Source organism: Phormidium sp. CCY1219, assembly GCF_055795085.1.
Window position 1 is genome coordinate 1 of sequence record NZ_JAYFEQ010000448.1, and the last position, 57,671, is coordinate 57,671.

A 57,671-nucleotide genomic window follows, 5' to 3' on the forward strand; every position below is an offset into this window, starting at 1 on the left:
TCAGCTACATTTTTAATTATATCATCCCCGGAGGGGAATTGCAAGCAAGCCGCCGGCAAGGGGCGGTGCGGGGTGTGGTTCTCTCCCGAAGACTGCGGCGAGCTACAATCCAATTGAGGATATAAATGCGAGAATCGAACTATGTTTTTAGTGACTGGAGCAACCGGCAGTTTGGGACGCAGAATCGTGCGGGTACTGCGAGAACGGGAAGCCCCCGTGCGGGCGTTTGTCCGCTTGAGTTCGCGCTATAGCGAATTAGAAAACCGAGGGGCAGAGATTTTTATCGGCGACTTAAAGCGCGATCGCGATATTGAAAAAGCCTGCCAAGGAGTAAAATACATCATCAGCGCCCACGGGTCAAACGAAGCCAGTGGCGGCGCGCAGGACATCGACTATCGGGCGAACATCAATTTAATCGATTATGGCTTCCAAGCGGGGGTGGAACAGTTTATTTTTACCTCCGTATTAGGATGCGATCGCGGCTATGAAGATTCCCCGGTATTTAAAGCCAAACGGGAAGTGGAAAAATACCTGATTTCCAGTGGAGTAACCTACACCATCTTGCGGCCCTCGGGATTTGATTCCAACCTATTATCCCTGGCGGAACGGTTCAAGCAAACGGGCATTTATTTGAGTGTGGGAGACTTAAAAAATCGGACTTCTCCCGTGAGTACCGATGACCTCGCCAAAATTGCCGCCGATTCGGCGATCGTGGAGAATGCGAAAAACCAAATTTTCTGCGTCGGCGGTCCGCAGGTGCTCTCGCGAGAAGAGATTCCGCAGATTTTTTCCCGCATTTTTAACCGCGATCCGATAATTATCAATCCCCCGTTGATGGTGTTTGATGGGTTGCGCGGTGCATTTGGAGTGGTCAATCCCGGATTGCAAAAATCCCTCGGAACCCTGCGGGTATTGTTAGCCAACGAATTTTTCTGCACCCCAGAAGAAATCGAAACCCTCGAGTCCACGTTCGATATCAAAATGGAATCGTTAGAAAGTTTCGTGCAGCGTTATTTAGGGGCGTAAAATTTCCCGGCATTGGGTTTTCTGCTGTCAGAGTATAATCTCCTAGGGTGGGTCATGCCCACCTTTACAATGTGCTAAATTGCTGCTAAAGGCGAGCGGCCATTAGCCCGCTAACGCCTGGGGAAAGCCGCAGAAAAACGCTCATTTTTGCGAAAGCTATGATAGATTAGAAAAAAAGGCTGGGGTAACACAGCCGAAAATGGTGGAAAAAAAGGGGGAAGGGTTCTTGCGAAACCAACACAAGTGGACAAAGCTCGCCGGGGAAATTGTGATATGGTTTGCCGTAGCCGCCACGTATATATTGACGGCTAAACTGGGATTGGTGCTGGCTTCGCTTCCGGGAAATGTGACGGCGGTATGGCCGCCATCGGGGTTCTCCTTAGCAGCGGTGTTGCTGCTCGGCGATCGCCTGTGGCCGGGAATTTTTCTCGGGTCGTTTCTCTCGGCCACCCTTGACCTGCGGTCGATGACGCCACCGATAGCACTTCCCGCAGCACTGGCGATCGCCCTGGTCATCAGCATCGGCAGCGCGCTTCATCCCTTGGTAGTGAGCGGATTAATCAAACGGTTCGTCCCCAGGCGATCGCTGCTCACTCAAGTGCGGGGTGTGAGTTTATTTCTCCTGTTTTTGGGCATCGGGCCGATGGTGAATGCCACCCTGGGCCTGACGGCATTATGTATGGGCGGAATCACCCCCTGGTCCGACTATGCCGTGGCCTGGTTAACCTGGTGGTGCAGCGGGATTCTCACGCCGTTACTGTTGGCCACACCGTTTCTGGCGTGGCAACACCGACAACTACACAAATTCAAAGCCTCGGCGGCCAAACTCCTGGAGGCGATCGCCTTTTCGGCACTGCTGCTGCTGTTAAGCTGGGTGTGCTTTATCCAGGGATATGCGATCGAATATGCTTTATTACCCATGCTGGTGTGGTCGGTGTTTCGGTTTGGCAAATTCACCACCACCCTGTTCGTGTTGCTGGTTTGCACGATCGCGATCGTGGCCACCGGTCAGGGATACGGACCGTTTATCAAACCTTCTACTCACGAATCCTTGGTTTTGCTCCAATCCTTTATGGGCGTCTGTGCGATTACGGCGCTGATTTTATCCGCCGCGATCGACGAACGCCAAGTCGCGGAAAGAAAGATGCACCGGGCGAACCTGCAACTCCAAGAAAGTAAAAGCCGCTTATTTCAAATTCTGGAAGCCATTCCCGTCGGGGTAGTAGTCCACGAACGCAGCGGGAACATCAGCTATCTGAATCCAACCGCACAGGAGTTACTCAACGCGCCAGCAGATTCGCAGAATGCGCCCGAACCCACCGCCGAAGCCTATAATATCTATCGCGCCGGCACCGATCGCCTCTATCCCAAGGCAGAACTGCCCTTCCTGCGCTCTCTGGGGGGCGATCGCGTCCGCACAGACGATCTCGAACTGCACCACGGCGATCGGCGCATTTCCCTGGATGTGGCCAGTACCCCGATTTTTGACGAAGGTCACGCCGTAGATGGGGCGATCGTTGCCTTTCAAGATATTACCGATCGCAAAAAAGCCCAGCAATTGCTCGCCGACTACAATCTCACCCTAGAAGAGCAAGTGGCAAAACGCACCGCCGAGTTAGAACAAACCCTCAGGGAACTGCAACGCACCCAAGCACAATTAATTCACACCGAAAAAATGTCCAGTTTGGGTCACATGGTTGGCGGCGTCGCCCACGAAATTAATAACCCGATTAGCTTTATCTATGGTAACATCACTCACGCTGGCGAATACATGCAAGATTTGCTCGAACTGATCTCCACCTATCAGCAAGAATACCCCGAACCCACTCCCACCATTCAAGATCTGACCGAAGAAATAGAACTGGAATTTATTATCGAGGATTTAGACCGCCTCTTCCATTCTATGAAAATTGGTGCCGATCGCATTCGCAAAATTGTCTTGAGCTTGCGGAATTTTTCCCGTCTCGATGAAGCGGCAATGAAAGCGGTGGATATTAACGAAGGCATCGATAGCACCTTAATGTTATTGCAATCGCGGCTGAACTCGAAGCCCAATGGTTCGGCAATTCACATCGAGAAAGCCTATGGAGAGTTACCCCAGGTCACTTGTTACGCCTCGGAAATCAATCAAGTATTTATCAATATTTTAAATAATGCCGTGGATGCGCTACAATCTCACCCGATGGATGGACAATCGCCGACCATTCGCATTAGCACTGAAGTGAACAATTGCGATCGCATCGTTATCCGCATTTCCGATAACGGGCCGGGAATTCCAGAATCCGTGCGCGGCAAAATATTCGACCCCTTTTTTACCACCAAACCCATCGGGTCCGGAACCGGATTGGGATTGTCTGTCAGCTATCAAATTGTGGTGGAAAAACACGGGGGCGAATTAACCTGTATTTCCTCCCCCGGCGTGGGCACGGAATTTACGATCTCCCTCCCGCGAGCGATCGCGGTCAAATAACAGGGGGTGCCCTCTCAGACACCCCCTCGGATTTCATATTTCGATTCTCCTGCCCTATGTCTCTGGTGGTTTTGCGGCATGGAATGCACCCAATAGACTACAATGTGGATAAACCTTTTGCTTTCCCAGTGTCCTAGTTTCCTCATGCTCGATCGCAGCGTTTCAGGGAACCATCAGAATATAGTTCAAAGGGAACCAGTTCCGTGTGCCCGTGGATATTGACTTTGGAATACACGATCTTGACAAACTGCCGAGGGTTGGGTTTATAATAATCGCGAGATAACATAGTTGGCGTCCTCCAAGACATTAGCTTTTTTCTATGCTTCTAGTATGGATCGCCAACTCCGGAATCGCCGCGATCGCGATCGCCACCCCCTGCGATCGTTTCCTGACATGCCGGCGATCGCGAGCGAGTGCGTCGGTGATTTCAGACAGAAAAATCGGTGACGGCGATCGCCCTTTTCCCCCGATGTGCCCGCGTTTCCCATCCCCCAACCGCAATTTAAAAGTCCTTGGCCCGGAAAAAACAAATTAACAATTAGCAATTGTCAAATTTCAGACATATCGAATTAACCTACCGGATTCTCCGGGGGTGCGGGATGGACTTTAAACGTGAGAACCGTTTCATCGATGCCCTTTAACTCCAGGGGACGACACTTTGCGATTTCATCATCCTCCAGATAATCTGCCACCGCCGCCGACACCAAAATCGAACCGGGGTCCGTAGCTTCTTGCAAGCGAGAGGCGATATTGACACTCGGACCGATCGCGGTATAATCAGAGCGTTCCGAGCTACCGAACATGCCCACCACAGCAGTGCCCTGATGGATGCCACAGCGGAACTGCACCGCCGGCAGGCCCTCGGCGTTCCAAGCTTCATTGAGGGCATCCAGTTCCCGGAACATTTGGCGGGCAGTCGCGATCGCGCGGCGCACTTGTTCGTTGGGCGTCAAATCTTCTGGCGCGCCAAAAATCGCCATAATGGCATCTCCCACAAACTTATCCACCGTACCCCCATTTTCAAACACCACCCGCGTCATGTGAGCCAAATACTGATTCAGCACCTCCGCCACCCGGCGAGAGCGCAAAGTATTCGCCAACTGAGTAAAGCCGACGATATCGCTAAACAGAATCGTAATCAAACGCGGTTCCGGGCGCAAATCCAACGTTAGCTCACCGGCGGCAGCCTTTTGTACCATAGAGGGAGGCAAAAACCGCTTGAGTACCGATTCAGTGAGATAGGCATTCAACTGAGCCACCCGGCGTTCCGTTTCCTTCAGCGCCAGCAAATTTCTCACTTGAGCCAGCAGTTCGCGATCGTTAAACGGTTTGGCTAGATAAGCATCCGCCCCTTTTTGCGTACCTTCGATGCGCGTATCTTCATTCACCTTCGCCGTCAGCAAAATAATCGGTATTCCCTTGAGAGTTTCCGACTCGCGAATCATCTGGATCATATCCAAACCCGAGACCAAAGGCATCATCAAATCCGCCACAATCAAATTCGGGCGATACTGACGTGTCATATCGAACCCTTCCGCGCCATTGCGCGCCAGCAAAACGCGATAGCCTTCCAAAGAGAGGATACCCGACACATAGGTTCGCAAATCCGGATTATCATCCACCACCAAAACTTTCGGTTGTCCCGGAGTATCCGCCGCCGCGCTGGGAATAGGCGAAAATTCGGCATTCTCACCTGAAGATTTGCCTCGGGTCATTGCCGGAGATTCCACCTCCACATCCGCCAATTCCACCGCCGCCCGAGAAGGCGAAACCCCCGTAGGCACCTCGATAATCCGATCCGGCGGTAAATGTGCGTTACCCACCGGAATCCAAACCGTAAACGTAGAGCCTTCCCCTTCCGCCGAGTCCACCGTAATGTTCCCGCCATGTAGTTCCACCAACTCCTTCGCCAGTGCCAACCCCAAACCACTGCCTTCATAAGAGCGGTTGGCGGATCCTTCCGCTTGACGGAAGCGTTCAAACAAATGGGGAATTTGATCCGTGCGAATGCCGATGCCGGTATCTTTAATTTGTAACAGACAATAATCTCCTGCCACCTCCAAACTGACGATAATATTACCGCCGCGCGGGGTGAATTTCATGGCATTAGAAAGTAGATTGTAGAGTACCTTATCGAATTTTTCTAAATCCAAATAAAGCTGAGGGCAAGATTGTAAATTGGTGGAGAGGGTCAAGCCTTTTTTCTGACAATAGGGGCGGAAAGTGTCCACAGTTTGGCGGACGAATGCCATTAAATCGCAGGGACGAAACATCGGTTGCATTCGACCGGCATCCAAGCGCTGCAAATCCAGCAATTGATTCACCAATCGCAACAAGCGGCGGGTATTGCGAAGGCCCATTTGAGCTTGTTCCAGGGATAATGCTTGATTGTGTTCCACGGCAGATTCCAGCGGACCCATCATCAGGGTGAGGGGGGTACGAAACTCGTGGGAAATATTTTGGAAAAATTCCGTTTTGATGCGATTGAGTTCCAGGAGGCGTTCCGCTTGTTGGCGAGTTTTTTGATAGAGACGAGACTGCTGCACCGCGATCGCCGCTTGCGCCGCCACCGCCTCCGCCAGTTCGATATCCGAAGGTTGCCAATGACGCGGCGCGGTGGTTTGTCGCAGAGAAATGCTGCCAATAATGTGACCGTCAGAAATCAGAGGAACCACCAGCAGCGCTCTCGCCGGCGATCGCAACGGTAAATCCAGGACATTAAACCCCGGTTGTTCTTCCAGATCGTCGATCGCCACTACAGCTTGAGTATGGAGGAGTTGCTGCAGCACCGGATTGCCCGCGATCGGCACCACCGATCGCGGCAATTGGGAAGGCAATTGGCTCATTGCCCCCTGCAATTCTTCTGAAGCGCAGAATATATCCTCCATCCCCCCCTCAGCGCTTTCGTCACTGGTTCTCACCGCCGAAGGCGCTTGTTGCACTTCCTCTTCCAGGGCCGCATCGTACAATCCCACACACTGGACGAACTCATCATCCTCCGTCCACAACGACAGGGCACAACCATCCACTTGCAACCCTTTGCCCAGTTGATAGGTAATCGCCGAAAAAATATCTTGCGGATTGAGACTCGAGCGAATTGCCGTAGTAATCGTATTCACCAGCGCTTCCCGCTTCGCCAGCGCCTGCACTTGCTCGTAAGCCCGGGCCTGAGACAGGGACAACGCCGCCTGATCCGCCACCATAAACACCAACTGCACCTCATCGTCTTTCCACACTCGGCGTTCCCCACATTGGTGCAGCGCCAGTACCGCCATCAAGTCCAAGCGAAACATTAGAGGTACCATCAGGGTGGAGCGAATATCCGTCGCCTTCAACGCCTGCCGACGTTCCCACAATTGCGGCGTTGTCCCTTGCAGGCGATCGTCGTTTTCCACATCGTGAATCACCTCAATATCCTGGGTTTCCCACACCGTCTGCGATAACCGCTGAGAATTCACCTCGATAGAGAGGGAATCCACCGATCTAGAGTCGCGGGTGTTTTCCCGGGCATCGCGGAGGATGCTCCCATTGGACTTGCCGCGATCGCCCTCTCGCCGTTGATAGACAAACCATTCTTCACTCAACTGCCCATGTTTGAAAGGGCGCAGAATGCAGTAACTCGCCTCGAACATCTGACCCAGGGTTTCCACGATGGTTTGCAGAATCTGCGCTTCCGTGGTGCGAGAGCGAATCGTGTTGGTAATCGCATTCAGCAGGGATTCTTGGCGCAGGGTGCGGCATAGTTCCCGGGTGCGCGCTTTCAAGACATTGTGGGTATCCAGCGCTTGCGCCACCAGCGCCTTGAGTTCCTCCGCATTCCAGGGTTTGGTGACGTATTTGAACACCTTCCCGGCGTTAATCGCATCTACCAAGTCATCCACATCCGTGTAGGCGGTCAGGATGATGCGGATCGCATCTGGGTATTGCGTGGCGGTGACGCTGAGAAACTCGGTCCCGCTCATCTGCGGCATCCGCTGATCGGAAATAATCACCGCAATGTCTCCCTCTTTGGCGAGGATTTTCAGTGCCTTGGGTGCGTTTTCTGCCGTGAGCACGTGATAGTCTCGATAGAAGGTGCGGTAAAGCAAGTCGAGGTTATCCGGTTCGTCATCGACGACCAGAATTTTCGGCTTACTGTGGTTTTCGATACTCATGCACCGCGCTCCTGCTTTGAGGGGAGAATGACGTGAACAAGGGTTGGGGTGAATGGGCATCCCGGGAAGATTGCCACTGTGAAAGCATCTCGCCCCAGGGGTGGGTTTTGCTGGGTGCCCCTTCTTTTGGTGCCAGGGAGGGGGGGTGGGCGATCGCCAACCCGGGGTCGCTCCCAATAGTGATGATGCCCCCTTTTCTGCGATGATGCAACTCACCCCCGATCGATTCTAAAATTCTGCCCAGAGATTGGCGACAGTTGCGTGATTTGCCCCCCTTCTTTCGCTGCTACGGCGGATCCCATGCCTCCTCCCATGACTGTTGTGGTGTTTCCCCCCGGTTTGCCCTGTGAATCATCGAAAAAAATCCCTCTAGATTCGCGATCGCCCCTGCAACCGCCATCGAATTGCCTGGTGGGCAAACACTCTTTTTAAAATAACCTTTCGCGATGGATATTAGTGGGAGTTAGAGAACGGTTTGGGTAATTTTATAATCTCGATGCAGGTGCATTCTGCACAATGCAACTTCAGAGAATCTGTCCCAATCAGGCACTTTCAGCGCGAGCAAGGGGAACTTTCACCGGTAATTCGATAATGAACTCGCATCCGCCGTCGGGGGGCGTCTCAAACCACAGTCGTCCCTGATGTTTTTCCACCACGATTTTATAAGCAATGGATAAGCCCAAACCCGTGCCCATGCCCACCGGTTTGGTGGTGAAAAACGGGTCGAAAATTTTGTTTTGACAAGTGCGATCGATGCCACAACCGCGATCGCGAATCCGAATCTGAACCCACTCGTCGCCGGGAGTCGTGCGGGCAAATAACGGGCGCACTCGGCTCGATTTGCACAGCGTTTGGGTGGTGACGATAATTTGGCGCGGGTTGCAATTCCTCCTCGCACCACAATTCCCAGAGGATTCCCCCGCGATCGCTGCCGTTTGTTGCAAGCGTTCTGCTTGTCGAATCGCATCGATCGCATTGCCAAACAGATTCATAAACACTTGATTGAGTTGTCCCGGATAACAAGGCAATCGCGGAATTTTTCCATACCGTTTTACCACTTCAATATCCGGCAGTCGATGAGCCAGTAAAATCGCGGTGCTATCGAGTCCTTCATGGATATTTGCTTCCTTGAGTTCCGCTTCATCCAGTCTGGAAAAGTTGCGAAGGGTCAGGACAATTTCTCGCACTCGTTCTGCACCGCATTGCATGGAATTGAGGATTTTGGTTAAATCACTATGGATAAAATCAAAATCAATTTGAGATTCAAATTCGGCAATATCTGGCGGAAGTTCGGAATAATGGGTATGATATTTTTCGACTAATTCTAGCAAATCTTGCAGGTAGTTGGTCACATGGGGAACATTGCCGTAAATAAAATTAATCGGATTGTTGATTTCATGGGCCACTCCGGCGACTAATTGACCGAGACTGGACATTTTTTCGCTTTGTACCAGTTGCGCTTGGGTAGAGTGCAACGAGGCAATTAACTGGTTTTTTTCCTCCAGGGATTTTTTCAGTTGTTCGGCTTGAGCTTGGGCGTTGAGGGCTTGTTGTTGCGTGCGGTTGTACAACTGCGCCTGAGTCATAGCGATCGCCAGTTGCAAAGCAACCGCTTCCACAGCGGCAAGTTCGTCTTTGTTCCACTGGTAGGATTGCGGTTCGATCGCCAATAGATGACCCAATAACGTATCTCGCTCCCAGATCGGGGCACTGAGCAAACTGCCGATTTGCATTTGCTGAAACATCGCCCGTTCCGATTCGCTAAATTCAGCGGATTGAGTATTGGCGATCGCGCTAACTTCTTGCCCGAGGAGTCGTTGCACCAAGGCAGAATCGCACTCCCCCAAATTGATTTCCATGCCAATTTGCAGGGGGTCTTCACTGTGCAGAGGGCAGCGATTGTCGCGACAAGCCCGGTGGGCAATCCGCAACTTGGTGGTACTCAGGGGCGTGGGAACCGAAAACACGATGAAATCCGCCTGGGTGAGTTGTAGCAGTTGTGCCAAAGCGGTGTTAATCGTGGTTTCGAGATCCAAAGAGCTGCGAATGCGAGCGGCGATCTGATAGAGGACTTGCTCCCGTTCCGCTCGCGCTGTAGCGCGGTTGTAGCGACGTGTATTCGCCAACGCGATCGCCCCTTGTTGCGCCACCATTTCGCCCAATTTCATTTCCTGGGTATTCCACAGGCGACAGGATTGATTCTGACTCACATACACTGTCCCCAAGGGGCGATCGCCATCAAAAATCGGCACCATCAAGGTAGAATGCAATCCGGCGCACAGCAGCAGCAGACGTTCCACTTCCGGCATGCGCGCGGTTTCCACATCTTCCGCCACCCACGCCCTGCGCTGGCTGACTAAGGCATCCCATTCCGTTCCCGCCCCCAATTTTAAGCTCAGTCCCAAGGGGACTTCCTCGGCGGCGGAACTCATCGGATCCCTATCCCTAGCCGAATGAGATGCCACCACAGTAAGCGTCTGCGCCACTTGGTCGTACATTATCAACCCGGCACAGTCGGCATCTAACGCAGCGCACATTTGCTGCACGATCGCCTGATAGACTTGCTTCTCATCCAAAGAGTGATGAATCTCTGCGGCGATCTGGTTCAACCTTTCTAAGGAGGCGCGCTTGCCCCGGGGGAATTCTATTCCGCTGCCCGGACCGTGGCGGGGGGGCTGAGCTTGCGCCCCGGGATCCTCCCCGGCGTTTTCACCCCTGTCCCCCGCAGATGTTGCCCCTATCGGCGGGCGATCGCGCTCCCCCTGTCGTTTTTCATTGCACAAACCACGCAATTTGTCAACCGTAGTCGAATCGATCTGACCGAGAAACGCCAAACACTCCAGCCAGCCAGCAGTCCAAGCGCTTTGTTCCGCTTCGGAACCGAACTGGCTGAGTTGAGTCTGTCGCTGTAGTAGTTCCGCGATCGCGTGGCGATATCGGTGCCGGATCGTGGAAACCACGTCTTGAGAGTTAAAGGGAAAAATATCTGCACTCATAGGCATTTTGCGGCATACTAATATGGGTAATGATTATTTAGTTTTCCTTAAAGTTTGTTTTCTTTAGATTGACTTAATCTTTTGCCTGCCTCATCTGGCTATGTTATAACCTTGCTAGGGGTAGGATTAGAGACCCGATGGCGTTTGTTTTTTCACGAGATTTCAATGTGAACTGCTCTTCCAAAACATCCCCCACCCAGGGCTACGATCGCCCCATCAAACCGATAGGCTCGCCGGTGCGGTTTGTCATCCGACCCGCCCATGCTAAGGATCTGCCCAGATTGGCCGAGATATTGGCCGATAGCTTTCATCCCCGGGACGGACTGATGACATTCGTTCATCCAGTATTGCGCTTGGGAATCTATGAAGATCTGCGAAACCGAATGCGGAACAGATCTCCACACTACATTTGCTTAGTGGCACAAATGCCGAGTGCCACCACCCCCTCGCCGTCGAATGATTATCCCGCAGGGGATCCGCAGGCGATCGCACCTTCCTCCTCAGACCCCCTCATCGGTACAGTGGAAATGAGCCTGCGCTCCATTCATCCCTGGCAAGTCGGATGCACCCAATTCCCGTACTTGTCCAATTTAGCCGTGGCCAATAGCGATCGCCGTCAAGGTGGTGCCACCCAGTTACTCTCGGCCTGCGAGCAAATTGCCCTAGAGTGGGGGTTTCGCGAAATTTATCTCCATGTCTTGGAAAATAACCCTCCCGCACAGCGGCTTTATTATAAAGCAGGGTACCGCGTGCGCTCCATTGAGTCAAGTTTTGCCAGTTGGGTCTTCCGACAACCCCGACGGATGCTCCTGCACAAACACCTCCAGCCCCCTTCTCCCCCTTAAGGCGCTCCCTCCCCCCAGACTTCATCACCGCCCTAGAGGCAATACTCACCACTCGGCAGTTTTGTCAACCCCCTCCCCTTATCCCCTGAAGCGCGGTTGGCGGTCCGAAAAACCCCGTCCATAACCGACTGAAGCGCGGGGCTAAACTTCTGTCACACTTGATATCCCCTGCCGCATTTCCCCATCCATTGCCCGGGAATCTCTCAAATGGAGGAGCAAAACCATCCGATGATGTTGTAACCTTAAATTGCATATTACAAGAGCTAGAAGAGGTACAGGTGGAAAGGCACGAGTCCGTAACTGCCTGGTGAAAGACGATCGCAAAACCTGACCGTCGCTTTTCCCCCTTTGGCGGTAGAAAAATTAAAACGCTTCTAGGAGGCAGAAATTCCCCGCCTGCAAAGACGCGAGCGATCTGGCCGCATTTCAGATAGAATATCCCGCCATCAACCCTTTTGCGTTCCCCGCTTTACCCTTTCTTTAACAAAACTGCCCCCTTCTTTAACATTACTTATTCAAAATCCTTTTAATTAAAAGACAAAATTGCGTCATCCTAGAAATAGGGGAAAAACTCCGTTCTCCATATCTCTTCCTGGCTCACCGGAGATCCCCAATAACCCTTTGTAGCTGCTTGGATATTCCGGTTTTACCCCAGGAGTTGACTGACATGTGTATGGATCGCCAGCCACCCTACAATTCAACCACTGAGGCACTTGCCTTTCCAGAAAACCATTCGATGGCAAAGCCTCAGTCGAGGTCTCATCGAGGCAAAGATGAGGACTCACATCCCTCGCGTGCGTTGGTTAAATATTTCAATCCCTCGGAAATCCTAACTCAACTCAACAGCGGACAGCTTCTCGTGGTAGATAGTCGGCGTCGCAACGGTTTGATTATCTACAAACACTTTCATGCTGAATTTGCAGGTCCGGGTGCAGCCGTAGGCGGTATTTTCGATATTGATTCCCAAAAAACGATTCCCGTGGGGGACAGCATCTTGCTTTATCCCGACACCTACGAACAACGACAAAAAGCCTTTGGGATTCGTCGCCAATGGATTCGCTTAGTAGAACAAATAACCGCGACCCCGGTGCCCCTACAGCGCACCCAAATGCTGCTGACCCAGTTTGAAAAATATTTTGATGCAGAAACGGTTGCTAGAGTGCCGGATGAGGCGATCGCCCGCTTAGTAGGGGTACTACCACAAACCGTGCGGATAGTGCGCCACTCGATAGCAAATCCTGGCATCGGCGTCTTGGTGTAAGGGCGAGTCAGTTGTCCGCTGGGAACTGACAACTGACAGACTCCGGGGAAATTTAAGCCAAAGAAGCGATCGCCCCTTTCAATCGCTGCACCGTGCGTTTATTTTCCTCTGGCGTGCCCACACTAACGCGCAAACCGCCACCGGTATGGCGAATTAAAGTCCCCTCCGCTTTCATGTGCCCCACAATCCGCGCCAGCGCCCCATTCATCAACTCGGGAGGCGTGTTTTTCAGGCGCAAATAAATAAAATTGGCCGCACTGGGCCACAGTTGCAATTCCGGGAGTTGGCCGATCGCCGCAAATAAATCATCGCGCGAGGCAAGAATTTGCGGGATAATCGCCAGTAGCTCTTGCCGATGGCTCATCGCCAAGGTTGCCGCCGCTTGAGAAAATGCCGGCAGGTTGTAGGGGAGGCGGATTTTTTCCAGGGCGGCAATCAATTCCGGATGGGCGATCGCGTATCCTACCCGCAATGCCGCTAAGCGAAACGCTTTGGAAAAGGTTCGCAAGATAACCCAATTGGGATGCTGCGGCAACAAATCCACCACGCTGGTTTGGCTGAATTCAAAATATGCCTCGTCGATCGCCACCAAGATATCCGGGGGTAACGAGCGGATCCAGTCCAGTTCCGCCTCAGTCAGCGGGTTCGCCGTAGGAGAGTTGGGGTGAACCACAAACACCACTCGCACTGGGGGATTTTGAGTGGCGGCGATCGCCTCGGTGGCGGCGGCAATATCAATTTCAAAGTTAGCCTCCTGGCGTCCTACCTCCACCACCGGAATCCCTAGGGTATGGGCGAGAATGGCATACATGGAAAAGGTGGGATTCGCCACCAGAATCGAGCCTTCTCCCTTCAAACAGGTGGCAATTAACAGCGATCGAATCAATTCGTCCGAACCATTACCCAGGGAAATGTGGGCGGCGCTGAATGCCTGACCCTCCAAATTGGCTCCCTCGCAAACATATTCGGCGATCGCTTGTTTTAACTGGGCCTGACTCCCGTCGGGATAGCGATTGGTCTCGATCTGCTGCTGGTAGATCCATGCCAGTTTTTCTTTCAGAACCGCAGGCAAATCATAGGGACTTTCGTTGGTATCCACGCGATCGCGATCGCGGGGCACCACCGGGGTCTCATCCGTGGCACTTCCCGGATGGGGGGTGTAGGCACTCAGTTGGGCTAAATCTGAGCGGATAAAACTGAGCATAAGAGTCTTGAAACCTTTCAATGCAGTTAGGGTGCAAGCACCTTTCTCATCAGTATCCGTCTCACTGTCCCCTTCCGGCAATAGCAGGCGCGCCAATCTGGGGCGGCGACACCCAGGAGAGCCTCCCTCAGACGGGGTTTTCCGGGACTTCCACAGAACCTTCGCCCTCCGGATTGAGACACTGCAGGCTCCACCTGGATTTCTGGGCACAACCCTGACCCTCGCGGTTTCCGAGAAGTTGAGGCATCGCCCCTGATTTTTCCTTCCGTAGTTGTGTTATTGTGAACGTTGACAATTTAACCTCATCATTGTAGAGAATACGGAAACTGATTGTGGACAAGATTAAACTAGCGATCGTGGGCATTGGTAACTGTGCGAGTTCGTTAATCCAGGGCATTTACTTTTATAAAGATAAAACCCCCGAAGAGGCGATCGGCTTAATGCACTGGGAAATTGGCGGTTACAAACCCAGCGATATCGAAGTGGTGGCCGCCTTTGATATCGACAAAAGAAAAGTCGGCTTAGATGTGTCTGAAGCCATGTTTGCTCCCCCCAACTGCACGACCCAATTCTGCGAGTCTATCCCAGAAATGGGCGTTAAAGTCAGCATGGGCAAAATTCTCGATGGCTTCTCCGAGCATCTGGTTAATTATGCAGATAAATATACTTTTATTCCCAGCAGTACCCCAGAACCCACCCGAGAAGAGGTCATTCAAACTTTAATCGACTCTGGCGCGGAAGTGTTGGTAAACTATCTCCCGGTGGGGTCGGAAGAAGCTGCTGCCTTCTATGCCGAATGCTGCTTAGAAGCTGGTGTGGCATTTGTAAATTGCATTCCGGTGTTTATCGCCAGCAATTCCTTGTGGGCAGATAAATTTGCAGCCAGAAACTTGCCGATTATCGGCGACGATATAAAATCCCAACTTGGCGCAACTATCGTTCACCGAATGCTCTCGGATTTATGCAAGAAAAGAGGCGTCAAGCTGGAGAAAACCTATCAGCTTAATACCGCCGGAAATACCGACTTTCTGAATATGTTAAATCGCACCCGCCTCAAGTCGAAAAAGGAATCAAAAACCGAGGCAGTGCAGTCGGTGTGCGAAACCAGATTAGACGATGAAAATATCCACGTCGGCCCGAGCGATTACGTGCCGTGGCAAAAAGACAATAAAGTGTGCTTTATTCGGATTGAAGGCAAGTTGTTTGGCGATGTGCCGATGAATCTGGAATTGCGCTTGTCCGTGGAAGATTCTCCCAATTCCGCCGGGGTGGCGATCGATGGGATTCGCTGCTGCAAATTGGCACGCGATCGCGGTTTGGGCGGCGTCCTCTATTCGCCCTCTTCCTACTTTATGAAGCATCCCCCCACACAATATCCCGATGCCGATGCTTACCGCATGACCGAGGAGTTTATCAACGGATATCGAGAGTTTTAAGGGGGTCAATTGTCATTGGTCATTGGTCAATTGTCATTGGTCATTGGTCAATTGTCATTGGTCATTGGTCAAGATGCCGGGGGGAGGATATCAAAACTCGAAGCGATTGCGATCGCCGGACCACTGCTGCAAGCTGTAACCGCTGGTGCCTTCCACCACTAACACGGGCAGTTCTGCGTCGGGTAAATCGGCGATACCAGTGACGGATTGGGCGGCGGCGGTGGTGAGTTCGCTGTAAATCAGCGCTCCTTGGTCGTTGAAAATTAAGGTGCGGGTGCGGTAAGGGGTGCCGTTGTTGGTTTGGGGGAGTCGCGATCGCACCAAGGCATCCGATCGCAGGGTGAGAACCGCCTCGGACAAACCATTCCCGGTTAAATCCAACGATTGCACCAACCACCCGCCAAGCTGTTTGAGCATTTGGTCCGGGGAAGGCACCTCTGCGGGGGGTAACTGACCCCCCGCTTGCAATTCCTGCCATAAGGCGGGCAGCATTTTGCCGATCCAGTCGGGGTCTTGGCGCTTTAACTGAGCTAAGGTCATGGTATCGGGCGATCGCCATTTCAATGCCGAATCGGTGAGGGCGAGGGCTTTAGTCCCCTCACCCGCCACCAAGGCGGGAATCCCTTCCCCACTGGCTAATAACAGCAAATCTCCTTGTTGCAGTTGCACCGCCTTTACCGTAGCGAGTACGGTACGGGTAGCTCCATTGGGCAATCCGCTGAGAATCTGAACCTGCGGGTCATTGTGCAATCCCAACTCTTTCCAAAACTGGCTTACCCGGGTGTTAGAAGAGAACTGGATTTCATTAAATGGCTTTTGTCGCCAGCGTCGCGAGTCGTGAAATCGCGAAACCCGCAATTGATACCACACCTGTCCCGGTGAGAGTTTCAGGGACTCCCCCGATCGCGGCAAGCGCCAATCCTGGGGCTTCACTTTAGTGAGGTTCCATGCCGTACCCACGATTTGACTTTGATGCTGCTTCAGGTTTTCCCGGGCGATCGCCGAGGCTTGCTTATCGAGCAAATCGTACATCCGCTCTGTGAGTTCTGGGGTATTTTGCCCTTGTTCTTCAAACCAGGCGATCGCCTCTGCATCGTCATAACGCGCCGCCAGGAGCAACACCCCCCACAGCTTCGCCTCTGCGAGGGACGGATTCACCAACACTGCAGTTTCCACCCGGTTCCACAAATCCGGTTTCTCCTCTTTCAGCGCTTCGCGCATGTCCTCTCCTTGGGACAACTGCGCCTCGAACACCTCCAGCCCTTGTTTCCAATTGCCATCGATCAGCGCCGTCCGCACTTGCTGCGCCGGGTTTTCCCACTGTCCTTTGGCCTGCTTTTGCGCCATTTGCGCGTGAAACCGCATCAAATCTAACTGTCGCTGCGCCATCTGCGGCCAATTTTCATCGGCGTTGTCTTGCTTGACCGAAGCCATTAATTCCCACGCCGCCGACCACAAGCCGCTTTTTGCCAACAGCAAGGCGTCTTTATAGGCGCGACTCGAAAGGGCCGGGGTGAGGAGGGAAATCTCTTCTAGGGCGTAGGGATTGAGAAAAAACTGCTGTTGCGTTAGGGAGAAGATTTTCACCTGCGGTTCGAGTCCCACGGTTTGGTCGATGACTAATTCCGGGTCTCCCTCCCCGGTGACTTCTTCCCAGCGAGGAGAATGACCCCCCGGACTGGACCACTCGGCCATCACACTTATGTGTGCCGTTTCCGGATTGTAGTGCAGGACTTGCCCATAAGTGAGGTGAACTTCCCCCACCTTGCGCTTCCCGCTCAGGTTGAACCAAATTCCCTTGTCTGGTGCGTTGTCAAAGCGAGCGATTTGGGTCAGGGGTTGCGGCCCGTTCAAGCCAAAGCCGAATTCTTCTACGTTACTTAAAGGAGATATCACAAACGAGCGTTCCGGGCCGACGATCGCCAGTTGGTTAATAAGCTGATAATAGGGTTCGCGATCGCGGGGATTGTCCGGGTTGAACACCGGCTGATACACCCGCAATTGCGCGAGCTGCTGGCAAGTTTTCCCCTCGGCGGACTCTCCAGATTTACCCTGACAACGCACCTCTTCCAACACCGGAAGCAGCAGTTGCGGGTCTTGTCTGGCAGAGGTCTCGGTTTTGTCCGCCGATGAAGAATCCAGAGACAAGGGCGGGGAAGGAAGCACTCCCCCGGCGCGAATCTGAGCCTGGATTTCAGCCAGAGTTTTGGGGGTTTCTTTGTTGGCGATCGGCACTTGACTCCACGCCGGGAACCAGGATTGGAGCCAGGTGACAGATTGCGGATCGGTTAACAGCTCGAAGCTCAACCACGCGCCGCCAAACAGAACCGTGGCACTGCTGGATAAGGCGGCGATCGCCCCGAGGATTCCTTTCCATTGGGGCACTCGTCCAAGAGTCGGCGGCGTTGTCTTCCGGGAGGGCGATCGCGACCGACGTTTGGCTGTGGGTCGCCCGCCGCGCGATCGACGGGGGGGACGTTTCCCGGTAGATTGGGGGAGGGCTGCTCGCTTGCGAAGGTTGTTATTCATCCGAGCCTCTATCACTAGGGATGATATTTTTCTATCATGCCGCGAGGATCTGTGTGGGGAATCCGTTGCACCTGATGGCAAAACTGCCCCCTCGGCGATCGCCACGGCTAGGGGCGAATTTACTCGGAAAGAAGGCTCTGTAGCAGCTTTTCGTAGCGCTTCCCGGCCACTTCCCAGGTAAATTCCGATTCCACCAGCGATCGCGCGTTTTTTGCCAATTTCTCTCGCAACCCTCGTTGCTCGAATAAGCGACTGATGGCACTGACATATTCGCTGACTTGATTGGCCCGCAAGGCGCGCAAGGGCACGCCTTCGCCATCCACCCTCAACCCTTCCAAACCGCGATCGCTCGCCACCACCGGGGTTCCCGCCGCCATTGCTTCTAGGGTTTTATTCTTAATCCCATATCCGGTTCGCATCGGCACCACGCAAACCGCAGATTTGTGCAGGTACTCGACCACCGAAGGTACCTGCCCGGTGACGGTAACTCCCGGTTGTTTCCCTAATTCTAAAATCTCCGATCCGGGTCTGGCTCCCACTAACATTAAGGTGGCATCGGGATAGCGCAGGCGCACTAAGGGAAATACCTCTAAGGCAAAGAAGCGCACCGCATCGATATTGGGCAAATTATCCATCGCCCCCACAAAGGCAATCTGCTTTCCTCCCGGATCTGAGGGTCGATAGGTAAATCGGCTCAAATCTACCCCGTTGGGAATCACTTTGATTTTACTCTGAGGGGTGAATTCTTGAATCTGTTGCCGATCTTCATCGGTAGTGACGGCTATGGCAGAAAATTTAGCGCAGTAGTCCCGTTCGTACTGTCGCAGGAGGGGCAATTGCAGGCGATCTCGCCACTGTTTTTCTGAGGTTCCGGTCTCCAGTTGCTGGCGACAGGTGGCATACACGGAACTGTGAATATCCACCACGCTGTTCACCTGCGCCTGCCACTCGGGACGCACGTAAATCTCGTTGGCGCTATGCTCGCAGGTGATGACGAATTCTGAAGCCACATCGGTGGTTATCAGGGTTTGCACGTAGCGATCGACCCACTGCTGCATTTCGGGCACGTAATTGTGCAGCACCGAAGGCGGCGTCCCCTCCCGCATGAAGTTACTAAACCGCTTCACTTTCCCCCAGATGCCATCATTCTTCGGGCCGCCAGGACGCGGGAAAATCGCTAACTCCTCTACCCAGGCGCGCAAGGCTTCTACTTCTTCATCGGTAACGTCCTCAGCTCGCTGAGTGACTAAGGTGACGTGATGGCGTTGGGTCAAATATTTCATTAAATTAAATGTCCTGACCTGGGTTCCTCCTCGAGTGGGGGGATAGGGAAAGGTGGAAGAGAGCATTAAAATTTTCATACAAAAAAAAAGACTCGGATAAACTACTACTATAGTAATCACAGTGGAAGTCCGACTTTCCTTTTATATGTGGCTCGCTCCCGAGCGCTCATTTGCATGGAGAGGCAGGGCTACTTCTAACTCAAGGAGCATCCTAAATGCACTCGTTTGGTATTTACACCCTGGCTAATGATGCGGTTTACGACCAGTTGGTGGCATTGCTCAATAGTATTGAGGCTAATGTCAGTTCGGAGATTCCGGTTTGCGTTATTCCTTATGACGATCGCATTGAAAAAGTAAGGCAAGAGCTCAAGGATCGCGATAATGTTACTCTTTATGCGAACCAATCGGCGATCGAACGCTGGGAAGCTTTTGCACGAGAGGTGTGGTTTCACTATCCCAAACAAGCACGAGGCCGCATTACATCCCGTTCTTGGTTGTACCAAGGTCACTCGATTCGAAAAATGTCGGCTTTTGAGGGCGATTTTCAGAAGTTTGTGTTTTATGATGCCGATACTTTGGCCATGAAGCCCCTGGATGATGTGGTTGAAAAACTCGACCGTTATGATTTTGTTTTTGATGACTGGGAACATGCAAAGTCTCGCCCGGTGGCAACTTTAAATTTAAGCGAGATTGAGGCATCGGGCAAGTATGAAGAGGCAGAGGTGCGCGCTAAAATGCACTGCTCTAGCTTTTTCGGTTCCAAGCGGGGAATTTTTGCACCTGATGAACTGGCGGCAATAAAAAAGCGGTTGCTGGAAGAAGGAGAAGTTAGCTGGATTAATTTGTGGTGGAGCGATAACTGCTTATTTAATTATCTGACGTTGGTCTGCGATCGCCCGCTTTTTAATTATACCCTCAGTCCGAAAGGGGAAGAAATTACCGGAAACTGCGCCGACTCCGATCCGTTTGTCAATATTGACAATAAACTTTACAATCAGCAGGGACTCAAGCCCATTTATCGCATTCACTATATGAACTTTTCTGCTAAAGAGTTCGCACGCTTGAGTCAGGGGGAAGCGGTGGATATTCCGCACCGAGATGTATTTTTACACTATCGATTTCTCAAAGAACCAGACCGGAAACCTCAAGAATTGAACCCCCCCGGCATGCTGGAAAAAAGTCGCAGATGGCAAGAAAAAGCCGTGCAAAAAGTTAAAAGGACTCTGCTAGCAATCCAAAGCAGTTTTTAAGCAAAACCTTCAAGCAAGAGGACAAAAGTGATGAGGAGTCTGTTCGGAGAGAGGAAAGCTAGAGTGAGCCGCCCCCTATCGTCGCTTGATTCTTTTTCAGACCTATCTCAACCGGATTGGGGAGGGCTTGCTATTTGCATCAGGAGTGCGTTTTGAGGGGGCGATCGCATACAGCACCGGCAGGAGTAATACTCAATCCGGTTTGTGAAACTCCGTTTCTGTCAGGGCGCAGATGAGAAGCTATGTTCTTGTACCCCCACCTTTCCAGGGGAGGGGACTTTTTTAGACAAGCTCCACCGGATGCCGTATCAGCAGAAAGCTATTTTTGAACCTTTCTCAAATGATTTCCTAATATTTCTAGGTGCTTGAGGCTTAAGTTAATAACATTTGGTAAATGAGCTTGAATTTGAGCTTTAATTTGGTCTCTACATCGCCAAGCTTCATCAAAAGCCTCTATCCATTTTTCTACCGAATCTGTGGTGTTAGCAACCGGGCCAGGATTGTCAAACATTTGCAACATACCATCGACTTTAAACTGATGACGAATGCACAGAAAAGGACATTCAGCTTTGGCTGCAAAGATGGTGGGATGATAGCGATGGCTGATTGCAAATTCAGCCTGTTTGTACAAATACATTTGGGCTTCGGCATTGTAGCCAGAATCCAAAACCTCAATCCAATCCGTTTTTTGCGTAAATTCTGCTATTTTTTTCGTCAGATATTCTTCCAGAGAATCCCCATAAAAATGAGGAATAATCAGCAATTTACACCCGGTTTTATCGATTGCATGCTTCAAGAGGCCACCCATTTTGGGAATATAAGATGACGGGTCGAAAGGAACGACATTGCCATCAACGTCAAAAAACGATGTTTTGTTTAAGACAACAACAATAAATGGTTTTTCTTCAAGTTTTTTCAACACTGCGTTAAATTTATCTAATTCAGTTGGAGCGAGAAATTCTCCTAAACTTGAACTCGGATGAGCAAAAACGAGGTCAGAACCCATAGATTTGTCTATTTGGATGGGCAACTCACTCAAATGCGATAAACTGACCGGTTCTCGAACGGTCCAGAACGCTGCGTTTTTTAAAATGGCCTTGCGAATTATGTTTCTGCGCTGATTCAAAAACGGTCCGGCACTGGTTGCGAGAATTCCAAACGGAACGCGGTTACTATTACAAATGGCTAGCTGTAGTAAACACAGCCACTCAGACTGAGGTTTTAGATCGCCTAAATAGGGTCCAGCCGGGGAACTGATGACAAAATCATGTGCGAAAAACTGTTGAGCTTGTGGTTGTAACGCTGGGGGAAAAAGTAAGCCGATTAATCCGCGCATTTGCCGAATTTTTTTGGGAGTTTTCGGAAAAAGTCGATCCAGCTTTAACCATGGCTTTGTTTCTACATTAGCAAATCTTTTTAGATCGACTCTGTTATTGACATAAACGGTTGTCTGAACGTTCATATCGAGGGATTTCAGATAATGCAAGAGGGAACTCAACATGGCTTCATCACCACGGTTACTACCCCAGGCATTAACAATTCCAATATTTAATGCCTTATTTGCGCCTAAACCTTGAGGTTGGTCAATCATAATACGAACCGTCTAAAAGTGACAATTTTTCTAGAGTGAAAGCTTAAGACTTGTAAATTTCAACGAGTCGGTCATTCAGCTTGGCAATATTATAATCTTCCTGCACCCGCTTCCGCCCCGCTTCACCCATTTCGGGCCACTGTTCTGGATGCTGAATTAAAAATTCTAGTTTTTCCGCTAAGCTGTCTGCATCCCGTTCGGGAACCAAAAATCCAGACCGGCCATTTTCCACCAGTTCGGGAATGCCGCTATGGTAGGTACTCACCACGGGCAACCCCATTGCCATTGCTTCCATTAACGTTCCGGGAATGCCTTCTTTATCTCCATCCTTGCTCGTCACGCTGGGGGCAAGCAGAATATGGGACTCATTCAAAATCTCGATGATTTCTGCTTGCTGTTTCCACCCCAGCAGATCGACTTGCGATTGTAACCCCAGTTGTTCGGTTAACCGCTCGAATCTATTTCTCATCCAGCCATCGCCGACGATAGTATATCGCAAATTCGGATAAGCTTTGGCGAGTTTGGCTGCGGCGCGAATCCCGTATTCAATGCCTTTTTTTTCGGTAAATCGACCAATAGTGACTAGCCGAATTTCGCCGGTTTCACTGGGTTGACGCGGTTGAAAAGAAAAGCGATCGCAGTCAATTCCCGTCCGATGAACGATAATTTTATTTTCATCGCACCCCAGTTCGATCAGCTTATTCTTCCAATGCTCGGTAACCGGAAGAAATAAATCTCCGCGCGGGAATAACCATCGAGAAAAATCATCTTTTAGGTTGGGCAGTTCTTTGGACAGGTCAAACCCGCGAAACGAAGTCACTAATTTTCCCTGTAACAAGCCGATATCTTTGAGAAGCGCACCTTTAATGCCATGCGACCCAAACTGGCAGTGGACGATATCGTAGGGTTTTTTATCGAAAAGATGTAGTGCGGCAAAAGGCAACAGCCATGAGGAGGAGTAGTCTCCATATTTCGTCACATTCAAGGCGCGACCTAACACCACGGGATTTTTATAAAAATTCAGCAGCAGCAAACCCACTCCCTTGATCCAGCGCTTGACTAAATTGGGGGAAAGTCCGGCGCGGTAGTAAGTCCGTTCCAGCAACTTATATTTTTCTACATCCGGATGAATTTTTGCCTCATTTCTCGGATTATCGGCATAAATATCTACCTCATGGCCGCGCTCTATCAAGCCGACAATTTGATTTAAAATAAACGTTTCCGATAAAGCCGGAAAATGCGTTACGATAAAAGCAATTCTCATATTCGGTATGCCCAAAAAATCTGAATAACTTGTTGCCCTAAAAAAACGATATTAGGATTAACTTTTTCCCAACACTTTTTAGTAGATGCATTGTCAATCCTGCCATAAATTGGACGAAAAATATCGCCTTCAACCACAGAAGATGCTAATTAACGGGAGGGGCAAGCGATCGGCACTCACCGCACGGATGAAGGAGTGGTGCTTTTTCAGATCCAACTCGATTCATACGCTATTCTACCACAATCCCCTAGCAAGTCAACTGTATTCGCCGAAGGGGGAGGTAAGCTTGCACAGCGATTCGTTCGGATCGTTCTGCCATTGGAATGCCAGGAGTCGGGAAGCGAAAGCAACAAATCTTTATAATTTTTCCAGCGCTTAGATCCGCGCTATACCAGAGGGTAAAGTAAATCCACCAATGCAAGGCGGCTCTATCCCCCGCAACGGATTCCCAGATTGCTGGGGGGGGTTTGCCGTCTCAGCGCGCCATTTTTCGGGGAGAGAATCGATCGCGTCAGTCCTGTTATGATAAAAACTCGGCGACCCTCGCTCAAACTGTCCAACCCAAGCCATAAGTCTGCTAACATCAGCCCAATCAAAATCAAACCGTATTCTCAATAAGTCATTGGCTGGATATCTTTCAACTAAAAATCAAATGGATTCGTTCTCGGACAAGGAGCCTGGTTAACTGCTCCGGAGCTACCCAATCCCCGAGAAACACTCATTCAATACTTCAGTAAGCCGAGCCAATAATTGGGCAGCGCTATGATGTTATGACTGAAAATAGTCAGGTGGGCAATGCCAACTTGACTACGGCGCGCTCGGCAGTCAAAAGAATTGGCCAGCTTTCTTCCCTTTGTAACGTAATACTTTCTTGCCTGATGCCGAAAATTAGCGTTTGCATTCCCACTTATAACCGCGTCGAACTGCTGCCTTTCGCCATTGAAAGCGTGCTGCAGCAAAAAATCCGCGACGTGGAAATCATTGTTTGCGATGACGGTTCCACGGATGACACTCCGGAGCTGATGGAGAAATTATCCGATCGCCGCCTCCGCTACATTCGCCACCCGCAAAATATCGGGAAAAGCAATAACATGCGATCGGGATTTGAAGCCGCAACTGGCGAGTATTTTATCAAATTTGACGATGACGATCGCCTCACCCCGGATTTCCTCTTGCGAACCAGTGCCATTTTAGACAAAGACCCCACGATTGATTTTGTCGGCACAGACCACTGGATTATCGATAGTCAAAATCAGCGCGATCCGCGCGCCACCGAACTCAATTCTCGTCAGTGGGGACGCGCGGAATTACCTGTGGGCATTGTCACCGATCTCCTCGAAACTGTCTTTATCAAGCAAAGCTTTCAAATCGGCGCAACTTTATTTCGCCGCTCGGTATTGTCAGAAGTGGGATACATGCGTCCCAACCTGCAAAACTGCGAAGATAACGATTTATTCGTTCGCCTCGCCTTAGCGGGCAAAAAAGCCTATTATCTGCCGGAATTGCTGATGGAATATCGCGTGCATTCCGGACAGCAAGGGCTGCATCGCGCTATTCCCTATCTCCAAGACAAAATCAACTATTTAGAAAGCTATCACTTTGAATCTGAATCGTTAGAAAGCGTGCGCCGATCGCGCTTAAGTGAAACCCAATTACTGTTAGGATTGCGCCTGGTAGAAAGCGGCGAAACCCAACAAGGACGGCAACTTATTGTACAGGGAAAATCTGCCTCGCCGGCGAAAGCGTCCATCGGTTTGACCCTCTCTTGGTTGCCCCTCGGATTGAGAAAACAAGCCTTTCACGCTTTACGACAGATGAAGAAAAATTAAGCGCAAGATAGACCCTGCAAACGGGTCTCCCCCCTTGTTAACCCCTCCCTGCCACCCTGAGAAATCCCCGGCATCGTTACCCTGTGGGAACCGAGGATAATCCGGGACAGGTGCCGATCGCCCCGATAGCGATCGCCTCAATTTAAACTAGGATTGAAGGCATTGTCTCCGTTGTTGTCGTTGCCAAAAATGGGTAGGGGGATCGCATGAACGTGCAAGAATTCAAGTTTTTGCTGGAGTTGTTGGGGTTTGCGGAGTATCGCGCCCCCCTGAAACAGATTAAACCCAATCCGAAAACCAAGGCGAGGGAACGCAATGCCATTTGTCGCGCCCTCGCCGATCGCGAATTGGTCGCCTATTGCGAGGAAGTGCTCGAGTTCTCCCTCGCCCCGGCGGGTAAATCCCTGCTGCAATTGGATACCGCGAAGTTGCCAATTGCAGATGAAGAACTGGCCGTGCTGCAAGCTTGTGCCGAGGGGAGGAATCCGCCACCGGAAAATTTGAACGAAGCAAAGCGACAAGAGGTGCTGCGCGCTTTGGTGGAGAAGGGATTAATCCAGGCAGAAAAAACGCAAATCCAAGAAGTTTGGCTGACGCCGCGCGGGGTGGAATACCTGCGCGACGAGTGCAATCCCCGGGGTAGCAACCCGGTGCTAAATTTTAATATGCTGCACAATTACTTGCGCTTTTTGCGTCAGGAATTCAAGCGCGAGACGATCGCCGCAGAAGCGCCAGAAACCCCCGCCGCCGCACAACCCGCCGCCGCCCCCGCGCCCGAATCTTTACCCGAGTCCTCTTTGCAAGATGAGGATATTTTGCGGACGATTGAAGCGTTGGATCGAGAATGGGGAACAGATAACTATTTGCCAATCTTTCACCTGCGGCAAAAGTTACAACCGCCCTTGTCTCGGGAGGAACTCGATCGCGCCCTTTATCGCTTGCAACGCAGCGATCGCATCGAACTGAGTTCCCTGCAAGAAGCGATCGCCTATTCTCCCGAAGAAATTGAAGCGGGAATTCCCCAAGACATCGGCGGTCCGCTATTCTTTATTATTATAACCCACCCCGCAAAATTGAGCCGATAAACTCGATACCCGCCCAACGCTTCCGCCGAAGCAGGGTATTAATTTTTACCCTCAATTTTGACGGTAATTTCGCATTAAAAATACCATCCGGAGGTAAACTCGTGGCCACGCTCGAACGACTGATTCAAAGAGAACCCAACCCATTTGATGCCGAAACCTTTTGGTCCGGTAACTTTTGGCAAGAAAAGCAAAATCCCGCCTTTACCGTAGACTCGATCCATCAAGAAGCGATCGCCGATGTGGAAGACTTGCTGGCGCAACTGTCAGAAGACCATCGGACTCGCACCCTGTTACTGGAAGGAGAAACCGGGTCGGGAAAAACCTACTTATTGGGCAGAATCAAGCGCCAACTGAATGCCAAAGCTTTTTTTGTCTATATCGAACCCTTTACCGCCAGCGAATACATTTGGCGGCATATTCTGCGCTACACCGTAGACAGTTTGCTACAAGTTCCCGAAGGAGAAGAAGAATCCCAGTTAATTCTGTGGTTAAAAGGATTGTCCGAATTCAAACATCGCAGTTTGTGGGATATGCTGCGCGGCGATCGCCAACTTTTCATTAGCAACCTGCGCGATCGCTATCCCACTGGCATTTATAACGCCCACGAATTTTTCGGCGTCCTTTATGACTTGACCAATCCCAAACTCTCCTCCCTCGCCTGCGAGTGGTTGCGTGGAGACGATTTAGATGAAGAAAGTCTCAAACTGTTGCGCGTCCAGCACTCCATCGACACCGAAGATGCCGCGCAAAAAATGCTGGCAAATTTTGGCCGAATTGCCGCAGAAACCCTGCCGATTGTCCTCTGCTTCGACCAATTAGATAACATCGCCCGCACCTCCGAGGGCGCGATCGACCTGCAAAGTTTGTTTAGCGTCAATACGGTAATTCACACCCAAAAGTTAAAAAACTTTTTGGTGATGATTAGCATTATCACCGATACCTGGCGACAAAATGCCTTCCGGGTACAAGCAACCGATAAAGACCGCATCGATGCCTTCATTCAACTGAAGCAAATTAACCTCTATCAAGGGGAAGCACTGTGGGCCAGTCGGTTGTGTTTGCTGCATCGCAAATCTGCCACCCAACCGCCCTCGAATTTGTATCCCCTGGACCGCGAAATCCTCGCCGAAAAGTTCCCCGGGGGGAAAACCCGCCCGCGCAACGTGCTGATGTTGGGCCGACAGTTATTCCAAGAGTGGAAAGTGGCGCAGATGCGCGATACCTTGGAGTATATCGATGTGGAATATCGGGAAGTGACGACCCCGGCGCAGGTGCCAGAAACGGGGAAAGAAGACGGGGTGGCAAGTCTGGAGGCGGCGGAAGTGTCGCACTTCGAGCGCACTTTGGCGGCGTTTAAGTTGGTGTGGTTACACAAGTTCAACCAAACCCAGGAGAGAGTGTCCCGGATTCGTCAGTTTTCCTCGCCGGAGTTGATGGCGATGTTGGCAGAGGTGTTGGAAGCGCTGGAAATGCAGGCGGTTCAACTGCGGTTGTTTGCGGGAAGTCCTACTTATGCCAGTTATTCGTTAACCTATCAGGTGCCCGGTGAGGGGGAAACGATTGGGGTGGCGTGGAGTGAAGATGTGAATTTGACCAAGTTTTGCAATTTTATGAAGCTTTGTCAGGAGGCGATCGCCTCCGGGCAGTGCGATATTTTGCATCTGATTCGCCAAGAAGGGGTGGGGACGCCTAACAATCTCGGGTATAAAATTTACTCGGACATCTACCGGGAGTCTCGCCACCGTCACATCAAACCGGATCTGGAGTCGGTGTGCTATTTAGCCACCTATCACGCTTTGGTGAACGATGCCTATGCGGGGGATTTAATCGTGGGCGATCGCACCCCGGATATCGCCGAATTGCAAACCGCTATCCGCGAGTCGCAAATTCTCCATAGCTGTTTCCTGTTGCAAGAATTGGGCGTGGTTCCGAGTTTGCCGATTAGTGAGGCGACGAAGGAACTGTGGGCACCGGTGGAGGATTTTCTCCTCAATCGCGCGATCGACCAACAATGTATGGCGCGCCAGCGTTTGCTGCAAGAAGCACTCTCTCAATTCTCCCACATCAACGAATCGCAAGTCAACCATTTACTCGAACATCTTTGCGAGACCAATCATCGCATGGCTATTTTAAATCCGGAGGCGGATTTGTCAGACCAATTGGTTTATGCGGTCAATTATCAGGGGAAACGGTAGGATTTCGCCCGCCGTTTTTTGGCTGCTTCATCATTAGTAGGAAAGAGGAATCCGAAATGGCATCTATCGATCGCATTATTCAAGAATCTGTCAATCCCTTCGACTCCACCACCTTTCGACCGGGTAATTTTTGGCAGGAAGAATATCATCCCGCCTTTACCATCGATTCGATACATCAATCGGTGCTTCGCGATATCGAATCTGTGGTCGATCGCGTGGCACAAGACCATCAAACTCGCACGATTTTGCTCTCTGGCGATTCCGGTTCTGGAAAAAGTTACCTGTTAGGCCGCATCAAATGCTTGCTCAATTCTAAGGCGTTTTTTGCCTATATCGAACCTTGGCCCGAAAGCGATTTTATCTGGCGACATACCCTTCGCAATACTGTGGATAGTTTAATGTATGTCCCGGAAGGACAACAAGAATCGCAATTGTTGCTGTGGTTGAAGGGATTGTCGGCATTTCAAGAAACCGGATTGATGAAGCGGGTTCTCGGGGAACGGCAATTGTTCGTTCGCAATTTTAAAACATCTTATCCGGCGGGAATTTATAATGCTAATGAGTTTTTTGGGGTATTGTACGATTTGACCAATCCGAAGTTATATAATTTGGCGGGGGAATGGTTGAAAGGGGATGATTTAGATGCAAAGAGTCTCAAGGCATTGCGGGTGAAGCGATCGATTGATTCGGAAAGTGCGGCGCAGCAGATTTTATCGAATTTTGGTAAAATTGCGGCAGCAACGCAACCGATCGTGCTGTGTTTCGATAATTTGGATAATATCGATCGCGGGTTGGATGGGTTGATTAATTTACAGGCGTTGTTTAATGTGAATTCGATGATTCACAACCAAAAGCTGAAGAATTTTTTGGTGATTGTGAGCGTAATTACCAATACTTGGCAGCAGAATTACAAGCGCATCCAACCGGCAGATTTGGCGCGGATCGATCGCAAAATTCGCTTGAGTGCGATCGGGTGGGATGAGGCGGAGGCGTTGATGGCGGCGCGCCTGTATCCGCTGCATCAACAAGCCAATCCGAAACCGCGATCGCCGATTTATCCCATCCATCGCCATGATTTAGAGGCGAAGTTTCCCGGGGGGAAAACCCTACCTCGGTTTGCGCTGATGTTGGGAAGGCAGATATTTCAGAAGGCAAAGTACGAAGGCGGAAGGCGCGCCGAAGGAGAACCGGTCCGGGAGTCGGGGCGGGAGAGGGAGTCTTCTGCAGTGGATGCGATCGCTGCCTTTCGCTTACTGTGGATGAAAGAGTTTCGCAAAACTGAAAGCAAAATCACCCGCATTCGTCAATTTTCCGCCCCCGAATTGATGCAAATGGTGCGAGAAGCCCTCGAAGCGCTGCAAGTGGGCGGGATTCAGCCAAAATTGCTCCGCAGTCCCACCTATGCCAGCTATTCCCTCAGCTATCACCTCCCCGCCCAACTGGGAAGAATTGGCGTCGTCTGGACCGAAGATCCGAATTTAGTGAGCTTTTATCATATAATGAAAGCCTGCGAAAAAGCCCTGAAAGTTCAGCTCTGTAAAACCCTCTATTTGATTCGCGGCGAACGTCTGGGAACCCGCAAAAACATGGGCAATCGCCTATATTCCCAAATCTTTACCGGTCATCCCCATCGTCACATTTTGCCCGATTTGCTTTCTCTGCATTATTTAGCCACCTATCACCAGTTGGTCAATGCTGCTTGTGCGGGAGAATTGGTGGTGGGAAATCTGACCCCGAATTTGCAGGAATTACAGGAGTTAATTCGCCAGTCGAAGATTTTGCAAGACTGTCCCCTCTTGGAAACCTTAGGCGTTTTTTCTGGCTATACTCGCATTATCGGCGTCTCTACCGGCAACCCCGCCCCGAAAAAATTGGCTAGCACCACCCAACGCAAAACCCCACTCAAAAAGGTGAAAGAGTATTTATTGGCTTTGGTGAAAACTCAGCAAATTATGGGCCGTCAAGTGCTGACTCAAAATGCCTTAGACCAGTTTTCTGATGTGGAAGAATATCAGGTGAGCGAGTTGATTTTTCAGCTTTGCATGGAAAAAAAATTGCTGATTTTAGATGAAAGCGTCCAGGAGGCGGCACAGTTGATTTGCGTGTTAGAAGCATTGGGCAAATAGTCGCTGACTAGGTGGCATTGGGACTGGGAAATTGAAACGGGAGTGCGAGTATCTCGCACTCCATGCAAGTCCGCGTCGGCGGAATTTGCTTGCCTCAGCGCGATTTTAATCCCCCGCTGCATCGCGAATTTCTATTTAAACAAAACCCGCGACCAAGTATCTACAATTGCCAACATTCTCTTGTCACTTAAACCCTTCACCCGAGCCACAACATCACTCAAGGATTCAAACGGCTTTTCATGGCGCGCTTTGACGATGTTTTTAATTATTGTTCCCCCGGTTTTTCCCTTCACGCCAGCCGTTTGCAAGCGAAACGCTAAGTCAGATTCACTTAACTGATTGAAGGCATCTAAAATAGAACCTTGGGGCGGAATCTGACGTTCCACATCTTCAATTTTATCCTCTAGTTGCTGCATAAAGGTGGCTTGTTCTTGTTTGAGGCTATTTAAAGCAGCATCCAATCGGGATTCTAGATTGGTTTGGCGCGATTCCATATTAGTAATGCGCGAATCTACCCCTGGGGTAAATCCGGTGGCGATTTCGCTGCTGGGAGTTTCCCTCAAGACTTGCTTGGGTTCCCCGGCGGCGAGTTGTCGCTGGACAATTTCCTCCTGTTCTGGTTCGATAATAAATGCCCTCACCATCTCGATATCATCGTCGATTTCGCTGGCTTTCACGGCAACATAATACTCAAAATCACCAACAATCACCTCAAAGCTGGAAATTCCCGTTCTTCGCAGAATTAAAGGCTTTAAAATTCCCCCTAATTCTACCATTGCCTTAGCCACTTCTTCCAAGTCTGACTCGGAAAATTGCGACCGGGAGGCGTTGGGTTTGATACTGACAATATCTACTAAGGATGTATTTAAGCTCATTGATTTTTCCCGATTTTGTCCATCACTTCCAAAGCTAGCTTATCAAATTCTTCAGCAGACTGAGAATCTGGCTTGTAATCAAATACCGATTTAGGGTCGGGAATGTCTAAATCTCCCAATTGCACCGTATTTTCCACCGCTCTGGCTAAATCCTCGCGCTCGAAAATTCGAGTTTGCATTAAAGGCAAGTTATAGCGCTCGGTAATCACCGCTTCTCGCCGGGGTAATGTGTATTGCACGAAGCGAGAATTGGTGGATATTTTGCTGGGCAACACTCCCAGAATTTGCACCGACGGTTTCCCCAGCATCGCGCGAAACTCGTCAATATCTTGTACGAAATCCTCGACATTTTTTAGCCCTTCATTGGCGAAGGGTTTTAAATCCGAGGGAATAATCAAGTAATCTGCGGTAATTAACGCAATTCTCGCGTAGAGATTCAGGGAGGGAGGGGTATCAATTATGACGATATCGTAATCCCCCTCAACTTGTTTTAATTTTTCATCCAGGCGAGTTTTGGTTGCTTCTACTTCAACTAACCGCCTTTCTTCCGCCATGATACTAATATGAGAGGGAATCGCATCAACCTCACTGCTGGTAAAATCCGTCCGTTGCGCTACTTCGGAAATGGGATGTTTCGCTCTCGAACTAATGACCTGCAAGATGTTTTTGTGTCTCAGATTGTCATCTTCTTCGTCTACAAATTTGACTAAACCTACAGCAAAAGTGGTATTGGCTTGACTATCCATATCGATAATCAATACTCGCTTGCCTCTTTTGCTGAGGGCGGCGGCTAAATTAATCACGGTGGTGGTTTTGCCGACGCCACCTTTGTTGTGATAAACGGCGATTTTTTTCATCGGACGAGACCTCCTCACTTTTACCGTGCGATCGCGCTTGGGTTGTGCCTGTCTGGGTGGGGCTGCTGGGCGGGCAGATACTGGCTTCGGGGGAGCATTTGCAGGCGGTTCGTCAGCGGTGGTTTGCGGTGGAGATTGCGCCACATCCCAAGCGGTTTGCTGCCGATTTTCCTGCTGACTATCTTTGCCAATTATCGCTTTTATCTGCTCGATTTTGGTTTCAATTTCGCGCCCCCGACATTGAAAAACTAACTCGATTTCTTCTCCGACTCTTTCATAAATGCGGAGTTCTTTACCGTTAGTCAATAGGCCATATTTTACATGCAATTTGGTTAGATAACAGCGAAATTTTCGCAAATGACGATTTAAGTTTTGCTGGGGATGCTTCGCCTCCATTATCACGCTCAGGGGGGAGCTTGCATCTAGAACAAAGGGAATGGCTTGGGTGGCGAAAGCTAAGAAATCTAACCGAATGCTGCTAAATGTGACCTCTTGGTGCCAGGTGTCGGGACTGTACCCTAACCGGGGCAGCAGATAGCTGACAATTAGCTTGCTTTCGACTTCGCTCTCATTGCGACAAAGTTCGGGATTGAAGAACTTCAAGGGTGTTCACCTCTGTAAGAAAGCCGGGGAATGCTTAAACGGTATTATAAACTGTTGTTGGCGATTGGGGATGCAAGTCGCGAATTTTATCTTATCCCCCAAATGAGTAGAGTCGGGTGGGCATGGGGACCGACACAGAACTTGTCATGGAGAAGTCCCGGGGTCAACCCACCCTACAGCTATCCGCGCGCCACGCCAGAGTCCTCGGAGGTCGGATGGGTGACGAGATAGACATGGATAATCCGGTGAAAGGCAGTCAGAAAGCTCACAACTGCCAGAACTGGAATTGCGATCGCGAGGCGGTTCAGAATCAACCCAGTGGCGACCACAATCACCCGAGGGGTTTTCGAGAACCATCCCACTTTGCACTCGATGCCCAACCCTTCCGCCCGGGCGCGGGTATAACTCACCATCAGCGAACCCAGCAGGGCCACCAAACAGAGCAACACCGTCAGGTCATCTTGACGCTGCAGGGATAAAGCCGCAATCCCGATTAAAATAGAAGCTTCGGAAAAGCGATCGAACACCGAATCAAAAAACGCACCAAATTGATTGCGCTGACCGAGAAATTCCGCCACCGTACCATCGATCGCATCTAACGGCATAGCAATCAATCCCATCAGCAAGCCGCCCCACAAAGGATAACCCAAAGCGATCGCTACCGCCGCCACCACATTGAGTAAAAAACTCACCACCGTGATTGCATTGGCAGAAATTCCCACATTGGCCATCACTTTAGCAATCGGATCGACAATAAATTGCGTGCGATCGCGCGCCCAACTTTCCACAATTATGTCCCCCATAACTGCACTTCAATGGTGTTATATTAACGCCGAATTGCCCGGTTTGGCATTTTCCCTTTCCGATCGCCGCGATCCAAAACCGACCCGTCCGGTTTACCCTAGAAATGCAACTAACCTTCGGTTTACCCATTTTATTGCCGATGACTGACACCGATTTAATCGTTTCCCCCCAGTGGCTTTACGAACACCGCCACGATCCCCAACTAGCGATCGCCGACTGTCGCTTTTCCCTTGCCGAACCGGAACAGGGACAAGAGCAATACCGCGACAGCCACATTCCCGGCGCTCATTACCTGCATCTGAACCGGGATCTCTCCGGTCCGGTTCAGAAACACGGGGGACGCCATCCCTTGCCCGATCCGATGGAATTCGCCAAAAAAATGGCCGCCATCGGCATTTCTTCCCCCGAAACCCTGGTAGTGGCTTACGATGACTCCCGCTTTGCCTTTGCGGCGCGCTTGTGGTGGCTGCTGCGCTACCTGGGACACGATCGCATAGTCCTGTTAGATGGCGGATTTCAAGGGTGGAAATCCGCCAGCTATCCCGTCACCGATGAAGTACCCAAACCCACCCCGGGAAGCTTCACGCCGCAGTTGCGATCCGATCGCCTGGTAGACATCGAAACCGTCAGAACCCGCAAAGACCGGCCCGAAGTGGTGTTAGTGGACTCCCGCGACAGCGATCGCTACCGAGGAGAACGCGAACCCATCGACCCGATCGCCGGCCACATTCCCGGGGCGGTAAACTATCCCTGGAAACAGGTCAGCGACGATCGCGGCATAGCAAAATCCTACACCGAACAACAACAGCGGTGGAAAGAACTGGAAAACGCCGAAGAAATTATGGTCTATTGCGGGTCCGGCGTCACCGCCTGCGTCAATCTCCTATCGATGGAAATGGCCGGTATTCCCAACGCCAAACTTTACGCGGGCAGTTGGAGTGATTGGTGTTCTTATTTAATCGAGGGTTAAATTGGTCACTTTGACCTTTCGATGTCACAATAATTTTGAAAACGGCTGGAGAGAAAACATACAAGATGACTATGCATCCTACCCTACAGCGTGACTTTGCCGAAGGGCGTGCCCTGAAAATTATCACTGGTTTAACCAACTTTGAGCGCGATCGCGTCGCCATCACCGTCAAAGCAGCCGAACGAGGCGGTGCAACCTTTGTGGATATTGCCGCCGATCCGAAGTTGGTCAAACTGGCAAAAGACTTGACAAATTTGCCCGTTTGTGTATCTGCCGTAGAACCGGAAAAATTCCTCCCCTGCGTGGAAGCCGGTGCGGATTTAATTGAAATTGGGAATTTTGACGCTTTTTACGCGATGGGCCGTCGGTTTGAAGCAGCAGAAGTGCTGCAACTGACCCGGGAAACGCGATCGCTGCTGCCCGACATCACCCTTTCCGTCACCGTTCCCCACATTCTCGAATTAGACGAACAAGTGCAACTCGCCGAGGAATTGGTGAAAGCCGGTGCGGATATCATCCAAACCGAAGGAGGCACCAGCAGCACCCCGGTTCACCCCGGAACCCTGGGCTTGATCGAAAAAGCAACCCCCACCTTAGCCGCCGCCTACGAGATTTCTCGGGCGGTAGACCTGCCGGTCCTGTGCGCCTCTGGCATTTCCAGCGTCACCGCCCCGATGGCGATCGCTGCCGGTGCTGCAGGGGTAGGTGTGGGTTCTGCCATCAACCGCCTGGATAGCGAAATTGCCGCGATCGCTGGAGTTCGCAGCTTAGTCGAAGCCCTCACCACCGTGCGTCGTTCTCCCGTTCGCACCTAGAACCAGTTTCCCTCTAGGAGACAGAAACTCGCGTTTCTGCCTCTCATTCAGGCGTTACGCACCAACCTCACCGGTAGGGTGGGCCATGAGTTGCCCACCCTACAGCCTATTGCGCCTTCGCTTCCAAACTCTCCAACCGACTGATGAGTTCTTGATTTTGCTTTTTCAGCTTTTCCAACTCATCGCGCAACTGTTTTACCGCTTTATCCGAGCCAATTTTCTTCTCAACTTTCCCCACCGCTTCTTCCGCGATGCGACGCACTCGTCCATCAGGCGTTTGGTCCGCCAGGGTTTGCAGAATCGCGATCGCATTGGGGGTTTCCATTTGTCCCAACGCGCCCACAACCGCCACTTGAGTCAAGAAAAACGTTTCTCCAGACAATTGCGATAACCGTTCCAGAATGCGTTCTAAATTCGGCTGGGTTTGACCGGTGGAAACCGCCCCGAGAGCGCGAATTGCAGCTAAGCGCAAGGCTTGCGGCGTACCCGGTGCAGTATATTCCAGGATAATTTCTAAGGCATCTTCCGAGGTTTTCAGTTGGCTCAAACCGCCGATCGCACCACTGCGGACCACCTCATTCCATCCCGCCCGTTCTTTCAGCACTTTTTTCAGCAACTTAATCGCGCTGCTTTCTTTCGGCTTTTCATCCAAAGACGCCGCCGCAATCGAGGCGATCGCCCGCGCTGCTGTCGCTTCTACCGTATAACTGGCATCCCCCTCTTCCACAAACGGTTTAATCGCCTTATAACTCTCGGCGGTTTTGATACTTCCCAACGCCTGAATCGTTGCCGCCCGAACTCGCGCATCGTCATCTTTTAACCCTTTCGCCAGGGCGGCAAAAGTTTGGTCTAATTTGATTTTGGCCAATTGTTTGGCCACTTCCACGCGCACTCCCCAGAAGGAATCTTTTTTCAGCGCTTTCCCCAGCACATTCACCGCTTCTAAACCGCCTTTTTTCGCCAACGCTTCAGCGGCATAAATCCGCGAAACCGGATCCGGGTCGTGTTTTAACTGCGCCTTCAGTTCCGCCATTCCATACTCTAATTTTACCGTTTTTAAGTGGTGATTCCCCACATCAAAACTGATAAAATCCGGTTTCTCTGGCAACGAGAAATAGAAGCTTTGTTCCCGTTCGCGCACGCGCACGGTGAAGGATTTTATCTCGGCAGTTTCTTTTTTGCTGTCCGGTTTATAGCCAAAGCCAATCGGAATTTTCAGGTCGAATAACTCTTTTTCGTTGGCATTTTCTCCCGTGGTTTTTACGTGAGATTGCGTGACCGTGACCTTCGCCAGCTTGTTCTCGCTATCCCAGGCATAGGCAACTTTGTAATCCGGATGTCCGCCGCGATATACGTACTGGTCGAACAGGAACATTAAATTGCGCCCGGTGGCTTTTTCAATCGCGCGCAGCAGGTCTACGGTTTCCACCGTTTGATGGGCGTTATCGTTCACAAAGGTATGAATGGCTTTGTAAAATAACTCGTCGCCCAATTCGGCGCGAATCATATGATAAACGCAAGCGCCTTTTTCATAAAGGTGGCGATCGTACAGTTCGATCGCTTCGCGGTAAACATGCGTCACCATCGGACGGCGATAGCGGGTTTTGTCTTCGTTGAGATAGCTGCGCGCTTCTTTGAGCAAGTAATAGGCGGCGTCATCGGCACCATATTCGCTTTCGGTCCACAGCACTTCTGAATAAGAAGCCATCCCTTCTTTAATCCAAGCGTGAGACCAATGTTTGATCACCAATAAATCGCCAAACCATTGGTGTGCCAGTTCGTGAGCCACCAAACTTTCCGTGCGTTGGTTATCGAGACTAGCCCGTTCGTCGAGCAAGCAGCGATCGGTGAGTAACGTAGTGGAAGTATTTTCCATCCCGCCAAAGATAAAATCTTCCACGCAAACTTGCGCGTATTTGGGATAGGGATAGGGATAGCCAAACGCTTTGCTGAAAAATTCGATTTTGCGCGGGGTTTTGCCCATGCTGCGACGGGCATCTTCTTCGCGACCTTTTTCTACGTAATATACCACCGGTTTGCCGTTCCATTCATCGCGAATTTCGGCAAAATCACCCACCGCTAAGGTCATCAAATAGGTGGGGTGAACTTGTTTTTGCAACCAGTGATAAATTTTGCTGTTACTTTTTTCTTCAGTGGAGATTAATTCGCCATTGGAAATAGCAACATAGGGTTTGGGAACCCGGACGCGAATTTCCGAGGTTGCCAGTTGTCCGGGATAGTCAAAGCAGGGAAACCAGAAGCGGGAGTCTTCATCTTCACCTTGGGTCCAGACTTGCACCGATTTGTGGGGATAATGTTTGTCTGGGGCGATAAAGTAAATGCCGCGTTGGGGCTTTTCTACCCTGTAGGCGATCGCCAAAGTGATGGGGCTATCGGCTTCCGTGGGGGTTTCCAGAATGATGGTGAGCGATTCCCCATCGTACTCGAATTCCTGGGCGGTGTCGCCGACTTTGACGGTTTCGATATTCAGGTTCACCGCATCCAGGGTGAGGCGATCGATACCGCTTCTAACCGGCATCAGTCGGATGCTACAGGTGCCTTGATAGCTTTGGTTGGGGATGTCCAGGTTCAGGTCGAGGAAAATATGCTCCACCTGTCCCGGGCGATCGGGGTTGTAATGGGGTCTTGCCCCGGGTAATTCAAAGGTTTTCTGTCCGTTTTCTGTATCGAAATAAGAGTATTTGTTCGACATGATGATAAGAATTGGCAATGAGACTGAACGTGCCAGCATCAGCACTGATGGCGTTATGCTTTCCAGGGTAGCGCTTCGCGAGGCAGACGACCAAGTTTAGCGTAGGGGAAAAGTTTTTGCATGAACGAGGGACAATTGGCAATGATTCACCCACCGAGTTCCACACCCGCCCGGATGAAACCCCCGGGAGTGTTGGGGATTGATGGTGGCGGGACGAAAACCGTTTGCGTGGTGATGGATGCATCCGGGGCGGTGTGGGGACGAGGGGAGGCGGGACCTTCTAATTATCAAACAATTGGGATTGAGGCCGCAACTGGGGCGATCGCGGAGGCGATCGCCCGCGCTACGGCGTCAGTTCCGGGTCTGGCGATCGCCGGGATTGGTGTGGGATTGGCGGGGGTGGGTCGCCCGCAAGATGTGGCCACCGCCCGCGCGTTGGTGGAAACTTTACCGCAACGGGAGGGGTTGTCGGTGAATTGGCAATTGCATCCCCAGGGTATTCTGGTGACTCACGACTGCGCGATCGCTTTAGTGGGGGGAACCGGGCACACTGAAGGAGTGGTGACGATCGCCGGAACCGGTTCGATCGCCTATGGGTGCAACCGCGCCGGAACTACCCAACGCGCCGGCGGATGGGGATATCTATTGGGGGACGAAGGTAGCGGGTACGATATTGCCCTGCAGGGGTTGCGCGCCGCCGTGCGATCGCATGACGGGCGATCGCCCGTCACGATGTTAACTCGCGGTTTTATGGACCGCCTGCAGTTGAATGCCCCGGAAGACCTGATCGAGGCAATCTATCGGCGTGGGTGGGGGGTAAAGCAGATTGCCAGTTTAGCCCCGGTTGTGGATGAAGCGGCGACGGCGGGAGATGCAGTGGCGAATCAAATTATGGACCATGCGGCGGCGGAGTTAGGATTAATAACGCAAACTGTGGCGCAAGGGTTATTTGCGATCGCCGATCGGTTTGAGGTGGTGACGATGGGCGGTGTCTGGCGCAGTGTGGACAACATGCGCGATCGCTTTGTCCGGGCGATCGTCTCTCGCTTTCCCCGCGCCCAGGTCATCTGGCCCCGCCACCACCCCGCCGAAGGTGCGGCGTTATTAGTCCGCCGTCAAATCGGCATCTGCTGATATTCCCACCCCAATTATTTCTACCTGAAAACCGGAGAATTCACTTCCGGGAAGGAATTTGATGATGCTGTGCTGCCATCGGGAAAGAGATAGGGCGATCGGGCACTTTTGTCAATGGCAACCGATTCGGTGGTGAGCAGATATCACAGGCGGATAGTTTCGAGAGGTTATCTTTATTAATTGCCCGTCACTCATCTCGGTTGCAATCACAATATTGCTCTTGCAGGGGAATTGGCGGCGCTGAGTTCTGTACGGCAAGAAATTGTTGCCACAGGCGAGGCATTCTACACTCATGCATCACAGGAACAACCATGTCAGAAACGGAAATTTTTACCCCACAATTGACTGGGGATGGGTCGTTTACCTTTTTTTCGGCGGAATTTGGCGAGGCGTTTCATTCCCATTTTGGCGCGCGACAGGAGGCCCGGGAAAAGTTTGCAGTTCCCACTCAATTAGCAGAAAAAGCCTCGCATCCCATCCTGCGGATAGTTGACATTTGCTATGGATTGGGATATAATACAGCGTCGGCTTTGGAAACTATTTGGGCTGTGAATCCGAAGTGCCGCGTGGAATGGGTGGGATTGGAATTTAATGCAGCAGTGCCGCAAGCTGCGATCGCTCATCATTTATTTGAAAGTTGCCGATCGCCAATTCCGCAGATTCTGGCTCAACTGGCTACCGCACAAGCGGGCGATCGGGTGGCGAACGGGGACAAATTCCAGGGAAAATTGCTCATCGGCGATGCGCGACAAACCATTCAAAAAGTGATTCAATCCAATTTTCTAGCCGATGCAATTTTTCTCGACCCGTTTTCCCCGCCCAATTGTCCGCAACTGTGGACGGTGGAATTTTTACAATTCCTAACGTGCTGTTTGAAACCGACGGGAAGATTGGCAACCTATTCTTGTTCTGCTGCTGTACGAACCGCTTTGATGGCTACAGGTTTACAAATCGGATCGACGCCGCCGGTGGGTCGGCGATCGCCCGGAACCATTGCCAGTTTTACCACGATTGATTTACCGCCACTGTCTCCGCAAGAACGAGAACACCTACACACTCGGGCGGCGATTCCCTATCGCGATCCCCAGTTGTTAGATACTGCTGAAGCAATCCGCCAACGCCGTCAAACCGAACAGGAAGCATCTACCTTGGAACCAACCTCCCGTTGGAAGAAAAGATGGGCGAGTCTGACAAAAAAACCGATCGGGGATCGACCCGAAGTCAAAGGGAGGAGTGAAGAGGGCTAAACCCATTGCGACGCAGTGCGTACGCGGCTTGCTCCAGAAAACCCCGTGGTAAAATCTTAAAAATCTCTGGAGAAAATTTACATTTTGTAACAACTCGGGGGAACCGGGAAATCTCTACCAACGGCGAAGGAAATTTGCGTAAAATAGCGGATTTTAAAACTCAAAGCTCTTGCGGTAATGTCAAAATAGAATTGGTAGCGTCCTTAAAAAACCGATTATGTGAATCGTTCACTCAATCTAGCAGTAGCTTTTACAAATACTCAATCGCAAGGTGTTTGTCCGTGAATTTTATCGATCCAGAACAGTGCAAAATCCTCGTCGTTGACGATCGCAGTGCCAGCCGGATGACGGCGGTGGCCCTTTTGTCGGTGGAAGGGTACGATATTATCGAAGCCGACAGTGGACCGGCGGCGCTTGAAAGCGTCAAGCAAAACAACCCGGATTTGATTTTGCTTGACGTGATGATGCCCGATATGGATGGGTTTGAAGTCTGTCGTCAGCTCAAACAAGCAGAACCGACGCGCCTGATCCCGATCGTTTTTGTGACCGCCTTGAACGATCGGCGATCGCGCATTCGCGGAATTGAAGTCGGCGCAGATGATTTCCTCACCAAACCCTTCGACCACTTAGAACTCACCGCTAGGGTAAAGTCCCTGGTACGGCAAAAGCGGCTCAACGAAGACCTCGACCACGCCGAACAAGCCTTGATTTCCATCGCCCGGACCGTGGAAAGTCGCGACCCGAATACCGGCGACCACTGCGAACGCTTGGTGGCCCGGGGTGAAGCCTTTGGCGAATATCTGGGACTCTCGCGCGCCCAAATTCGCGATTTAATGTGGGGCGGCTATCTGCACGATATCGGGAAAGTGGGCATCCCCGATGCGGTCCTGCTCAAACGGGGGAAACTGACTCCAGAAGAGTGGGAAATCATGCGAGAGCACGTGATTATTGGCGACAAGATTTGCCAACCCCTGCGAACCATGCGCGGGGTGCGTCCGATTATCCGCCATCACCACGAACGGTGGGATGGTAGCGGATATCCCGAGGGGTTGGTCGGGGATGAGATTCCCTTTCTCGCTCAGGTGTTTCAAGCGATTGATATTTACGACGCCCTGACCAGCGAACGTCCTTACAAACCCGCGTTTTCCCCAGAAAAGGCTCTGGAGATTATGGCGGAAGAAACGGAAAGGGGATGGCGCAACCCGAAGTTAATGGAGCGCTTTTGGGAGTTTATCCGCAAAACTGAAATGGGGGATTCTCCTCTGCCTAGGGTGGACAACCGGGTGCTGTCTGCTCGCGATCGCGGCGCGATCGCCCAGGGTTGGTCGATGGCGTCTTCGTAAACCCTTCCCATTTTCCCCTAGGAATGGATCCAATTGTCATCAGGGAGCAGAAAGCGCGATATACTTCGGTGAGAAAGATGGGCTGAGAAAACAATGGTAGCAGTAGCGATTTTAGCCGCAGGACGCGGGACACGCATGAAGTCAGACCTGCCAAAAGTCTTACATCAGTTGGCAGGCCGATCGCTCGTAGAACGGGTACTCGATAGCTTATCGCAAATTCCGCGATCGCGACGTTTGATTATCGTCGGCTATCGAGGCGAACAAGTGCAAACCGCTCTCGAACGATACGACAATCTCGAATTTGTCGAACAAAAAGATCAACTGGGTACGGGTCACGCCATCCAACAACTCCTTCCCCATTTGGAAGGGTTCGAGGGGGATCTGCTCGTCCTGAATGGGGATGTGCCCCTGTTGCGCCCGGAAACCATTCAGATGTTGCTCTCGACCCACAAGGAACAGGGCAATGCCGCAACGATTTTAACCGCCCAAGTGCCGGATCCAAAGGGCTACGGGCGGGTTTTTTGTGACAGCAAACACCAGCTCAAGCAAATCGTTGAAGACCGCGATTGTACGGCGGCACAAAAGCAAAATCGTCGGATTAATGGTGGGGTTTACTGTTTCCATTGGCCGGATTTGGCTAAGGTTTTGCCGTCTTTGAAGTCGGAAAATGACCAGGGAGAATTTTATCTGACCGATGCGGTGAATTATTTGCATCCGGTACGGGTGGTGCAGGTGGAAGATTATCAGGAAATTCTCGGCATTAACGATCGCAAGCAGTTGGCAAAAGCGTATCAAATTTTACAGATGCGGGTTAAGGATGCTTGGATGAGTGCCGGTGTCACCCTGATCGACCCGGATAGCATCACGATTGACGATACGGTGCAGTTGGAATCCGATGCGATCGTGGAACCGCAAACTCACTTGCGCGGCAATACGTTGATTAAATCTGGCAGCCATATCGGTCCGGGTACGACGATTGAAGATAGCGAAATCGGCGAAAATGTGCGGGTGATGTATTCGGTGGTTTCCCACTCTCAGGTGAAGGCGGGCAGTCGAATCGGCCCCTACGCCCACCTGCGCGGCGAGGCTCAAATCGGCGAGTCTTGTCGCATCGGGAATTTTGTAGAGGTCAAGAAAAGCAAAATCGGCGATCGCACCAATGTGGCTCATTTGTCCTACCTGGGCGATACCACCACCGGCGATCGCGTCAATGTGGGCGCGGGCACGATTACCGCCAACTACGATGGGGTACAAAAACATCAAACTCACATCGGCAGCGGTACCAAAACCGGCTCGAATAGCGTGCTGGTCGCTCCCGTCTCTATCGGGGAAAATGTCACCATTGCCGCAGGTTCGACGATAACTAACGACGTACCAGACCATTCCCTGGCGATCGCGCGATCGCGTCAAACCGTCAAACCCGATTGGCAATTGAAACCCAAAGCAGACTAGCGTTTCACCTTGGCGGCAGATCCCCCTCTGCCGCCCCTTTTATCGGTTTTTATATAAAAGCCAAATGCGGGCGATTGAAGGTCGATTGATATCTCGTCAAACGCCAGCGGGCGATTTACACAATTGTGGCCGGAAAAGAACCCCAACAGGGATATCAAATTTTGCTCAGAGAGGAAAGTTCTCCCCTGCTTTCGATGATGCGGCTGCTTCTGCGATCGCCGACTGTGGGGTTCCTGGGCAATACCACCTTGCTAGCGCTTCCGCCAGGGATTCCCCCCACCTTGCGCTCTATTTTCTGCCCGTTTGCCAACCCGATGCGATCGGATAATTTTGCCACTTCCACTGAATTATTTATTGCATTTACAATTTAAAAGTTTCCGATAAACTCTTTTAATTCAATAATTTTTAATACTCAATTACGATAGATGTACAAGATTTTCCTCCGGGGAAAAGCGAGTCTAAATTATTAAGCTTTTTATCAAGGTTGGTGATTGACGAAGGAAATGAGTTTATGATATAGCTGTAGGCGCGATCGCTCTGACTTGGGGTGCCGAAAACGCGCCAGAGCAACCAACCCCTTCCGGAAATGAAATTCCGTTAAATGGAAATTTTCTCCGGGCAGGGAATTTCTGCTATTCTAAGATTCAATCTCCTTCGCTTTGATAAAAATAACCACAGTGTGGGGGCGCTACGCCTAAAACCGGCTTGGGTTTAATCCAGACGGGAAACAGAAAAATCGGTTCTATTCCCCCTCAAACCAGTAGCGAAACTTGTAGGGAGTTCAATGAACCCGACAAACCAGAACTTTTACTGAGGATTGAGACTGAAACATGCTCGCGGACAACTTGCCAACCACTGGATCCAAACCCACCCTCGGCGCTTCGCGACCCATTGCAGACACTGCGATCGCCACAGAGATATCCGGTAGCAGCGAAACGGAAAGTCGCCAACAAGCACAACAGACAATTTGCCCCTATTTTTTCGAGTTAATGAAAACCTGGCCTTCGGAACTGGTCGTATTTGAATTTCAGCGGGTTTTTATACAAGGGGCGAACGAAACGAATATCCACGTCAAACAAGCGGTAGAGCAACTCATCCACTGCGATGACGAAAAAGGATTTCAAACCATCATGGTTCGCTGTTGCTACATTCTAGTCAACAACTGGCAAACGGCCAGAATTTACAAACCCATCAAAGAATTAGTGGAACTGTTCGATCGCCGCAGGATTATCTCTCATCCCGACGCCGAGGGTTCCCAACGTCGGCGCAGTTGGTTGATGAACTTTTGCCACAGTCAAGACTATCAAGAGCTGAAGCGATTTGCGGCGAAATACGACCCGCAAGGAGAGGAAAATTGGAGCGATCGCTATACTTCTTATTTACTGGTCGATCGCTATCTGGACAAAAAGCACTCTAAAGCCCAGCGAGAAGCGGCAAAAGCCCTATCCCACGAACTCAAAAACCGCTTTAAATTCGACCTAGCGATGTACACGGCGCGGTCTCAGTCTACTTTGACCAAAGACAGCGCGATCGCTAATCCCACCAGTTTAGGGGATGAAATTCTGCATTTGGTGAAAACCCTCGTCACCAAACGCGGAACCTTTAGCTATGCCAATTTAGCCAATATTTTTCGCCATCAAATTTCTGGACTTACTTATAAAACCTTTAAACCCGCCCTCGTCAAGTATTTAACTTACTCAATTTACGATAAAACATTTTTAGAAAAAGCGACCAACAAGCTCTCTGAAAAAATAGACCCCCTTTATTCAGACTACGAGGATGAAATTATCAGTCAAGGACTAATTGCGAGAACCTGCAATCGCGTCATAAATTTCCTCATTCTAGAAAACCATCGCGATCCGTCAGAATTATTTATTATTATGCTATCTCAGGGAAACCCACTCACCTTAGTGGTCTTGCTTTTAAAAATTATTTTGATTTCTCCCTCCAGTCAGACGCACCTAGATGCTTGTCTGGCTAAATTAATTCGCTATTACGAAAGTCAGTCGGTGGCAGAATGTCAGTGGTTGCTGAACTTTTTAGATATTTGTCAGATTACCTTTGCCATTCATGCCGACAATGTGGAATATAATCTGGTGCAGATCGAGGAAAAAAAAGGCAACCTAAAGCCAGACTCCAAACGGGGTAACTATCGGATTTTTAGCGTTGCTAAAAAACAGAAAAAATAGAAGAAAAATAGAAGGTCGTCCCTAGATGACACATCCCCCAGAATGGGGAAAACCTGGGTTAGAGTGGGGGTTAAGGGGCGCAAGTTTTGCACCCCAAGCCCAAACGGATGTGGGGAAAAGCGATCGCCGTTCACGATGCTTGTCGCCCCAAACGCCGTCGCCACGCGCGGACAAAGACCAACAGGGGAAACTGATAGTATTCCACCAGCAGCCAAATCACGATCGTGAGATGGGCGAAAAATGCGGAAACGGTCCAAAACTGAGGCAACCAACTCAAACTGCTACCGGGGACCGGGGGAAATATATAGGCAGCGAGTCCCACCACCGTGGGAGGCAATGCCACGATCGCGATCGCCGCAATCCAAATCGGCCACCCCAATTCTACACCGGCACGATGCGCCCCTTGCCATCGGCGACCATTCCAATACCAAGTCAGGGGCAGGGAACTATCGGCCAATTTCACCGAGTTATTCTCGATGTCTGCACTAAAAATGTGGTTGCAAAACTGACAGCCAAAGGCATCCATCATCGGCAGTTCGGAAATTTTGCCGTAGCGACAAACCGGGCAGTGATAAACCCCCCGATAGCTCAACGGCATCGGTTCTGGCATAGAATCGCGCGATCGCCCTGACTCTCCATTTCGGCGAAAAATCGGTTGGGTCACGTCACCCCTCCTTCTGTGATGGCAAAATTACATTCTGGCAATTTTTCGTTCTATTATGAAACACACTTGCCCGCCCTAGAGACCCGGTGGCGATCGCCCCCAAAGCGTTTCGCGAAGTAAACCAGCGGATTTTTCCCGCACAAAAGTCCTGCATTGACCCGACGAAACCCCCAAAAACAAATAGAGACGCGATAACCGCGTCTCCACTCAACATCCACCTTATCCGGATGATGACTTAGTTAAAGATTTTTTGGCCTCCAGGCTAACCCGGGTTACTTGCTGGCATGATATTCGCGAAACGACTTGTAGGCGTTATCCGCATCATACAGATGACACTTGTCCGTAATCTCCTTCATCAAAGACCAGGAAAAGCGAGTTTCCTTGAGATATTCGCCCCAGTTTTCTTGCAAACTGCGATGTGCCTGGCGCAAATTGTAAGACGGAATTGCCGTAGAAACGTGATGAGGAACGTGAACGTTAATATCGTGGCAGAGGAATTCCACCCACCAGGGATAGTCGCAGTGAACCGAACCGCTTAACTGCGCTTTCGCTTCATTCCACTCCTCGGGCATCGCAAAAGAGATATCTGTCGCCGTGTGGTGAACGATGGTAAAGGTACTCATCCAGAAATGGTACACCAACCAAGGGAGCAACCAAAACTTCACAAATCCCCAAATGCCAGTGGTGGCAATTAACACCGGGAAGGCGATCGCCGCCCCCGCGATAACCACCAACGCAGAAAACTTCACCTGTTCGCGCTGTTTCCCCGTAAAGGGTCGCCAGTCAAAGTGCAAAAACGCCCAGTGAGTGATAGATCCTATCCACCAAAACCGTCCCCGCAGTCGGCGATAAAACCACCGGATGCCGCTAGGGGTGCGATCGTAATCCTCAGTAGTCCAAGGTTCCCACGCATTGTCCTCGAACAGTTTATTCGTGTGTTTGTGGTGGTAATTGTGACCGATGCGCCATCCATGAAAGGGATAAATTAATGGCAACATCGTCAAATGTCCCACCAAATCGTTCACCCATTTGCGATGGGCGAAAGAGCGGTGACCGCAATCATGCCCGATCACAAAAAATCCCGTCAACGCCGTTCCCGCAAACACCCAAGCTACGGGTAATAAAAACCACGGAGAAATCGCGATCGCCCAGTAGCCCACCCCTACCAGCAAAACATTGACCGCTACCTTAGTCCAAGCTTTACGCCGATTTTGGATAAATACCTCTTTCGGCAGGGTTTTTATTATATCTCTCAGGCGAAAATCTGACTCGATTGCCTCGGATTTCAACGGCTGAGGTTTTAACGTTGATGCAGTCATTTATAAACCAATCTTCTCCGGTCTCTAGGTCTTGCCAATCATTCAATTTCAGCACATCCAACGCCTGCTAACCCATCAGAAGTCGCAGGCAGTGCGTACTTTCTCCGTTACAGAAATGCCGAGTTCCGGAATAGTCGGTAGCTTGTCCTATCCATCCCGAGAGTTCATACTCCTGCGGCACCTCAGAAAACTTTCATTTTTATAACACATCTCTCCTCAATCTGCCGGAATTTTTTCCATAACTTTTGCCAATCTGCTGTTTCGATCCCCTGCATGGAGGTGTGGCGCTTTGGCCCGATCGCCCCTGAAAACCCCTGCCGGTCTTCTCTCGCTTTCCCCCCGCGATCGCCGCCCCCAAAAAAAATTTTTTCTCAGAAAGTCTCCCAGCTATTTCTTAATATAAAATTTATTTTTTTACCTTGACAATCCCTTAATTCTATGCAGCGATTCTCAGCCGAAAAATTTCCCCCAGACAAACCGATAAAATTTCTCAGAATTGACCGATTTTATGCTAAAGTCTATTTCACTCAATCCTATTTAATTTTGTTATCTTTCCACTGATTCGCGCAATGGGATTCCTTCCCCGACCCCCTAAAAATCCTATTTTGGGATTTTATGCGGCATAAAAAATAACCCAGCGCGATCGCGCAGGTCCGGGTAAAGGCATGGGGCGATCGCGCCTGGTTGGGGGGGGGAGTACGGGGCGCATCCACCGGGGAATCGGCACTCAGTGCCCCATTCCCCGATATAGAGTGCCATTCTCGCGCTCGATGCGCCGCTTGTTTCCCAGAGGCAGCACTATTCTGACAGCGCCGATCCCGAGTTGGACTGGGGCAACTGCTGCTTTTGCTGTTTGAGCGTTTGCAACTGTTGCAGCAGATAGTCTGCTTCTGCCTGCAAGTGCAGGAATTTCACTTGCTGATGAACCTGATAGACAGACTTCAGCTTTTGCACGATGCGATCGCCGTCGGTACTACGGGCGCGACCTTGGGCGGAGGTTCCCGACGTCACCGCATTGGGATTACTCTGCAGGCTCTCAGACTTGGATCGGCTAGATAGAACAGTGGGCATCAGTCGTTCGTTAGTGATTTCTGCTTACTCTCAAACCAAAGTTTAATTTTATCTTAATTCTCAGAGAAAAAAGCAGCCGATATATCAATATTTCTAATAGGCAAGGAGTTCTGGGTTGATTGCCCGAGTGTCGGTCATCCTCCCCCACCGCCCGTAGGTAGGCAAGGCAGTAGATTACCTCAGTTCCCCCCGCCAGATGCACCTGCAACTTTGGCGCGATCGCCGAATCATCTTGTCCCCCAGTATGCAACGGGGACTCTCGCGCTAAACTGAGATCGGACTGATAAGTTTGTCTGAAGTGCAATTAAATTAACCAAGGTGACGCTTAGTTCTTCTACCCCTGCTTCCCCAGATTCCGGTTCACTTTCCAACAGTGACCCAATTCGACCTGCCGGCTGGCCCGGTTTGCTCGAAACGTACCGCGAGTATCTCCCCGTGAGCGATCGCACCCCCATCGTGACCCTGCAAGAAGGCAACACCCCCCTAATTCCCGTCCCGGCGATCGCCGAGATCGTGGGCAAACAGGTGGAAGTGTACGTCAAATACGATGGTCTCAACCCCACCGGCAGTTTTAAAGATCGGGGGATGACGATGGCCATTTCCAAAGCCAAAGAAGAAGGATCCGAGGCAGTGATTTGTGCCAGTACCGGCAACACCTCCGCTTCCGCCGCCGCTTATGCCAGACGCGGTGGAATGCGCGCCTTCGTCCTGATTCCCGATGGCTATGTGGCCCTCGGCAAACTCGCCCAAGCATTAGTCTACGGCGCAGAAGTATTGGCCATCAAAGGTAACTTCGATCGCGCCCTAGAAATCGTGCGCGAGATGGCCGATCGCTATCCCGTGACGTTAGTCAATTCCCTCAATCCCTATCGCCTCGAAGGACAAAAAACCGGTGCATTTGAAGTCGTGGATGTGCTCGGCAACGCCCCCGACTGGCTGTGCATTCCCGTAGGCAATGCCGGCAACATCAGCGCCTATTGGATGGGATTTTGCCAGTACAAACAAGCCGGCAAATGCGATCGCCTGCCGCAAATGATGGGCTTTCAAGCTGCCGGTTCCGCCCCCATCGTTCAGGGATCCCCCGTGTCCAATCCCGAAACCATCGCCACCGCCATCCGCATCGGCAACCCCGCCAGTTGGGAAAAAGCGATCGCCGCCGCCGAAGCCTCTCGAGGCGGTTTCACTGCCGTTACCGACGAGGAAATTCTCCACGCCTATCGCCTCCTCGCCTCCCAAGAAGGCGTATTTTGCGAACCCGCCTCCGCCGCCTCCGTCGCCGGCTTGCTAAAAGTCAAAGATCGGGTACCCACCGGTGCTAAAATCGTCTGCGTCCTCACTGGCAACGGACTCAAAGACCCAGATACCGCCATCAAACACTGCAACAACGCCTTCAAACAGGGAATTGAGCCGGAAATCGAAGCCGTGGCCAAAGTGATGGGTTTTTAAGAACTAAGAATTAAGAATGCAGAATACAGGATTAATTTGGCCATTCGCACTTCTTAATTTTTAACCCTTCTCCAGTCTCAAGTCTCAATTCCCCCCGCTTTCCTCATGGTTCGATTGCTTTTCCGGGGAAGTGGGGGGATGAATTCCTTTTAAAGATTGGAACAAGTCCAGATTCGGACCGCCCTTTCCGGACGATTGGCCTTTTTTGAGCAGTTCCACCGTATCGCCAAGGGCAGAAGTTAAACTGGCGCGAGTTTGTTCGTGGGCGACTTTTTCGGCTTCCAGGGCATCCGAGAGACGAGACACCTCTTGCCGCGCCCGATCGCGATCGCGCAGGACCTCAATCAGTTTAGCTTTTAACCCTTCATCATCCAGTTGCGAGAGTTCCGAGGCCAATTGGGACGCAGTAGAACCCGACGAGGCATCCCCGGCGGATTTGCCCTGCATGTCCTCGAGTTGCGATCGCAACTGAGCGATCGCCGTTTGATGTTGCTGAACCTCACTGCGGCGCTGCTGAGCCTCCTTATTGTACAGTTCCCGCCAGCGATCGGTACTGCCATGAGCCTTTTGCAACTCTTGTTGCAGCTCAGCTAACTGCTGTTTGAGCGATTTAATTTCTTCCAACCACTGCGAAACATCTCCAGCCATCTGTTTCCCCTCCCCTGCGATCGTCCAGATTTATCCCCCATTCCTCGGGGGATGCACTAAAGTGAATCAATTCGATGATGCGCTATGACTAATGACAGAGCGATCGTCCGGTAACTGACCCCACGTCAGGTTATTTAGAAGTCACCCCCATTATCCCCATGCGATTTGCAAGTTTTTTTCGGTTCTTGCGAGCGAGAAATTGGGCAGCCCTGCGGGAGGATATCAACCGCTTCCTCGAGCGGCGGCCTAGATTAGTGAAATTTGGCCGAAAAGCTGCCAAAATTATCTTATCGTTATTTAAGCAAATTGGGAAGCTGCTGCGCTGGCTGGGAACGCCAATCGTCAGCTTTTTTAACTTTTTTCTGTACTTAAATTTTTCCACAGTGCGCCAGATCGTCGATCGCGTGGGAAAACAGCGATTAACCGGCCTGTCGGCAGAGATAGCCTTTCATGCAATGTTATCCCTGTTTCCCGCCTTATTGGCAGTGATTGCGGCGATCGGGCTATTTGAACCGTTACAATCTACCCTGTTCAATTTGGGGCGACAACTTGCCGAAGTGATTCCGGAACAAGTGTGGGACATGATTACCAGCTTGATCCGAGAAATTTTGCAAAGTCGCAATCAAGAGGTCTTTTCCGTGGGGTTTTTGGGAACGCTGTGGGTATTTTCCGGGGCGATCGGGGCCGGAATTGCCGCCCTCGATCGCATTCATCAAATCCCCATCGAAGAAGCCAGACCTTTTTGGAAAGCCAAACTCGTCTCCATCGCCCTGGCGATCGGCACCATTATTTTGCTGATTGTCGCCTGTTTTTTGGTATTTATCAGCGATTGGGTGGTGCAGTTGCTCGCCCGTCGCACCTGCCTGCTAGAATCCGGTCAGGATTGTTTGCGCGAGTCCGGTTTGCTGTGCTTGTTGCAGCCTTTGCCCAGTTGCGAATTAGAATCGCGACTGCTAGAAGTGTGGCATTTTTGGAGTCGCCCTCTCACCTTGCTGATCGTGTCGGCGGCGTTTGCCTTTTTGTATTTCTTTGGTCCGTCTCATCGCCGTCACGATACGCCCCTGATTCCGGGAGCGGTGGTGGCGGCCCTGTTGTGGGCGCTGATTTCGAGTTTATTTCGCCTGTACGTGTCTCATTTTGGCAATTACAACCGCACCTATGGTGCAGTGGGAACTATCGTGATTTTGCAACTGTGGCTTTACCTGAGTTCTTTGGTGGTGTTATTGGGTGCTCAGTTAAACGTCAGCGTCGGGGAAGCCATGCGGCGGAAAAAAGCCCGGAGACATCGCCACTGAAATGGGCACAAATGCGGGCAATTCTCTGGCCGATTAGCGCTGTTTGAGGACGATTAACGTAATGTCATCGTCAGGTTTACGATCGCCCATGTGCTGTTGCAGGTCCGCGATCGCCGCTGCTTTAATCTGGGCCGCACTCTCTTGGCGATGGTCTCGCACCACTTGAATGAATCGCTCTAATCCATACAGGCGATCGCCACTGGCATCTAACGCTTCGGTAATCCCATCGGTGTAGAGTACCACCACATCCCCCGGATTCAATTTCACTTCCGTTTCCGCAATAAAATCGGCAATATCCGACTCTAACCCCACCGGAAAACCCAAATCCATCGTGTCGATTCGTTCCACTTCCCCACTCGATCGCACCAAGATAACTTCTTCATGCTGTCCGCTCAAGCGCAAGCAATTTTGTTCGTAATCGATTAACGACAGGGTAAGGGTTTTATCGCTATTCATCCGCAATACATTTTCGTAAAGGGTTTGATTCAGGGTTTGCAAAAATTTCACTGCATCGGTTTCCCGGTGGGTAAACAGGGAGCGAATGGCGGTTTGCGCCATCATCATTAATACCCCACTTTCTAATCCATGTCCCGTCACGTCCCCAATGCCAATTTTCACTCGCCCTTCATGTTGGAGAATGTCGTAATAATCTCCCCCCACTTCATCGGCACTTTCCATAAATGCTGCAATATCTAACCCGGCGATCGCCTCTAATTCCGCTGGTTTCGGCAAAATCATCTGCTGCAGACGCCGCGTCACGTCTAATTCCGCCGACATCCGCAAATTTTCGGCTTTCAACCGCTCGTTTAAAACGGTAATTTCTTGATTCGCCAGCTCCAGGTTCTCGTTTGCTGCAGCTAATTGCGCGGTTCGTTCGATGACTTTTTGTTCCAGGGTTTGATAAAGCAGGGCATTTTCAATCGAAATCGCTGCTTGGGCGGAGAGGATGCTTAGCACTTCTAAACGCTGTGGGGTAAAGGCATCGGCAACTAGATTGTTTTCTAAATAAATCATGCCGATGAGTTTGCCTTGATTGAGAATTGGCGCACATAAAACCGACTGGGATTGATGGGCAATAATATAAGGGTCTGCGGTAAAGTTTCCCTCGGCGCTGGCATCGCTTAGAACCACACTTTCTCCAGTGCGAGCTACATAATTGATAATCGATTGCGGGAGAATGTCAGCTTGTTGAATGGGCACGGAGTTCAGCACTTGGATTTCCCCATCGACTTCTCGCGCCGCTTCGATGGTTAATTGGCCATTTTGAGATAAAATCAAACTGCCTTTTTGTGCCCCGGCATTTTCAATCGCGATCGCCATCAGTTTGGAGAGCAAGGCGGATAAAACCACCTCGCTGGAAATCGCTTGGCTGGCTTTCATTACTGTGGCAAAATCCAGATCCGAATCCTGATGCGCCCCAGACGTTTGGGTGATAGATTTTTTGGACAATTGCCGCGAAGATTGCTTTTGACTAACGACTTGGGGATAGTTTCGTTCTAATTCTTCCAGTTTGCGCTGAGCGCCCCAGAGTTGATAGCCATAGTAAGCTTTTTTCAGATAAATTGTGGCAAAATCTTCTTTACCCCGCTGTCGCCAAAATTTAGCCGCAAGTTCGTTGGCTAAAGCTTCGTAGTGGATAAATTCATTTTCTCCGGCGGATGCAATGGCGCGATCGTACAGTTCCATCGCCTCTAAATCCCGCCCTTCTATCCGCGCAATTTCCGCCTCGACTAGCAGATATTTATGGAGGAAGTTCTCCGGGCAGTTATCCGCCCAGATTTTCATCTGCTGTTGATTGCTGGCGATGGTTTCGGGATACTCTTGTGTTTCGGTTTCGCTCGCCGTGGCATAGAGTCTCGCGAAAATGAGAGACTGATAAAAATTAATGTCGGCAACGAGAATGCCTCCCGTGATAAATTTCTGGTATTGATGGCCAATTGCAATGGATTCTTTAGCTAAAGATAGCTCGCCATCTAAATAGAGAGCAAGGGCATTGAAGGTATGATAAACGCACAGCGGCTGGAAACTGTGATGAGATTCGCAATCAAACAAAAATTGTTCTTCAGTTAGCGCAGTTTGCTCCAACTCCGACTGTTCCTGGTTTTGCCCAATCAACTTTAAACTCACAAGCTTAATTGCCAACAGTTCGTCAATCGACCATTGATTGTTAGTTCGATAAGTAAAAGGCAGAAATTCCTCGATATTTGCCAGGAGATTCAGCAGGTTATTTCCTTGACAAAAATGATGGACACTTCTACAATGGAGAAGAAACCCTGCATATTGCAACTCTCCCACAGCCAAGCCGGCTTGATAGGCTTCGTCAAAGATAGCCTCGGATTGCTTTAAGGGTTTAAACCAGTGATTGGTAACGTATCCAAAAATCAGGCCATCTTTACACTTTAAGGTCAAGTTATTAAACTTGTCGGAAAGCTGTAAGGCTAACTGGCACAGTTCGTAGGCTAATTTATAATTGCCCAGGGCCGAACCGACGATATTGCTATAATTAGAATACACCATTGAGGAGTCTCTGCAATGGCCGTAATCCAAAGAGAAATTAACCACCTTGGTAGAAACGACGGTAAACAGGTCGTAATCGGAAGCAAAAGTGCTGGTAATTAGGTTAACGAGCAATTTCAGGGCGATAATATGTTCCGGATTTTGCATGTGCGGTGCATCGAGGAGAGCGGAGACATCGCGATCGCTCAGGCGGGTTTGGATGCGGGCGAGTTCCGCCTCAAATGCCGCCTTCAAATCGGTTTCGGGCAATTCAATTCCCAACAGCTTCAGCGCGGTTTTCCCCGTTTCAATGGCGGCGGGGTAATTGGCAGTTACGGTGTACTGCAACACCAGCAGATGGTAAATTTCTGCTTTTTCCAGAGTGGTTTTGGCTTCGGCGAGCAATAGATTAATCAGTTCGCGCGATCGCTCGATATTGCCATTCAAATATTCCACCTCTGCCAGTTCTTTGTGCAGCGCAAAGGTTAACTCGTAGTGCTGCACCCACGCCTGTGCCGGTAAGCAGGCAATTCCGGCATGTAAATATTCCAGAGACGCTGCATAAGCCGTCGCATCTTTCGCTTTTTGGGCAGCAGATAAATTGAGCCTTGCTAATTCAATGCTTTCGGATTCGGTGTCGATTAAATCCGCAGCACAGTTCAGATGACCGACAATTTCAAACAGGTTCGTGCCCAATTCATTGGCGGGAGTATTTTTCAACAACAAGCCGCCAATTTTATGATGCACCGCCCGTTTCACATCCTCCGCAATCAGTTCGTAAGCCGCCTGCTGGACGCGATCGTGAACGAATTGGTAGCGAACCGCCAAGCGATCGCGATCGGTAAATTCCACAAACTTATAATCCTCACCCAGCGCTACAATCAATCCCCCTTTCACCGCACTAAAAATTCTGCGCGCAATCGTTTCTGGCTGTTCTTCCGTCACCACTGCCAAAGTTTGCAAGTCGAATTGATTCCCAATACAGGCGGCAATTTTGAGAATATCCTGGGTTTCCTCCCCTAGCTTTTGAATTTTTCCCGCCATCAATTCCACCACATTATCGGTGATTTGAGCGGTTTGAATGCTCCCTAACTCCCACTGCCAACCGCCGCCAGTTCTTCCGATATTGCCCTTATCTCCCTCAGAATATGCCCCAGAAGGATACTCAAAATATAACAATTCATCAGCATAAAGCGAGGTGAGAAATTCCTTCATAAAAAAGGGATTTCCCTGAGTTTTCTGGAACACCAGTCCCGCCAATTCCGCAGTTTCTTCTGTGGTGCAGCGCAGGGTATCTGCAATCGACTGGTTCACCGTTTCTCCCGACAGCGGTGGCAGAGAAATCTGATGGACAATTGCCCCGGATTGGCGAATGTTTTCCAGCGCCAAACTCAAGGGATGAGTGGCACTCACTTCATTATCCCGATAGGCTCCAATAAAAAATAAATAGTTCAGTTCCGATTCGCTCATCAGCAGTTGAATCAATTTCAGCGAAGCGGAATCCACCCATTGCAAATCGTCGAGAAACAGCACTAGGGGATGTTCTTTTTGGGCGAAGACTTTAACGAAATTGAGAAATACTAAATTAAAGCGGTTTTGCGCCTCCGTGGCACCCAGTTCTTCCACTGGCGGTTGAGGACCGATAATCAGTTCCACATCTGGGATGGCATCGATGATAATTTGAGCGTTGACGCCTAGGGCCGCCAGCAGGCGATCGCGCCACTGTTGGATTTGCGATTCGCTTTCGGTTAATATCTGGGCGATCGCCGCCGAAAATGCCTGCACGATACCCGTATAAGGAATATTGCGCTGCAACTGGTCGAATTTCCCCCCGATAAAATACCCGCGATAGGCAGTAATCGGTTTGTAAATTTCTTGCACTAAAGCCGATTTTCCAATTCCGGAATAGCCGGCAATCAGCATCATTTCGCTGTGCGCCGCATCTGTCCCTTCCCCGATCGCGCGCTGAAATGCTGCCAGTAAGGTCTCGATTTCTGCTTCTCTACCGTACAGTTTTTCCGGAATCTGAAAGCGATCGTAAAGCTCTTGTGTCCCCAACGGAAACTCGTCAATACGTCCCGTTTCTCGTAACTGCGATCGACAGATTTCTAAATCCGCTTGAATTCCATAAGCACTTTGATACCGTTCTTCTGCCGTTTTCGCCATCAGTTTCATCACGATATCGGACAGCGCTTTAGGAATGGTTTCATCTACCTCGCAGGGAGAAATCGGATATTTTGCCAAATGACAGTGGACTAATTCCATCACATCGCTGACCTCAAAGGGCAAGGAATGGGTCAGTAATTGGTAAAAGGTAGCCCCGAGGGAATAAAAGTCCGTTCGGTAATTCACGCAGCGATTCATTCTCCCGGTTTGTTCCGGTGACATATAGGCCAGGGTTCCCTCTAATTTTTGGGGATTTCTTAAGGTAGTATTTTCGCGGGATAACACGGTGGAAATCCCGAAGTCTATCAGTTTTAACTGGCCAGTTTCGGGGTGGTAAATGATATTTGCCGGGTTGATATCCTTGTGCAGAATATCGGCTTGATGAATTTGCCCTAAACTTTCGGCACTTTTTATCGCAATATCCAAAAACTCGGCTAGCTCGAATCGGCGCAATTCAAGCAATTTTGCCAAGGATTTTCCGCCAAAATCCTCTAGCACCATCACCAGGAAATTTTGCGATTTTTCTAAGCTATATGCCCGAACAACTCCCTCTAGGTTCTGGAGAGTGCGAGTGATTTCATATTCCCGTTTGTAGCGCTTCAGTTTGTCCGGGTCTGGATAATCTTCTGAGAGACGTTTGAGGATGACCGATTCCCCGTCGGCGTCTCGGCGCGCCCGATAGACAATGGAATTATCGCTGTTATAGATTGATTCTAGGATAGTGTAGCCAGAAATTTTCAGCATGATGTTACGTTTATTGCGATGAGTGAAAAAGTTATGCGGTGAAATTGTCGTTTTCACCCGGAACAAGGCAATCTGAAAGGTGAAACTGGCCAGGCGATCGCTCCAGTCAAATTAAATTTAGCGGTGCAAGCGATCGCCCCCTTATTATAACTGCAATTTGAAAAAAGGTTACGGCTTTTTCATCCCCGGTTCCCTAGGCATTTGGCAATCCAATTCGCTTTTTGGTTCCCGCTGCGGATAGACCCAGTTATCGAACAAGGTTTGGATGAGGGTTCG

At 50.7% G+C, this 57,671-nt stretch carries 40 protein-coding genes (1 of these 40 running past the window's edge); 21 read left to right on the forward strand and 19 right to left on the reverse strand.

Going from position 1 to position 57,671, the window contains the following annotated elements:
- The first annotated feature begins 141 nt into the window (after positions 1–141).
- Both AC0QH1_RS10615 and AC0QH1_RS10620 read left to right on the forward strand, forming a co-directional pair.
- The gene (locus tag AC0QH1_RS10615) at positions 142–1,026 is read left to right on the forward strand and encodes an SDR family oxidoreductase (protein WP_324631059.1); all 885 of its coding nucleotides are present in this window, start codon (positions 142–144) and stop codon (positions 1,024–1,026) included.
- Positions 1,027–1,225: 199 nt separating this feature from the next.
- Positions 1,226–3,496, forward strand: a complete 2,271-nt coding sequence (locus AC0QH1_RS10620) for an MASE1 domain-containing protein (protein WP_324631060.1) — start codon at positions 1,226–1,228, stop codon at positions 3,494–3,496.
- Positions 3,497–3,638: 142 nt separating this feature from the next.
- On the opposite strand, the gene AC0QH1_RS10625 is transcribed toward AC0QH1_RS10620, so the two are convergent.
- The 4 genes from AC0QH1_RS10625 to AC0QH1_RS10640 all read right to left on the reverse strand — a co-directional run bounded on the left by AC0QH1_RS10625 (position 3,639) and on the right by AC0QH1_RS10640 (position 10,646).
- Positions 3,639–3,782, reverse strand: coding sequence for a hypothetical protein (locus AC0QH1_RS10625; protein WP_324631061.1), 144 nt, complete (start codon positions 3,780–3,782; stop codon positions 3,639–3,641).
- A 20-nt stretch (positions 3,783–3,802) separates the two neighbouring features.
- A complete protein-coding gene (locus AC0QH1_RS10630; protein ID WP_324631062.1) occupies positions 3,803–3,997 on the reverse strand; it encodes a hypothetical protein in 195 nt (64 codons plus the stop codon).
- A gap of 68 nt (positions 3,998–4,065) precedes the next feature.
- Positions 4,066–7,650: a response regulator gene (locus AC0QH1_RS10635; RefSeq protein ID WP_324631064.1), complete on the reverse strand. Its 3,585-nt coding sequence runs from the start codon at positions 7,648–7,650 to the stop codon at positions 4,066–4,068.
- A gap of 542 nt (positions 7,651–8,192) precedes the next feature.
- Positions 8,193–10,646 (reverse strand): GAF domain-containing protein, encoded by a 2,454-nt coding sequence (locus AC0QH1_RS10640; RefSeq protein ID WP_324631065.1) that lies wholly within the window; start codon positions 10,644–10,646, stop codon positions 8,193–8,195.
- 167 nt (positions 10,647–10,813) lie between these two features.
- Here AC0QH1_RS10640 and AC0QH1_RS10645 point away from each other — a divergent pair, with 167 nt between their 5' ends.
- Both AC0QH1_RS10645 and AC0QH1_RS10650 read left to right on the forward strand, forming a co-directional pair.
- Entirely contained in the window at positions 10,814–11,491 is a 678-nt protein-coding gene (locus AC0QH1_RS10645; protein ID WP_324631066.1) for a GNAT family N-acetyltransferase, read from the forward strand.
- Positions 11,492–12,290: 799 nt separating this feature from the next.
- On the forward strand, positions 12,291–12,752 hold the full coding sequence (locus AC0QH1_RS10650) for a hypothetical protein (protein WP_324631067.1): 462 nt from the start codon (positions 12,291–12,293) through the stop codon (positions 12,750–12,752).
- A gap of 52 nt (positions 12,753–12,804) precedes the next feature.
- Here AC0QH1_RS10650 and AC0QH1_RS10655 read toward each other — a convergent pair whose 3' ends face one another.
- Entirely contained in the window at positions 12,805–13,956 is a 1,152-nt protein-coding gene (locus AC0QH1_RS10655; protein ID WP_324631068.1) for a histidinol-phosphate transaminase, read from the reverse strand.
- A gap of 332 nt (positions 13,957–14,288) precedes the next feature.
- On the opposite strand from AC0QH1_RS10655, the gene AC0QH1_RS10660 reads away from it, so the two are divergent.
- On the forward strand, positions 14,289–15,392 hold the full coding sequence (locus AC0QH1_RS10660; RefSeq protein WP_324631069.1) for an inositol-3-phosphate synthase: 1,104 nt from the start codon (positions 14,289–14,291) through the stop codon (positions 15,390–15,392).
- A 90-nt stretch (positions 15,393–15,482) separates the two neighbouring features.
- On the opposite strand, the gene AC0QH1_RS10665 is transcribed toward AC0QH1_RS10660, so the two are convergent.
- Positions 15,483–17,921 carry a hypothetical protein gene (locus tag AC0QH1_RS10665; RefSeq protein WP_324631070.1) on the reverse strand — a complete coding sequence of 813 codons (2,439 nt, stop codon included), beginning with the start codon at positions 17,919–17,921 and terminating at the stop codon, positions 15,483–15,485.
- Between the two features lie 119 nt (positions 17,922–18,040).
- Positions 18,041–19,282, reverse strand: a complete 1,242-nt coding sequence (locus AC0QH1_RS10670) for a glycosyltransferase family 4 protein (RefSeq protein ID WP_324631071.1) — start codon at positions 19,280–19,282, stop codon at positions 18,041–18,043.
- A gap of 137 nt (positions 19,283–19,419) precedes the next feature.
- Here AC0QH1_RS10670 and AC0QH1_RS10675 point away from each other — a divergent pair, with 137 nt between their 5' ends.
- Positions 19,420–20,454, forward strand: a complete 1,035-nt coding sequence (locus AC0QH1_RS10675; RefSeq protein ID WP_324631072.1) for an Npun_R2821/Npun_R2822 family protein — start codon at positions 19,420–19,422, stop codon at positions 20,452–20,454.
- 319 nt (positions 20,455–20,773) lie between these two features.
- On the opposite strand, the gene AC0QH1_RS10680 is transcribed toward AC0QH1_RS10675, so the two are convergent.
- Both AC0QH1_RS10680 and AC0QH1_RS10685 read right to left on the reverse strand, forming a co-directional pair.
- The gene (locus tag AC0QH1_RS10680) at positions 20,774–22,045 is read right to left on the reverse strand and encodes a polysaccharide pyruvyl transferase family protein (RefSeq protein WP_324631073.1); all 1,272 of its coding nucleotides are present in this window, start codon (positions 22,043–22,045) and stop codon (positions 20,774–20,776) included.
- Positions 22,046–22,088: 43 nt separating this feature from the next.
- Entirely contained in the window at positions 22,089–23,309 is a 1,221-nt protein-coding gene (locus AC0QH1_RS10685) for a glycosyltransferase (RefSeq protein WP_324631074.1), read from the reverse strand.
- Positions 23,310–24,187: 878 nt separating this feature from the next.
- On the opposite strand from AC0QH1_RS10685, the gene AC0QH1_RS10690 reads away from it, so the two are divergent.
- The 4 genes from AC0QH1_RS10690 (at position 24,188) to AC0QH1_RS10705 (ending at position 30,544) form a co-directional block, all read left to right on the forward strand.
- A complete protein-coding gene (locus AC0QH1_RS10690) occupies positions 24,188–25,138 on the forward strand; it encodes a glycosyltransferase family 2 protein (RefSeq protein ID WP_324631125.1) in 951 nt (316 codons plus the stop codon).
- A gap of 206 nt (positions 25,139–25,344) precedes the next feature.
- A complete protein-coding gene (locus AC0QH1_RS10695; RefSeq protein WP_324631075.1) occupies positions 25,345–26,223 on the forward strand; it encodes a hypothetical protein in 879 nt (292 codons plus the stop codon).
- 101 nt (positions 26,224–26,324) lie between these two features.
- The gene (locus AC0QH1_RS10700) at positions 26,325–28,418 is read left to right on the forward strand and encodes a P-loop NTPase family protein (RefSeq protein ID WP_324631076.1); all 2,094 of its coding nucleotides are present in this window, start codon (positions 26,325–26,327) and stop codon (positions 28,416–28,418) included.
- A gap of 56 nt (positions 28,419–28,474) precedes the next feature.
- Entirely contained in the window at positions 28,475–30,544 is a 2,070-nt protein-coding gene (locus AC0QH1_RS10705; protein WP_324631077.1) for an ATP-binding protein, read from the forward strand.
- Positions 30,545–30,675: 131 nt separating this feature from the next.
- Here AC0QH1_RS10705 and AC0QH1_RS10710 read toward each other — a convergent pair whose 3' ends face one another.
- The 3 genes from AC0QH1_RS10710 to AC0QH1_RS10720 form a co-directional block, all read right to left on the reverse strand.
- Positions 30,676–31,419 carry a ParB N-terminal domain-containing protein gene (locus tag AC0QH1_RS10710; protein ID WP_324631078.1) on the reverse strand — a complete coding sequence of 248 codons (744 nt, stop codon included), beginning with the start codon at positions 31,417–31,419 and terminating at the stop codon, positions 30,676–30,678.
- Entirely contained in the window at positions 31,416–32,879 is a 1,464-nt protein-coding gene (locus AC0QH1_RS10715) for an AAA family ATPase (protein ID WP_324631079.1), read from the reverse strand. Before AC0QH1_RS10715 ends, AC0QH1_RS10710 begins: the two co-directional genes overlap by 4 nt.
- 179 nt (positions 32,880–33,058) lie before the next feature.
- Positions 33,059–33,682 (reverse strand): CDP-alcohol phosphatidyltransferase family protein, encoded by a 624-nt coding sequence (locus tag AC0QH1_RS10720; RefSeq protein ID WP_324631080.1) that lies wholly within the window; start codon positions 33,680–33,682, stop codon positions 33,059–33,061.
- Between AC0QH1_RS10720 and AC0QH1_RS10725 the strand changes: the two genes are divergently transcribed.
- The 3 genes from AC0QH1_RS10725 (at position 33,672) to AC0QH1_RS10735 (ending at position 35,468) form a co-directional block, all read left to right on the forward strand.
- On the forward strand, positions 33,672–33,830 hold the full coding sequence (locus AC0QH1_RS10725; protein WP_324631081.1) for a hypothetical protein: 159 nt from the start codon (positions 33,672–33,674) through the stop codon (positions 33,828–33,830). The two genes, AC0QH1_RS10720 and AC0QH1_RS10725, sit on opposite strands and share 11 nt — an antisense overlap.
- Positions 33,823–34,653: a sulfurtransferase gene (locus tag AC0QH1_RS10730; protein WP_324631082.1), complete on the forward strand. Its 831-nt coding sequence runs from the start codon at positions 33,823–33,825 to the stop codon at positions 34,651–34,653. The genes AC0QH1_RS10725 and AC0QH1_RS10730 overlap by 8 nt, the downstream gene beginning before the upstream one ends.
- Positions 34,654–34,718: 65 nt before the next feature.
- Entirely contained in the window at positions 34,719–35,468 is a 750-nt protein-coding gene (locus tag AC0QH1_RS10735; protein ID WP_324631083.1) for a DUF561 domain-containing protein, read from the forward strand.
- Between the two features lie 106 nt (positions 35,469–35,574).
- Here the strand turns inward: AC0QH1_RS10735 and AC0QH1_RS10740 are convergent, their stop codons facing one another.
- Positions 35,575–38,181: a M1 family metallopeptidase gene (locus tag AC0QH1_RS10740; protein ID WP_324631085.1), complete on the reverse strand. Its 2,607-nt coding sequence runs from the start codon at positions 38,179–38,181 to the stop codon at positions 35,575–35,577.
- Between the two features lie 120 nt (positions 38,182–38,301).
- On the opposite strand from AC0QH1_RS10740, the gene AC0QH1_RS10745 reads away from it, so the two are divergent.
- The 6 genes from AC0QH1_RS10745 (at position 38,302) to AC0QH1_RS10770 (ending at position 45,546) form a co-directional block, all read left to right on the forward strand.
- Positions 38,302–39,315 carry an N-acetylglucosamine kinase gene (locus AC0QH1_RS10745; RefSeq protein WP_324631087.1) on the forward strand — a complete coding sequence of 338 codons (1,014 nt, stop codon included), beginning with the start codon at positions 38,302–38,304 and terminating at the stop codon, positions 39,313–39,315.
- A 311-nt stretch (positions 39,316–39,626) separates the two neighbouring features.
- Positions 39,627–40,562, forward strand: a complete 936-nt coding sequence (locus AC0QH1_RS10750; protein ID WP_324631088.1) for a tRNA (5-methylaminomethyl-2-thiouridine)(34)-methyltransferase MnmD — start codon at positions 39,627–39,629, stop codon at positions 40,560–40,562.
- A 281-nt stretch (positions 40,563–40,843) separates the two neighbouring features.
- A complete protein-coding gene (locus AC0QH1_RS10755; protein WP_324631089.1) occupies positions 40,844–41,905 on the forward strand; it encodes a two-component system response regulator in 1,062 nt (353 codons plus the stop codon).
- Between the two features lie 93 nt (positions 41,906–41,998).
- Positions 41,999–43,357 (forward strand): bifunctional UDP-N-acetylglucosamine diphosphorylase/glucosamine-1-phosphate N-acetyltransferase GlmU, encoded by a 1,359-nt coding sequence (gene glmU, locus AC0QH1_RS10760; RefSeq protein ID WP_324631090.1) that lies wholly within the window; start codon positions 41,999–42,001, stop codon positions 43,355–43,357.
- A 125-nt stretch (positions 43,358–43,482) separates the two neighbouring features.
- Entirely contained in the window at positions 43,483–43,728 is a 246-nt protein-coding gene (locus AC0QH1_RS10765; protein ID WP_324631091.1) for a hypothetical protein, read from the forward strand.
- 459 nt (positions 43,729–44,187) lie between these two features.
- Positions 44,188–45,546 (forward strand): hypothetical protein, encoded by a 1,359-nt coding sequence (locus AC0QH1_RS10770; RefSeq protein ID WP_324631092.1) that lies wholly within the window; start codon positions 44,188–44,190, stop codon positions 45,544–45,546.
- A gap of 130 nt (positions 45,547–45,676) precedes the next feature.
- Here the strand turns inward: AC0QH1_RS10770 and AC0QH1_RS10775 are convergent, their stop codons facing one another.
- The 3 genes from AC0QH1_RS10775 to AC0QH1_RS10785 all read right to left on the reverse strand — a co-directional run bounded on the left by AC0QH1_RS10775 (position 45,677) and on the right by AC0QH1_RS10785 (position 48,600).
- Positions 45,677–46,210: a hypothetical protein gene (locus AC0QH1_RS10775; RefSeq protein ID WP_324631094.1), complete on the reverse strand. Its 534-nt coding sequence runs from the start codon at positions 46,208–46,210 to the stop codon at positions 45,677–45,679.
- 272 nt (positions 46,211–46,482) lie between these two features.
- Complete coding sequence (locus tag AC0QH1_RS10780; protein ID WP_324631095.1) at positions 46,483–47,529, reverse strand: fatty acid desaturase; 1,047 nt, start codon at positions 47,527–47,529, stop codon at positions 46,483–46,485.
- Positions 47,530–48,327: 798 nt separating this feature from the next.
- Positions 48,328–48,600, reverse strand: coding sequence for a hypothetical protein (locus tag AC0QH1_RS10785; RefSeq protein WP_324631096.1), 273 nt, complete (start codon positions 48,598–48,600; stop codon positions 48,328–48,330).
- Between the two features lie 381 nt (positions 48,601–48,981).
- Between AC0QH1_RS10785 and thrC the strand changes: the two genes are divergently transcribed.
- The gene (gene thrC, locus AC0QH1_RS10790) at positions 48,982–50,046 is read left to right on the forward strand and encodes a threonine synthase (RefSeq protein ID WP_324631126.1); all 1,065 of its coding nucleotides are present in this window, start codon (positions 48,982–48,984) and stop codon (positions 50,044–50,046) included.
- 84 nt (positions 50,047–50,130) lie between these two features.
- Here thrC and AC0QH1_RS10795 read toward each other — a convergent pair whose 3' ends face one another.
- Positions 50,131–50,694, reverse strand: coding sequence for a hypothetical protein (locus AC0QH1_RS10795; protein WP_324631097.1), 564 nt, complete (start codon positions 50,692–50,694; stop codon positions 50,131–50,133).
- Positions 50,695–50,852: 158 nt separating this feature from the next.
- On the opposite strand from AC0QH1_RS10795, the gene AC0QH1_RS10800 reads away from it, so the two are divergent.
- On the forward strand, positions 50,853–51,989 hold the full coding sequence (locus AC0QH1_RS10800; protein ID WP_324631098.1) for a YihY/virulence factor BrkB family protein: 1,137 nt from the start codon (positions 50,853–50,855) through the stop codon (positions 51,987–51,989).
- A gap of 33 nt (positions 51,990–52,022) precedes the next feature.
- Here AC0QH1_RS10800 and AC0QH1_RS10805 read toward each other — a convergent pair whose 3' ends face one another.
- Together AC0QH1_RS10805 and AC0QH1_RS10810 are read right to left on the reverse strand one after the other, a co-directional pair.
- Entirely contained in the window at positions 52,023–57,395 is a 5,373-nt protein-coding gene (locus AC0QH1_RS10805; protein WP_324631099.1) for an AAA family ATPase, read from the reverse strand.
- Between the two features lie 168 nt (positions 57,396–57,563).
- On the reverse strand, positions 57,564–57,671 hold the end of the coding sequence (locus tag AC0QH1_RS10810) for a carotenoid oxygenase family protein (RefSeq protein ID WP_324631100.1). It continues 2,214 nt past the right edge of the window; 108 of the gene's 2,322 nt are visible here — the last part of the coding sequence; its start codon lies off the right edge, out of view — the gene reads right to left on this strand; the stop codon is at positions 57,564–57,566.

Coding starts and splice junctions, on each gene's coding strand:
- AC0QH1_RS10745 (WP_324631087.1), top strand. CDS start 38,302: ATGAACGAGGGACAATTGGCAATGATTCACCCACCGAGTTCCACACCC.
- AC0QH1_RS10710 (WP_324631078.1), bottom strand. CDS start 31,419: ATGAGCTTAAATACATCCTTAGTAGATATTGTCAGTATCAAACCCAAC.
- AC0QH1_RS10640 (WP_324631065.1), bottom strand. CDS start 10,646: ATGAGTGCAGATATTTTTCCCTTTAACTCTCAAGACGTGGTTTCCACG.
- glmU (WP_324631090.1), top strand. CDS start 41,999: ATGGTAGCAGTAGCGATTTTAGCCGCAGGACGCGGGACACGCATGAAG.
- AC0QH1_RS10705 (WP_324631077.1), top strand. CDS start 28,475: ATGGCATCTATCGATCGCATTATTCAAGAATCTGTCAATCCCTTCGAC.
- AC0QH1_RS10800 (WP_324631098.1), top strand. CDS start 50,853: ATGCGATTTGCAAGTTTTTTTCGGTTCTTGCGAGCGAGAAATTGGGCA.
- AC0QH1_RS10780 (WP_324631095.1), bottom strand. CDS start 47,529: ATGACTGCATCAACGTTAAAACCTCAGCCGTTGAAATCCGAGGCAATC.
- AC0QH1_RS10730 (WP_324631082.1), top strand. CDS start 33,823: ATGACTGACACCGATTTAATCGTTTCCCCCCAGTGGCTTTACGAACAC.
- AC0QH1_RS10670 (WP_324631071.1), bottom strand. CDS start 19,282: ATGAAAATTTTAATGCTCTCTTCCACCTTTCCCTATCCCCCCACTCGA.
- AC0QH1_RS10805 (WP_324631099.1), bottom strand. CDS start 57,395: ATGCTGAAAATTTCTGGCTACACTATCCTAGAATCAATCTATAACAGC.
- AC0QH1_RS10795 (WP_324631097.1), bottom strand. CDS start 50,694: ATGGCTGGAGATGTTTCGCAGTGGTTGGAAGAAATTAAATCGCTCAAA.
- AC0QH1_RS10625 (WP_324631061.1), bottom strand. CDS start 3,782: ATGTTATCTCGCGATTATTATAAACCCAACCCTCGGCAGTTTGTCAAG.
- AC0QH1_RS10740 (WP_324631085.1), bottom strand. CDS start 38,181: ATGTCGAACAAATACTCTTATTTCGATACAGAAAACGGACAGAAAACC.
- AC0QH1_RS10735 (WP_324631083.1), top strand. CDS start 34,719: ATGACTATGCATCCTACCCTACAGCGTGACTTTGCCGAAGGGCGTGCC.
- AC0QH1_RS10750 (WP_324631088.1), top strand. CDS start 39,627: ATGTCAGAAACGGAAATTTTTACCCCACAATTGACTGGGGATGGGTCG.
- AC0QH1_RS10665 (WP_324631070.1), bottom strand. CDS start 17,921: ATGAATAACAACCTTCGCAAGCGAGCAGCCCTCCCCCAATCTACCGGG.
- AC0QH1_RS10680 (WP_324631073.1), bottom strand. CDS start 22,045: ATGATTGACCAACCTCAAGGTTTAGGCGCAAATAAGGCATTAAATATT.
- AC0QH1_RS10770 (WP_324631092.1), top strand. CDS start 44,188: ATGCTCGCGGACAACTTGCCAACCACTGGATCCAAACCCACCCTCGGC.
- AC0QH1_RS10725 (WP_324631081.1), top strand. CDS start 33,672: ATGTCCCCCATAACTGCACTTCAATGGTGTTATATTAACGCCGAATTG.
- AC0QH1_RS10690 (WP_324631125.1), top strand. CDS start 24,188: ATGCCGAAAATTAGCGTTTGCATTCCCACTTATAACCGCGTCGAACTG.
- AC0QH1_RS10695 (WP_324631075.1), top strand. CDS start 25,345: ATGAACGTGCAAGAATTCAAGTTTTTGCTGGAGTTGTTGGGGTTTGCG.
- AC0QH1_RS10685 (WP_324631074.1), bottom strand. CDS start 23,309: ATGAGAATTGCTTTTATCGTAACGCATTTTCCGGCTTTATCGGAAACG.
- AC0QH1_RS10635 (WP_324631064.1), bottom strand. CDS start 7,650: ATGAGTATCGAAAACCACAGTAAGCCGAAAATTCTGGTCGTCGATGAC.
- AC0QH1_RS10675 (WP_324631072.1), top strand. CDS start 19,420: ATGCACTCGTTTGGTATTTACACCCTGGCTAATGATGCGGTTTACGAC.
- AC0QH1_RS10655 (WP_324631068.1), bottom strand. CDS start 13,956: ATGCTCAGTTTTATCCGCTCAGATTTAGCCCAACTGAGTGCCTACACC.
- AC0QH1_RS10785 (WP_324631096.1), bottom strand. CDS start 48,600: ATGCCCACTGTTCTATCTAGCCGATCCAAGTCTGAGAGCCTGCAGAGT.
- AC0QH1_RS10620 (WP_324631060.1), top strand. CDS start 1,226: ATGGTGGAAAAAAAGGGGGAAGGGTTCTTGCGAAACCAACACAAGTGG.
- AC0QH1_RS10720 (WP_324631080.1), bottom strand. CDS start 33,682: ATGGGGGACATAATTGTGGAAAGTTGGGCGCGCGATCGCACGCAATTT.
- AC0QH1_RS10615 (WP_324631059.1), top strand. CDS start 142: ATGTTTTTAGTGACTGGAGCAACCGGCAGTTTGGGACGCAGAATCGTG.